This is a genomic window from Shewanella sp. 6_MG-2023 (assembly GCF_030547195.1).
Classification (GTDB): Bacteria; Pseudomonadota; Gammaproteobacteria; order Enterobacterales; family Shewanellaceae; genus Shewanella.
The window spans coordinates 57,672-105,468 of record NZ_JAUOQU010000017.1 but is presented as its reverse complement, the minus strand read 5'-3'; the positions used below and the strand labels follow the sequence as shown (position 1 = coordinate 105,468).

Here is a 47,797-nt window from a genome sequence, read left to right as displayed (position 1 = left end):
TCACCAGATAAGTTCACCCCAGCATCTAACTGCTTAGTGCGAGAATCGGTGGGTAAGCCGAAGTTAATCGGGCTTGGTGATACCAGGCTGGCTGATTTATGGCCGGTTTTATCTTCTTGGCTGTATTTCACAAAGGCGCCATAGAAGTCTTGACCGTACTCCATGCCGAGGGCCACTTTTTCGCGGCGCTGGGCTAAGTCAAAGCTGTTGATGGCATCGGATGGGGTTAACATGCCATCGTTGTGCCACAGATTGCTTTCTACATCACCGGCTTTATAGGTTTTAATCGCATCATAATCGAGGCTAAATTCATACAGGCCTGCTTTACCCGCAGATAAATGAGCAAAGCCATTATCCATGCCTAACTGATGGGCTTGTATACGGGCTTGATAACCTGACTCGCTTTGGTAGCGCACATCACCACTGACAGCAGCAATACCGCCGTCTTTGGCTGTGCCTAAAGCATTACCAGCGTGAATATCACTGATGTCGTTATAACCTGCAGCAACATTCACCTCACCGCTATAACCGATGACGTTGGTGCAGCGTTTACATTCATATTTATGGGTATCAACTGCGGTGGTATTGGCGTGGCCGACACCGAAGTTAGCCGCCATGCCAGAGGTTGATACCGTCAGCAGTGACAGGGTAATCAGATTCAATTTAAATGACATAATCTTGCTCTCCATTAGCGTTGCAGCAGACTGCCAGCTGGGTGATTAGAACCATGAATTTGGCTATGACAGTTAAGGCAACTTTTTCCACCACCAAAGGCATCCATCCCCGGCTCTGGTACCACGCGAGAAGCGTGACCATCTGCGGCATGACATTGCTGACATAACTGCGGTGCGCGGTTATCCAATAAGTTGTCGTTGACGCTGCCGTGGGGGTTATGACATGACACGCAGCTTTCAGTCACCGGGGCGTGTTCCCATAGGAAGGGACCACGTTTTTCAGCGTGACAGCTATAACAGGTATCGTTAACGGTTGGTTTAACTAAGGCGTTTTCACTCATTGAACCGTGGGGAGCATGACAATCAATACAGGTCATTTGGTCCCATTTCATTGGGTGTGATGAGCGCTTGTTCATGTCGGCTTTTTCTTGGGTGTGACATGAAGTACAAGTGTCATTAACCGACAGTTTATCTAATGCAGGATCTGTGGCTGCGTGAATGGTGTGACAATCGCTACAGGCAATTTCTTCAAGATTATGGGTGCTGGTATGCCACGCCATTTGCTCTGGGTCGTTATGGCAACCTTGGCAAACGGTATTTTGGGTTGGGGCAGACAATTTGCTGTCTTTACCAAAAGCAATCATCGGCTCTTTACCGCCGCGATTATGCTGGCCTTGTGGGCCATGACAAGCTTCACATTGCAGGCCAGCCATTGGTAATTGGGTATTATTAGCTTGACCGTGTTTACCATCAAATAGCGCCATAACGGTTTCATTTTTACGGTGACACGCTAGGCAGCTGTCAGCGCCTTTATGAGAGTATTTACCTTCAGCAAACTTTTTTACCAATTGAGATTCAAGCTGTTCAGAATCAAGGTTATCCCAAGGAGTCGCATGCGTATTGACACAAACCCCCACTAAAAATGATGCAAACATAAGTTTTATATATATATTCAACACAATCGCCTACCCTAATGTATTTTTATTAAATTTAATTTTTATGATTTATCCGGGATGTCATCCCCTTCGATTTACCTTTGTGAAGCTTAAATATGTTGGAAATAAATATTAGCCCTTGGTCTTATATATGTAACGGTTGTTTTTTGTCCCGCAAAGGACATTTGTGATCTAGGTCGTGCCGTGAGTTCTCATAAGTGATAATCTATAAAATAAAATAAAATCAAATAATTTGAAGTTCGTGTAATTATTAATAAATTGGTTTTTAATATGTTGAAGTATAAAGTTAGAACTGCCTTTTTAACCAAGTCAGTACTAAGATATTGTGATCATTGCAATTTTTCAGTTCCAGATGAATATGATAAATATCGATGGTTAGAAGACTCTGATCATGTGCGCTTTAATGTTTTAAATGATTTGCTTTTAACTATAGAGAGAGGGAGTGGTGATAAGTTTTTTGTCTTTGATATGTTTAGATTTTTATCGGTGGAGTGGGGGGATTACTTTTTAGGTGACCTAAATGATGCTGAGACAAAGGCACAAAGAATTGTTGAATATTTTGAAGTTTATAAAAGCAATTACTCTAACTTAAATTGGTCACTGACAGAGTGCGCTACAGGAGTGACATTGTCTAACCCTATTTCTCAAATGAATCACATTTCAAAATATGAAGATTTGATGCTTTTTTATTTGGCGAGATCTTCGATGTTAAATTGTATCGATGATAATGCGGACGTTGAAGTAATGATGCCTTTCTCTCGGGATTATCATATTGATATTGTCAATCTATCTCATGGTGTTGGTTTTGATAATCGCTGTGCATCAATATTTGTACATAAAACTAAAGAACAGGTTCAAAATAATGAAAGATTAATTGTGTCTAGCTCAAATTGTAATATTCAGACATACGAAATGATGATGGCAGCAGCCCATTGTATTCCTTTTGAATTACTAGATGTTAACTCTTTGTCTTTTACTATAGGTGTATCACCAAAAACGTTACAAAGACAATTGAAGAAAGATAATTTAAGTTTAAGACTTATTGTAAATAATGAGAAAACGAATCGAGCAAAAAAAATACTGAGAATAAATGATGGCAATGTAAAGAAGACGGCTTATGATTGTGGTTACACTAATCCAAGTGGACTAGCTAAATCTCTTAATCGGATGTAGTCTGACTTCTATTTAAACTTAAAGTTTAAATTCGGGGTGTAAATTATTAAATGTCATAGTTAATGCGTTTTTCGGTGTATATGTGGTGTTGTTATTCCAGATAATTAAAGGGTTTAATGCGTCATTACTATGTCTTCCTATATTTATTAATTTAAATTTGTACGATTGAGCATACACAAATTTCCACCATAAGCTATAGAAGCCATGATACCGAAAATAATACTTATAGAGCCAGATTCCTTTTCTTATCAGGGCACTATTTTGTTTTTAGCCACTAAATACATCCACGTCTTTTATAATCCAGTCCCCACTCTTTAAACTATTTCGTTAATCTTGCTTGATTTTTGGCTAAAACAGTTGCTGATAAAGGCATCTTTTTGGGTTGTGACTTTCTAACTTCAACACCAGACAGTTACGCTGTCTTTATATAAAACTATTGTTCGAAGAGAAAATTGGATAATTGATAAAATGTGTTGTCTCAGATTTGGTCTTACCTCTTTCTTGAGCATGAATAGAGTACGTAGTATACCGACTTGCAGCCATGCTTTTGTTGCTCTGGTAGTTTATATCGGTGATATTCCTGACCAAAATTAAGGTAGTCCTTAAATACTCGCTATAAACTTTAATTAGTAAAACCAGTCATTCAAAATCACCCTAGTTTTGAATTAATTACGTTGGCTAGCAAAGATGTGTCCAGAAGTGTGTCAGGAGCTGGTATCAAGGCTGACACGCTTCTGCCCCATTCTTAGTCGCGTGTATTAATGTATCTGTCATATCAGCTCTAACTTTGCAAGAATCTAATGCTCTACGCGAGAGAATTATGCAGCCAACAATCAGTAAAACGAACGGTATGATAATCTCCATCGCATGACCCCTTATATCTAGTAAAGGATAATGTTCTATTCATATGCCAACCTGTATAAATTTAAACATCACATGTCGCAATACCGTCCCTGCAGACCTTATAATGTAATAAAGTATGAGGAGATTTTGATATGTTAGCAACAAATAGAGTGCAAACTAAAACGGTCAACAAAGTCGAGTCGAGAGTACTTGCGAAAGCAGTCACAAAGCTTTTTAAGTATTGGGGGATTTCACAGGATGCCCAATGCTCATTGCTTGGTATAAGCCCTTCTAGTCGTAAGAAAATAAAATCTATGGAAGAAGGCTTGGTCGGCATTCCAACAGGGCGTGATTCATATGAGCGTGTAGGGTACTTATTGGCAATCCATAAAGCTTTGCGATTACTTTACCCCCAAAACCCTGAACTGCTTTATGGGTGGGTCACAATGCGTAATCAAAAATTTGATGGTCGCACTCCGCTAGAAGTGATGACTGAGGATGGATATTTAGGGATAGCTAAAGTAAGTCGCTATTTAGATATGAATCGAGTGCACTAATGTCATCACTGTTTGACGATCTGCTAGACCATGTGGGTGGTTTATATTCTTACAGTCTTCGACACACCTTTATCGATGAATTTAAGCGATTAGATATCAGTGAACATATAGTGGCGCTGATAGTCGGTCACACGAACCCAAACATAACCTACGGCCGTTATGGTAAGGATGTTCAGGCTAGGGCATTACTCAAATATATTGAGCGACTTGAATATGATATTTGATGATCGGGTGGGTTTAATGTGCAATCTTAACAGGGCAAAGCTAACACGCTTTTGCCCCAAAATGATTTTCACTGGTAGAAGTTGTTAGTAGCGCAATTAAAGCTTCAGCCTTATAAAAGCTAATGCGGGACGCAAGATATAAGACCTGCGTGAACATTGCACTTTATGCAATGATGACAGTTCTTTGTTTCACTCAGGCGGAGAAACTGGGAATCAGTTCTTTCTATGTTCTAACTCATTGTTGATACACTGGTTTACTGTTAGTCTTGAGTGATTAAAGTACTGGAGACCTGTTCTTATTAAGACCGTTCTTATTCGGAATTCAGCCTAATATACTGTTAGTACTATTAGTTCTCAGCATTTCGCAATCTTAAATAGAGTAAAAATGAAACATTTAATTATCGTAATATTATTTGTCAGCTTAAGTAACATTGTTACCGCTAAGGATATGGCCAGTAGAACTAAGCTTAGATGGTTACCAGATGTTCAAACGGCTATTAATGCTGGATATTATAAAGAGCTGACAGAACATTGTGAGTTACATGGTTACGGAGGCTGGGAGAAAATCCCCGATTTAAAAGGTGTTTTATCTGCGGCAAAAAAGATTAAAGATGCAGAACATATTGTAACCGAGATCGTGGATGACATTGAATTTGAAAGTGATCTTAATAATCGTATACGTGCTTACTACACCGGAACTAGTTTAGCCAAGGTATCATTTGACAACATTTATCCATATATTAAAAATGATACAGCAAAAATAATGTGGTATTGCCGCTCAGATATGGCTCTTGAGGCGAAACGAGTTTTACCGTTTAAGCCTTGGATGTCAAAATAGTACTAACAAGCAATTCAAAAGGACTAAAAACAGTGGGCTGCTCGCTTCGCTCCATTTTAACCCACTATTTTTAGCCCGTTAATTGGGCGTTACCATATATCCACTTGCCATACATTCCCTAATGAGACTCATCACTTTAAGAGCTTTAACTCTAACAAGTTTTTGTCCAGAAGTGAGTTTGAAACTGATCAAACGTTATTTTGCCATTATACTTACGGGCAAACTTTATTGTCTCATTTTGCTCTTACGGGCAAACTCTATTGTCGCTGCACAAGCTTGTTTATCGCGCCAAAGCAGGGTAAACAAGCTCACTACTGCAGCTGGGTATTTTCATAGCAAGCCTGATATTCAGCTAGGTTCGTTGTCATCACCTGAGTTAACGCATCTGTGAACTCTTGCTCATGGGAATCATGGTATTGCAATGAATGTAGTGGTACTTTCCATTCATGCATGATCTTAATATTTTTATTATAAAAGTCAGTTATATCAACCAGTTCAATATCATCGCGTTTTTCACCAATAAAGTAGGGAAATATCGTTGATGCCAAGCAAATATCATTAGAATTTACCACTTTTTCAAATGCCATAAATAGGCTTGAAGTCATTAAGCTTACCTCGGGTTTCTGGTTAACTTTTTGCGCGCAAAGTTCAAAAAGGTCATTCAAGTCTGCAATGGGACCATTATTGGTTAATACCAGTTTGTGATTAAAAATGGCCTCCATGGTGATTTCATTTTTCAAAATAGGGTGGTTCTTTTTAACGGCTAAAAACCAATATTTCACCTCAGCTAACGTGCTAATTTGGACATTTTCCTGCTGACGAGTACGAGTGCCAAAAGCGTAATCAATTTTACCTTGGGCAATATATTGTTCAACGTTGTCAGCCCAGGGGTGGATGTCAACGGTTCTAGATATGCCTAAGTCTTGATTAACCTGTTCAATGGCATCAAGAATAAAGCTCGACATATGCTCTGGCGCAGCGATATGTAGCACTTTCTGCTGCAATGGCTGCCTGTTTGCAACCTGGGCCATTTCATCGTAAGCGGCAATGATGGCTTTCGCTAAAGGGTATAGGCGCGAGGCCATGGCGTTGGGCTGTAAGCCATATTGCTTTCTGATAAACAGTTCATCATGGATAACTTCACGCATGTTGCTTAGCGCTCGGCTTATCTTAGGCTGAGTGCTATTGAGTTTCTCTGCCACTATGCTGCCATTTTTAAATTCGAATAAACCGATCAGCACTTTTAACGTAAAATAATCTAGTCTTGACAGTTGTTTTTGCATAGTTTTTTACCAAGTGAGCCAGTCTGGATGAGTAAGTTAGCATAATATGTAGTTGCTAAAGTGTGCTTAAATCACACAAATACCTAAATAGGGGTATGTTTTTGGGTTTGTACGATCTATTTCTCATTATATTCAGTTAGATACTGCATTAATTTGAGGTGCTTGTTGTTGGTTTGTTCTGGTTTGGTGACGTTGAGGTTTAAGATGCTAAACTTTTATCTGCCTTGTTGGTCACAGGGGGCTTTAATTAATGAAAACCATTCCCAATACGCAGATAAAGCGTAAAAGTATTGATAGTTTCCTAGATAATGGCGAGTTAGTAGCGGAATACATCACAGAGGTGACTTTGTACAAAAAAATCCTTATTGCGTTTATTGCACTTGTCATTAGTGGTTGTGCTGCACGTATTGAGCAAACTGCTGGCAATGGCATAGCTGTCGATGGGTATAGCGTAATGACTGATGCTCAACGATGGAATGAAGCTCGTTTACTGCAATTTCACCAGCAGTGGCAGGGTACACCATATCGATTAGGCGGATTAACCAAAAAAGGCTTAGATTGTTCTGGTTTGGTGTATGTGGCTTATCAAGATCTCGTGGGGCCCAGTATTCCAAGAACTGTGCAAGGTCAAACAAGCTTAGGTATTCGCATTGCTAAAAGTGACTTACAAAGTGGTGATTTAGTGTTTTTTAAAACCACGGGCAGTGGACGTCATGTTGGGGTGTATTTGTCTGGTAATCGCTTTTTACATGTATCGACCAAAAAAGGGGTGATTATTTCCAGTATGGATAATGTTTATTGGAAACCGCGATACTGGTTTGCTAGTCGTATTTAACACCGTTTCGCTATCTGTTGATCAATCTCTCCGCTATGGCAGATAAATTATGTTATTTTAGCCTCATCTAAGTCGTTATTGTTTATGTGATCAAGTTTAAGGACCCAGTCATGACTAAAGCTAAAATCGGTATTGTTACTGTAAGTGATCGTGCCAGTGCAGGTGTATACGAAGATTTATCAGGTAAGGCCATCATTGCTGTACTAAATGAGTACTTAACCTCTGAATGGGAACCTGTTTATAAAGTTATCCCTGATGAGCAAGATGTGATTGAAGCCACCTTGATAAAAATGGCCGATGAGCAAAATTGCAGTTTGATTGTGACCACTGGTGGTACCGGCCCTGCTAAGCGTGATGTGACCCCTGAAGCCACAGAAGCGGTGTGTGATCGCATGATGCCAGGCTTTGGTGAGCTAATGCGCGCTGAGTCATTAAAGTTTGTACCAACGGCTATTTTGTCTCGTCAAACAGCAGGTTTACGCGGTGATTCACTGATTGTTAATTTACCAGGCAAGCCTAAGTCAATTCGTGAATGCTTAGATGCAGTGTTCCCAGCGATCCCTTACTGTATTGATTTAATGGATGGCCCATTCTTAGAATGTGATGAAGCGGTAATTAAGCCATTTAGACCGAAAGCTAAATAATGAGCTGAGAAGTTTGTTATAGCGATGAATAAAAACCAGCCGCGGCTGGTTTTTATGTTTGTAATCTAGCATTTAAGCCCCTTTTCGGAGGATTAAATTGGCACTGTAACCAGTAAATAACACCAAACTTGGTATGGCAACAAGGTGGGCAAATATATCGGGTTCAGTACTAAAGTTTAGCCAAAATAGTAATCCCCAGCTTATTAATAAATAGCCAATGCTGAGTGCGATATGTGGTATGTACTTTTTCATTGTAGTTTCCTTACTGGGTATTTCATTCACTAAGTTGTTACTGGCTGAGCTCCTCAATGACCAGCTTTAAACTTACCTCTATCAGTATAAAAACTAGACAATCCGTTCGTAAGTGTCATTATTGACAAAATCAGGGTCGATAGTGACATTGTTTGGGGTTTATCATGAAAAGGATTTACATTCTTGCTGCGGGTAATGTTGTCGCAGGTGGTTTAGTCAGTTTTCTCGATGTGTTCAGTTTCTGTAATAGTTATTGGCGGCGGATGCATGCCGAGGTGACTGAAGACTTATTCCATTGTCAGGTCATTTCCAGTGATGGCGAAAACGTTAAAACCACCCAAGGATTCGAAATTCCTGCCAAAGGCTTTGAGCATCCTGAAGATATTTTGCAAGCTGATGCGGTTATTTTGGCAGCCTCTTTTGTGACCAATCGGCAGGAATTTCAAGCGCTGTTAACCGATTTTGAGCCATTGTTTGCGCCGCTAGCCACCTTTGTGGAAAGTGAAAAACCGTTAGCGGCTTATTGTTCTGGGACACTATTGCTAGCGGCATCGGGGCTACTTAACCAAAGGCGAGCCACGACGGTGTGGTGGCTAAGGGAAATGTTTGAGCGCAACTTTAAAGAAGTTGATTTGAGTATGGATACATTCATTGTGTCTGATGGTCAGTTTCACACCGCTGGGGCGACTACCTCAAATTTAAGTTTGGCGCTGCATTTGGTATCAATGCTGGCTGGCGAGGAGTTGGCGCAACAGATGTCGAAGATATTATTGATTGACCCCAATCGCTCTCAACAGCCTTTTATGACCATGTCTATTAATCCTGAGCAACATAATGATGAGCTGATCCAAAAGGTGCAGTTATGGATGCAAGTAGATTTGAGTCAGCATTGGTCATTGGATGACATTGCCGATAAATTTGCAGTGGGTAAACGCACCTTAATTAGACGCTTTAAAAAAGCGGTTAATGAAACCCCAGCCAGTTATATGCAGCACTTACGTGTGGATGAGGCGAAACGCTTACTGGAAACTACCGATCTTGCCATTGAGCATATTGTTCAGCGGGTCGGCTATGAGGATGTCAGTTCATTTAGAAAGCTGTTTATTCAACTCACCAGCTTAAGCCCTAGGGCATACAGGCAAAAATTTAATATGAATATCCGTTGGTAACCTTAATCTGGTTATTCATGATGACGAAGTCTATGACAATTACAGTCAATTAATCAGCTGCTTAAGTTCATTGCCTGTTTCAGTGTAAACTCCTTGTAGATGATTGAACATGACTGGCTCGATGTTACTTGAGCCAGTCATGTTCAAATGATTAATTAACAGGCATTACAATCCAAAGACCACTTTTTCACTTTTAAGTAGTCGCTCTAACCCTAGTGCAAGGGCGATTGAAATCACTATGGTGGCAGCTGATGAAACTAACAGCTGCAACATAGGCACTTCACGGCCTTTAATAAACGCCATTAACGCTTGCTGCTGGCCTGAAACCGGAAGCCACTCAAGCACATCAGGGGCGATGTTATAACTGGCGGCCATGGATAATGCCAGCGGTACAAATAACACCATAGTCAGATAAGACTGCGCCTCTTTAAAACTCTTTGCCATAAATGACACAAACAGTTGCAGTGTTGCTGCCATAATCGCTAATGGGATGCCAATGAGTAGCATCAGCGCCATAAAGTCAGGCGAAATAGTGACGCTAAAGCCCAGCTGCTGCCAAGGCACAAAGGTATAAGCGAATTTAGAGACGATTAAAATCAAGATTAACCCCAGCAAGGCAAAGCAAGTAACTGCGATAATTTTGCCTAACACTAACTGGCGGGTGCTAATCGGGTGGCTTAACAGTAATGCCAGCGAGTTACGTTCACGTTCCCCCGCGCTAGTATCAATAGCAAGGTTCATTCCTGAGATAAACACCGAATAAATCATGGTAAAAATCGCAATGCCGAGAATAAAGCCGCCTTTTGAGTCGGGTGTTGCTCGATCTTCCACAATCACTTTAATCGGCTGCACTACAGCAGGATTAATGCCGCGGGCAATTAAGCGTAAGCTGCCCATTTCACTGCTGTAAGCTTGCAACTGTAGCTCAACTCTACGAATTGATTTTTGTAGCTTTTCATTAGAGTTATCTGCAATTAAGGTTACTTCAGCAGGTTTAGCTGCCGCCATTTGCACGGCGTAGTCAGCACTGATGAGCAGCTCTATTTCTTTGGTGTCGTTATCATCAGTATGGGTAATACCGCGATTATTTAAAAAGCGCACTAAGTCAGGGGCATTGTCAGCATTGCTGATTTTAATGTTGAGATCTTCTGGGCTTGAAAGCTGACCAATAAGCACCATAAACATGCCGCACATTAAAATAGGTGTACCAATGGCGTAATATAATCCCGCCATCACCGAACGCTTGTCACGCATTGCATCAATCAGTTCTTTTTGAACCATAGCTATCACTGTTTTCATTAGGCTGGCATTCCTTTGTCAGTATTGAAATCAAGATTGATCAATGCGGGGTTATTTGCTGGCTGCATTTTACTTTTGAACGGGATAAGTTCTTTTTCAATTATGGCTAATATGGTTTTCATTAGGCTGCGATCCCTTCGTCAGTTCCAATCAGTTTTATAAAGGCTTCTTCTAATGAGTCTTCGCCTGTTTGCAGGCATAACTCGGCAGGGCTACCAGTGGCAACAACCTTACCGTCGGCCATCACAATCACTTGGTCACACAGCGCGGCGACTTCTTGCATCACATGGCTTGAGAACAGCACACAATGACCGGCTTCTTTAAGCTCGATTAGAATGTCACGCAGTAAGCGGGTACTCATCACATCCAAACCACGGGTTGGCTCATCCAAAATAATATTAGTTGGCTGGTGGACTATGGCCTGGGCTAATGCTGTTTTCATCCGCTGACCTTGGGAAAACCCCTTACAACGTCTATCGGCAATATCTTCTAGCTTAAGCTGTGCAATCACATTAGTGGTTGCTTGCTTAGCATCAGCTTTTGACATGCCGCTAAGTTGGGCAAAATAACTGATATATTCTCTAGGAGATAAACGCTCATAGAGGCCAAATGGATCAGGAAATAAGCCTAACTGGGCTTTGGCTTTAGTGGGCTCTTTGGCGACATCAATACCGTCGATTTCAGCATGACCTTCATCGGCAGCGAGTAAGCCAAATACTGTGCGCAGACAGGTGGTTTTACCTGCGCCATTGGGGCCAAGTAGGCCAGTAATATGGCCGTCATGGGCACTGAAACTTAAGTTGTCTAACGCTTGTACGTCACCAATTTTCTTCGAGAGATTAGATACGGTAATCATGATTATTCTTCCCCTGCTGGAATGGTTTCAACAGTATTGGCATTGAGGTAAAAGCTGCGGCGGGTGTTTTGTTCAAGGCATTCAGCATCGATACCGTCAATTGAACCTGACTTGACTAAATCGGCGATTAACTCATTCCCACAGCTTTGATAGGCCACGCCGTGGGTCGCATACATAGAGGTAAAATGCTTCGCATTAGTCAATTTTTCAGTGGCCATATCGCCCCAGCTTGGCGGTGTTGCTGGATCTAACTCACCTGATAATAAAAGCGTTGGAATATCACTTTCAATGGCGTCACTAAAGCTGTCATCTACCGTGGGGATTGCCCACACGTTACAGGTCGCTTCTAAGCCTTCGAGCATGGTTCTACTCATATATGAGTCTTGGGCTTGTTGGCGCATATCATCGGTAATGCGGTGAATATCTTCACCACACACGACAGAAGCGTGCATGCCCATGGCGATACCTGTGCTATCAGCTGTCAGGGTGTAAATACCAAGTATTGGTTGGTAATTCCCTAATGCCGCTTGATGAATAGCATGAGGGATTAAAGCGCGAATATTGGGCATATATAACGCCATTCTGATAGCGCCATTATATTTACCGCGAGTGAGGGTAAAGCTGGCTATCTCATCGGTTTGTGGGTCGCGAGTTTGGGTAATAATAGGCGCTTTAGCTAGGGCTGAGTCTACTGTTTCAAACTCTTGCTTCAACTCAGGGAACTGCTGCTGACATTGGGCGTTTTGCTGGCAATCTTTAAATAATAAATCATAGCCACGGTCAATAGCGCTGCCAATGGCGATAACACTTTGCTGCATTGGCACAACGCCATCTAAGGTTACTGTGGCTATGGCTTGCGGGTATTCACGCATATAAAGCTGCGCCATGCGGGTACCGTAAGATACACCATAAAGGTGCAGTTTTTCATAACCTAAATGCTGACGCACGGCTTCAAAATCGGTTAGTGCAGTTAAGCTGCCATATTGGCTGACATCGGCATCAAGGTTATCAAGGCATTCTTGGGTGTCTTTGGTGATATCAATATCGTCATCATTAAAAGATAGCATCGACATATTGTCATCATCACAAGCCAGCAGGTTTGATTGGCCCGTGCCGCGCTGATCTATCAGTAATATATCCCTATCTTGGCGTACTTTGGCTAACATGCGATCAAAGCCCGCGGCATTTTCAATGGCCGATTGACCAGGGCCGCCTGCAATGGCGAGCATGGCTTGTTTTTTAAAGCTGGGCTTGATGGCTGGCAATACTGCGTAATGAACCGCAATTTGTTTGCCATCAGGTTTGGCTGGGTTTTCAGCAAGCTCAAGTGAGCCACATTGCATTTGCTCTGATAAACCATCGAGGTAGCAGCTAGATAAGATGTCGCTGTTACTTACTGCAATCTTGTTTTGACTAGCATCAGCCAAAGCGGCGCTACTAAGCCCCAAGCTACAGATGCTCATAGCAACGCTTAGACCAATACTGATGCTTAGCGCCGAAAGTAATAAAGACGAACGCTTTTTGCTGCCCACCTTTATTGGTTGGTTAACCATGTCTGACTCTCCTTGTGACATTAGTTGGTTGATGTTCATGACATCTTTCCTTTTTGCATTTCATGATGATTATGGATAAATCATGACTGCTTGCTTAAGTGCGACCGTCGTTAAGGAGGCTGGCAAAGGACCTCACAGTTAATCCGACGGCAATTTTTAGCTTTAATAAATGCTGAAAATCTCTAACTTGTAGCTTTAACTCGCACTGCGATAGCAGTCATGTTGTAAATTCTTAAATTGATTCTAAATAACATTGCTGTCAATTACTTAGAGTGTACTTATTTATAAGCTCACTATGAAGCTGTCAATTAAGGTTATTTGAGCATTATGACTTAATCACCTGTTAGCTACTGGCGGTGTGTTCACTAATTTATCGAACACGTGTCCAGTATTGTCTATGTACCTCAAGTGTATTTGTATTGCCAAATTTTAGCGCGAAACAGGGTTTAGCGGGTCCATTTTGTAAGCCTCAACAGCGCTTGTTAATGACTATAACGCGAATAATGAGGTTACTTTTTTGCTGGTAGTCGCTTTAAAGCCACAATATCGCAAGTTGTAAGGCTACATTGTCCGATGACAATTGTTAGATAAGTTGATCAATATAGTAAACCACAGCCAGTCGCTAATTATCATACTCATACAGCTTATATGGTTAGCGAGTGTCTTGTTGCAGTTACCAGAGCAGGGCGAGATTGAGGCAATATATTATTGCGGTGACATCGAGTTACTGGTGTTAATGGCTATTTTGCTGGTTATCAACAAAGACAAGTTATGGGAAAAACCTGTTGCCCAAATGTAAAAATCGACCTAAAACTGTGAATTGCGCTTAATTTAGACTAAAAACGCTTATTATTCCTGATGGCTTGCAGTAGAATGCCCGCAAAAGCGGAACACTTGTAAGCTTAAAGGTGGTTAGTAATGTCTCTTGAAAAATTTCACTTAGTAAGACTGCTACAGCAGCAAAGCCAAGCATTAAAAGATAAAATCGCCCTCGAAGGATTTGAGATGGCCGCTCCATGGAATAAAGTTTCTTGGAGCCAGTTTGATACTATTACCAACAAAGTCGCACAACTGTTGATCGACTTTGGACTAAAAGCCCAGGACAAAGTTGTCATTGTGGCGCAAAACAGCCCTCAATGGAGCTGTGCAGATATAGGGGCATTAAAAGCCCGTACAGTGGTCGTGCCTGTATACCCAACAAGCCCAATGGAACAAGCGGTGTTTATCGTAAATGATGCTCGCGCTAAAGTTATTTTCGCAGGTGATGAAAGTCAGTATGCGACAGCGTGTAAAATTCAAGCCCAGTGCGAGAGTGTAGAGCATGTCATCGTGTTTGATAATTCGGTGACATTAGCATCAGATGAGCATTTTCATTTTGATGACTTATTAATTTCTGAGACAACGCCAGCAAGCGAAGCTGAATTAACCCTACGTTTATCACAAACCAGCCTTGATGATTTACTGACCCTTATTTATACCTCAGGCACCACAGGTGACCCAAAAGGTGTGATGCTGGATTACCGTAATATCGCATCAATGGTTGAGCAACATGATGCTGAAATCGCCTTTAAATCAGGTGATGTATCGTTAGCCTTTTTACCATTAAGCCATGTATTTGAGCGTGGTTGGACTTTCTACGTACTTTGCCGCGGTGGTCATAATGTTTACTTAAATGACACTAACCGCGTTAAAGAAGCCATTGCTGCAGTTAGGCCGCATACTTTATGTGTGGTGCCACGCTTTTTAGAAAAAGTGTATAGCGCAGTTCATGACAAGGTGAATAGCGCCCCGGCAATCCGTCAAAAGCTGTTTAACTGGGCAATCGGCGTGGGTGCGCGTCAGTTTGAAGTAAGCCAAGGCCGTAAACGTGCCAGTTTTGCTTTATCTACGCAGTGGAAATTGGCTAACAAATTAGTCTTTAGTAAATTGCAAAACGTATTGGGTGGACGCCTTAAGTTTATGCCTGTTGGCGGCGCTGCGTTAGATGTTAATGTCGGCGGTTTTTTCCATAGCATTGGCGTACCTATTTTATGTGGTTACGGCATGACAGAAACCTGCGCTACAGTAACCTGTAATACGTTAGATAACCGAGTATCGGGGTCAAACGGCAAGCCATTACATGCAATGGAAGTTAAAATTGGCGACAACAACGAAATTCTCATTCGCGGTGAAACGGTAATGCGTGGTTATTATAATCGTCCACAAGATACCGCAGAAGCTTTTGAAGATGGTTGGTTAAAAACCGGTGATGCCGGCATGCTAGATGCTGAAGGTAACTTATATATTACCGATCGCATTAAAGAGTTAATGAAAACCTCAAACGGTAAGTATATTGCGCCGCAACGGGTTGAAGGTAAGGTCAGCTGTTGTCCGTTCATCGAGCAAGTGGCTATTGTCGCTGATGCGCGCAACTATGTATCAGCTTTAATCGTTCCAGCATTTGAGTCGTTAGATGCGTGGGCTAAAGAAAAAGGCATTACTTACGAATCGCCACTTGAGCTACTGCGAAACTCATATGTGATTGAGCACTTTGAGCAAAGCTTAAAAGAGCTACAGCATGAGCTAGCTGGATTTGAAAAAATCAAAAAATTTACTTTATTGCCGGAAGCATTTTCAATGGAGTCAGGGTTAATAACCCCTACCATGAAGCTACGTCGTAAGAATATTTATACTAAATATGACCGTGAAATCAATGCCATGTACGGCAAAGCTTATTAATTTAAGTTTTTAAAAGAATAAAAAAAGGGAGCTGATAGCTCCCTTTTTTATGGACATTATTTAATAGTGACTCAAACACAAAGGTCGCTTAAGCTATCGGCTGCCAAATTTGATAACGGCTGTTTAATCAAAGCGCTTTAATAACTGCATTTTTGCTAATAACAGCTAAAAATAATAATAATAAAAAGGACTTACCAGTGTCTGATACTCAATTTACCATGAACCTTACTCCACGCTTTTGCGAAACCGATGCTTTAGGCCATATCAATAACACAGTGATCCCAGTGTGGTTTGAAGCGGCGCGTGATCCGATTTTTGAGATTGTGAATCCCGGCCAAGATTTGTCGAAGTGGAACATGATTATTGCTGGTTTTACGATAGCCTTTAACGCTCCGACTTTTTATGGCGCTGAAGTAACGGTAAAAACCTACGTGAGCCGAGTGGGTAATAGCAGTTTTGAGATAGCCCAAAGCTGTTGGCAAAATGGTCGCCAAACAGCGGAGGCAAAAACCACTATGGTGCATTACGATTATCAAGCAGAAAAGAGTAAGCCGTTAACTGATGCAGTAAAAAGCCAATTAGCGCAACTAACTGGCCCTGCAGAGTAAGCTAGCTTAAATGTCGCATTAAGCTATTCGCCATGCTGCTCTAATGCTGCTAATAATTCAGCAGTCAGAGTGGCTTTTTGGCCAGTTTTAAAGTTAAACATCACTACTTTTGCGCTGCCTGTAGTGGTAATCGCTTGTTGGGCTTTACTAAAAACACGGTAATGCATCATAAAGCGGTCTTGTTTAATATCGCTGATAGTGATGCCAACCAGTAGCGTGTCAGGAAAGGTCACTGGGCGCTTAAATTTCGCCTGAGTTTCACTAAGAACGGGCCCTACCGAAGTTTCCTTTAACTCTTTCATCATGTTTATTTGACTGAAAAAATCAATTCTGGCCGTCTCAAAATAGCGAAAATACACCGCATTATTGACATGATTTAATGCATCCATTTCTCCCCATGCTACAGGGATTTCAGTAATAATTGAGTTTTGCGCGATAAACTGTTCCATAACACCACTTCATTTAAACGTTTGTTTGAATTTTGTGCAGCATATCAGTCGGCAGTAAATTCAACAACCTCGGGGAATTCTTTGCTATCGATTTGCCAATATGCTTTGATAATCAATATTGATGTTATCGCTAGGGAATGCGTAGAACTTGAAATCCATAAACTATGCTCGGTTACAACAGATAATCAGTGAACCCATAAATAGCTGGCGAGCCTTGCCAAGCGCTATTCTCACCTACTTTAAAACCGTTATCAGCAAGCTCACCGTGGCGCAAAAGCTATACTTTATTGCGTTCTTACTGATGCTGGTTTTTGATGGTTTCACCTTAGTGGCTATCATTGCCATGATTGCGATGATGGTCGAGTTTTGGCCACTGTTTACTAAAACCTGGCATAGTTTGGCCGGCAAAGCCTTTTTATTATTGTTTTATGCGGTGATAGCTAACTTTTCTCTGGTGTGGGCTGGGACCGTAGTAAATGAAGTCACTGGTATTTCGGCTCAGCATTTAGCTTATACCCACAATTTAGTGGTGCTCTTGTATATGCCTGTGTGGTTTGTGGTGATCAGTGGCATAGCGTTAATGCTGCTTCAGTTTGCTATCCCACTATATTTTGTATTTCGACCATTTTTTAAATTGGTTGGCGTTAAAGCGATTAGCTTTACCAACAGTGAGCATTACCGTAAACGGACTATTTTGTTACGGGTGATACTGGCTTATATCGTGCTGACCAATATCTTGCTGCTGGGAGATTTTGAACACAGTTTTGATAGCATTGACCCCAAGGCCAGAATGGCGAGCTTATTAAAAGAAGAAGCCAGTGTGCAGGGAAGAAATGTTGTTAAAGCGCCAGAGCCTACAACGCAAGAGCCAATTCCTGCAAAGCCAATCGCTGAAGAGAAAATCCCCCAAGAGCTTGAACAGCTGGTTAAAGATATGACGGGTAATTCTATCGCTGAAATTAACCAGGGTAATTTAGCGCCAGCGGATATTACTGCAGATTTAGCAGAGCCTACCTCTGAACAATCAACACCTGAACAAGTTGGCTTTGAAGAAGTTGAATCTGAAAAGACTAAGCAGCTGATTGAAGATATTACCGGAGAATCAACCGAAGATATTGAGGCCGCTGATTCATTTAATATTAACTTTAGCGATGAAAATACTGAGCGCCGTTATGACTTAGTGCGTGAAGCTTACCGAGTGTTGGTAAGAAGCATGGTAGCAGGCTTTGTGTATTATTTTGAAGCTGACCAATTTTCTCGTTGTGAGCACATTAAAGACAGTAAAGTGGTTGAGCTTAATGACTATGAAATTTTAGAGATTAGCGCTGATAAAGAGAAAGGTAAATACGGCTACACATTTACAGTTAAGCAGTGTATTTCTCCTGCGTTTCCAGCGTCTTATTATTCGGCCCAATAAGTGGTTTTGCAAATTTGAAGGCTGGTTTTAGATAGCTTATTTTGTAAGACGTAAGCCATAAAAAAACGACCATCAAGGTCGTTTTTTATGGTCGTTAACCATGCTTAATCAATGGTTAACTCAGCAAAGCTTTTGATTTGTGCAAACTTAGCCGTTTTTTGGTTTTCAAAACGCACCATATGGCGGGTATGTAGACCTGCTGCTTCAGCGGCTTTTAGCTCTTCTACCACATCAGAGATAAACAATACCTGCTTAGGGCTCAAGCTGATGGTATTTAAGATATTGCAGTAAGCCTGCTTGTCTAATTTGTTACCGGTACGGGTATCAAAATGGCCACTAAATTTAGGGGTTAAATCACCCGCATCGCTGTGGCTAAATAATAGTTTTTGCGCTTCAGCAGAGCCTGACGAAAAGCTATAAAGACGAATATTGCTCGCTTCTAAGCCTGGCATGGCATCAATAAAATCTGGATAGATATGGCCTGTAAACTCGTTAGCGGCATAACCTTGCTTCCAAATTAACCCTTGTAAGGTTTTTAATGGCGTAGCTTTGCGGTCTTCATCAATCCATTGAGAGAGGATTTCAGTAACGCGTTCAATTGAAGCGTCTGCTTCTAATGCTAAGTCGCGTACATCACTGATACAGTATTCAACTAGCGGGTTATGTTGATTTTGCGCTAGAAAATCACCCATAGCCTTTTTTGAATAAGGAAATAGTACATCTTGAATAAAATCTAGATCAGTGGTGGTGCCCGCTGTATCTACGATAATCGCTCTAATACCCATAATGAATATGTACTCCAATCCTTAAGTTTGCCTGCTGAAGATCCTAAGCTTTATTGGGGCTATTGGCTAGTCCAAATAACAACTTGTGGCGCAGTAACGCACAAATCAGTCGGCAGTATTTATATTTTTGCTAGCTACGCAGATGAAAACAGCCAATATTCAACAATCTTACTGTAGAAAAGGTGAGAATGTTAACAACATTAGGTATGATGAATTCAGTTACTTAGCTAAAAACATCATCACCTTAAAAGGCTATTACTATGATCTCAAAATGGGCAAAACGATTTTTCCAAATGGCAGAACTGGTAGGCTCTTGGAGTAAAGATCCCTCTACCCAAGTGGGCGCGGTGATCACCAAGCATAACCGTATAGTGTCTGTTGGCTTTAATGGTTATCCCCATGGTATTTCTGACAGTGCAGAAACCGATGACCGTGATATGAAGCTACTTAAAACCCTGCATGCGGAAGAAAATGCCATTTTATTTGCTAAGCGAGATTTAGATGGTTGTGATATTTGGGTTACCCATTTTCCTTGCCCTAACTGTGCTGCCAAGATTATCCAAACCGGGATAACCGGGGTGTTCTGCCCTGAGCAAAGCACAGACTTTTTGTCTCGCTGGGGCGACAAGATTAAAATTAGCCAAGATATGTTTTTACAAGCTGGGGTTAAAGTGAACTGGTTACCGATAAACGAACTTAGCGACGATTAACCTTACTGTAACTAATACGCTGAAGAAGTCGCCTTATTGGCGACTTTTTTTGTGGTTGATTTTCGGGTTATAGCTTGCGTCATTTTATTTCACTGCTGTACTCATTCACCCCCTAGCTAAGTTTTTCACAACTTACTAATACTTAAAAAGTATAAAAATCAGTATTGTTATTACTCGCTCAATTAGATTTTATTCAATTATGTTTTTATCAATTAGATTTATCTCATGAATATGATCAAGGTCAAATTAATGCCTACCTATTTTAAGTAACATCTTTAACAAGGCATTAAAGATTTGGTTTGTCTTGATTGATAAAAAGAACTAAAGAAAAATTGATGAGGTAGTAATGATGAACAAAAAAATAGCGATGACAGTAGCCTTAGTGGCAATGTGCATGATTGGCGGCAGTTTTGCAGCTGATGGCGGCAACCCTAAAAAGGGTAAACATCTGTATAAAAAACAATGTAAAGCTTGCCATAGTGTCGGCACCGAAGGCCCTGAGTTAACCCCAATGGCAAAAACCATGAGCCAGTGGGACAGATTTTTCAAGCGCGATCAACATAAGGCTAAGCCCGAAGTATTCAAAGCCCTATCAGAAAAAGATCTGAAAGATATTCAGCAGTTTTTATATGACCACGCAGCGGACTCTGATCAGCCACAAACCTGCGGCTAGCGGAAATCGTGCGTCCTGATGGCGGCTTAGACTTAATGCAAAAGTCAGAATAAGCCAGCAACACCATCAGTTAATCCAGATAAAAAGCAGAAAAATTGAGTTTATCGCTCAGGGATTTCTGCAGCCAAAATTTAGCCTAAACCTATGTATTTGGATGGTTTAGGCAAAATAAAAGGAAGCCAAATTATGCGTACCTTAATATCAATACTCGTTGCCAATGCATTAGCGTTTAGTGGTGCGGCCATGGCCGCAGCACCGTCATCAGCCAATGATGATGCTCAAAAAATGGCAGAGCTAAAACAGCAATTAACCGAAATAACCGAAGAGCTTGACGATCTTAATTCACGGGTGGATAAAACTGAGCGCCATAGCGCCTTAGATAGATTAACTATCACAGGTGACTTTAGAACCAAAGTGCATTCATTGCACTATCAAGATGTGACTTGGAATCCTGCCATTAATGTTAATTTTTCAGATTTTGGCGCCAAAGCCATGTCAGGAGCATTTGGCGACCCAACTAGCGCTGACTCACCACTTGGGCAAATGATGGCGACCAATCCTGCTTTAGCTCAAGCATTTCAAAGTGGCCAATTACAAGGTGTTATGCCCTATGTACTCGCGCCTAAAACAGTTCAAGACATCGACAATGACTTACTTTATACCACTCGTTTACGCTTAAATATGAAAGCTAAAGTGTGGGATAACGTCAGCTTTGCGGGTCGTTTATCTATGTATAAAAACTGGGGCGATTCAACTGGCACACAAGTGTTTGATTCATGGCGCTCATTCACCATGGATGGCACCAGTAGTGGCAATACCAGTGGTGATTGGCTCAGAGTGGAAAGAGCCTATTTTGACTGGCGTAATATAGGTGGCAGTCAAACTTACCTGTCAATTGGTCGTCGTCCATCAACTTACGGCCCACCAAGTCATTACCGTGAAAACGAAATGCGTGGCGGTACCCCATCTGGTCATTTAGTTAACTTTAACTTTGACGGCGCCACTTTAGGTTACAAACTCGGTGAAATTACTGGTATTGATGGCCAAGTGGTGCGCTTTTGCTATGGCCAAGGTTTTGAGTCTCAGTGGGGCAATGGCGAAATGTTTGGCGATATCGTCACCAAAGATACCCATTTAGGCGGCTTTAATATTGATGCCATTAACGATGGTAACCACTTCTTACAGTTAACCTTATTTGGCGCCAAAGATGTTAATGATGGCTTCAAAGGCACCATGGCATTTCCAACTCAGTTGGCAGGTATATTTGCGCCAACCATGTATCAAGATATGCAAAAGTTCGACAACTTTAACTTTGTCACCCGCGTACAACCCAGTGGCGTGATTGGTGATATGTACTTAGGTGGTTTGGGTTATGCCTATGAAAGTGATGAAGACTTTAAAGCCTTTGCTTCATTAGGCTGGACTCGCGCTGAGCCAAATGGCAACAGCGGTATGTTTGGTGGCATGTTATCTGATGCCGTTTTTGAAGCGCAGCTTAACAGCACTGGTACTGAAATCATTATGATGCCAACGGTTGCTGATGATGCCTCAACAAAAGACGGCTATGGTATTTATGTTGGTTTCCAAATGCCTGCACCAATGGGTAAATTTGGCCTTGAATATAACTATGGCTCTGAATTCTGGACGCCGTTCACCCAAGCTCAAGATGACCCAATTGGCAGCAAATTAGCGACTCGTGGCCATGTTGCTGAAGCCTATTACATCTTTGATATCAATCCTAAAATGTTTATCAAGGTCGCAGGGCTGTATTACGACTATGAATATACCGGTAGTGGCACTCCAGTGGGCGCACCGCAAAAAATTGATGATGTGATTGCAGGCTCTGCCTATTCCATGTTGCCTGTTGTTGATACTGCTTATGATGTAAATGCATCATTAACAGTTAATTTCTAAACATGGTGCCCCTGCGTGGCAGGGGCTAGGAGTGCTATATGAAAACCATGAAATTAGTAGTCGCATTAGCCTTTTGCAGTCAGATGGCCTATTCAGAATTTGATCATAAAGAAGTGATTGAGGGGCCGTTTACCCAAGGCTCTGACGTCACTGAGCAATGTATTGAATGCCATGAAGACCATGCGAAAGAGTTTATGAAATCTTCCCATTGGACTTGGGAGTTAGAGCAAGAATTACCAGGCCGCACTGTGAAGCGCGGTAAAAAAAATAGTATCAATAATTTTTGTGTCTCCATTAGTGGTAACGAGCCGCGCTGCACCAGTTGTCATGCGGGTTATGGCTGGAAAGACAACAGCTTTGACTTTACTGATATGACTAAAGTGGATTGTTTAGTGTGCCATGACACCACAGGAACTTATATCAAAGAGCCTGCAGGCGCGGGTGAAGCGATGGCGAAAGTGAATCTTGAGCGGGTAGCACAAAATGTCGGCCAACCGGTTCGAGATAACTGCGGTACTTGCCATTTTTATGGTGGCGGTGGTGACGCGGTGAAGCATGGGGATTTAGACTCTTCCATGTCATATCCTGAAAAAGATACCGATGTGCATATGGACACTGACGGCAATGACTTCCAATGCCAAACCTGTCATACCACTGCAAGTCATCAAATCTCTGGCAATGCCATGGGCGTGTCACCGGGGGGAGAAAACCCCATTGGTTGTGAAAACTGCCATGACAGTGCGCCCCATGACAATAAAAAGCTTAATACTCATACTGCTGCGGTCGCCTGTCAAACCTGTCACATCCCATTTTTTGCTCGTAATGAGCCAACAAAAATGCGCTGGGACTGGTCAACAGCAGGGCAAGAGTTAACTGAAACCAAAGACAAAAACGGCAAAAAAACCTTTATGAATAAGAAAGGGAGTTTTGAATGGCAAAAAATGGTGCCGCCGCAATATGCTTGGTTTAACGGTAAAGCTGATGCCTATATGGCGGGTGATAAAATTGATCCAGCTCAGGTGATAAAACTCACTTATCCTTTGGGTGATATCAATGACAGCAAAGCCAAAATCTACCCGTTTAAAGTCCATACTGGTAAACAGATATTCGACAGCAAATTGAATATTTTAATTACCCCTAAAGTGTTTGGTAAAAATGGCTATTGGGACAAGTTCGATTGGGACTTAGCATCAAAACTTGGCATGGAAGCTAATACCACCATGAAAGACAAAGGCCTCAGTTATAGCGGTGAACATGGCTTTGTGGAAACTGAAATGTGGTGGCGTATCAATCACATGGTTTCACCTAAAGAGCAAGCCCTACAATGTAGCGATTGCCATAACAAAGGTCAGCGCCTTGATTGGCAAGCATTAGGCTATGACGGCGACCCAATGAAGAATAAAAAGGGCAAACGTCACCCAACTGATTAAGGTTATTGGTTTAATCAAAATCGTTTAAATTTGAACCTTGTTTGCAGTGATTAAAAAGTGCTTAGCCCGAAAAGGTTAAGCACTTTTTTGTTGTTACGCTTGAGTCAAAGGAAATACTCGCGGCGGGTCGAGATTGAGCTGACTCAATAGTCGCAAGTTAAAGCAAGGCTTTATTGATGCACTAACACGCCGTTTTTAACCACATCCTTACAAGGATTCACCCCATAAGAGTAGGCCAGTTGCGCTGGAGTGCTGATATCCCATAAGCAGAAATCAGCTGTCATGCCGGCGGCTAAACTGCCGACATTGGCTTCAATACCTAAAGCTTTGGCGGCATTAATGGTCACGCCTTTTAAGGCTTCCTCTGGAGTCAGCTTAAATAAGGTGCAGGCCATGTTGAGCATTAATAAGGTTGAGCAAATCGGCGATGAGCCCGGATTAAAATCACTGGCGACCACCATAGGTACATTATGTTTGCGTAACAGATCTATTGGCGGCATTTGGGTTTCACGTAAAAAGTAATACGCGCCGGGTAACAAGGTTGCGCAGGTACCATGTTCACTGAGCGCGATAACCCCTGCTTCATCAAGGTATTCAATATGATCGACTGATTTAGCCCCCATTCTTGCCGCCATAGCGGAGCCGCCTAAGTTAGATAATTGCTCAGCGTGGAGTTTGATATCTAAACCGGCCTGTTTGGCGGCGGTTAATACTCGCTCGGTTTGCTCAAGGTTAAAGGCAATGTTTTCACAAAAAACATCCACTGCATCGGCAAGGTTTTGCTCGATAACCGCAGGCAGCATGTCGTTAATCACCATATCAATATAGGCATCACTTCGTGCGGTGCTGTTTGCAGTGTCTTTATATTCCTCAGGTATCGCATGAGCGCCTAAGAAAGTGGTTTTAACATCAACATGATGATTACGGCCAAGTTCGCGGGCCACTTTAAGGATTTTGACTTCGGTTTGGGTATCCAAACCATAGCCTGATTTAATCTCGACCGTGGTGACGCCTTCTTTGGCTAAGGCGTTTAATCTTTGTCTGCCAAGTTCAAATAGCTCGGCTTCGTCAGCTTCACGACACGCTTTTACGGTTGAAATAATCCCACCGCCAGCGCGGGCGATATCTTCATAGCTGGCGCCTTTGAGGCGCATTTCAAATTCGTTAGCGCGATTGCCAGCAAAAATTAAATGGGTGTGGGCATCAATCAGCCCTGGGGTGACCCAGCCGCCTTTGCCGCGATAGATGGGCATTTCAAATACATCAAATTCAGGCATTTCTTTACGCGGGCCCATCCAAGCAATTTTACCGTCTTTTACTGCAATGGCGGCATCGGTTATTGCGCCATAAGCGACTGAACTGCTTGGATCCATTGTTGCAATATTGACATCAATCCACACATGATCCCACGACATAACCGCTCCTGAAAATACTCATTTTTTAGACTTTATCACAAAACAGTACTTGTTTTAACTTGTATATACAAGGTAAGGTTGTTGGTAGATTTTTAATCACATCAAGGGCTGGGCGAAATCCGTGTTGGCTAAATTTGCACAAATAAAGCAATCCATTCAGGCTCGTATCGAAGCGGGTGAGTGGCAAGAAAATGATCAAGTGCCATCAGAAAATCAACTTGCTGAGTTGTTCTCTTGTAGTCGCATGACAGCAAGAAGAGCATTGACTGAGCTGGTGGAGGCTGGGGTGTTAGAGCGCACTCAAGGTATTGGTACTTTTGTGGCGGGGATTAAATCGCAGTCATCATTATTGGCCATTCGAAACATTGCCGATGAAATTAAAGACCGTGGTCATGGCTACAGTGTTAAGCAGCTTAAGTTAACCCAAATTGCTGCCACAAGACCCGTTGCGGTGGCCTTAGGATTAGAAATTGGCGACCTTGTGTATTACTCGGTATTGCTGCACTGCGAGCAAGATGCGCCATTACAGGTCGAAGAGCGCTTTGTGAATCCAGAATTAGTGCCTGACTACTTACTGCAAGACTTTACCCAATTAACCCCCCATGAATATTTATCCAAGGTGGCGCCTTTAACCGAAGCCCGTCATCGCATCGAAGCCATTATTGCCAGCGAGCAAATGCAGCAATTATTAAATATTGAGCCAACAGAGCCTTGCTTACAAATTTTGCGTCGCACTTGGTCACGCAAAGGCGTGGTGAGCTTTGCGCGCTTGGTTCACCCCGGCAGTAAATTTAGTTTAGGGGGCCATTTAACCTTTAACAGTTAACTGCTTCTAAACAGAACATCATTAAAAAAACCTAAAAATATTAGACATCAAGCTGACAATGTTAGTTGAAGAGGAAAATATGGATAACACCATTAGTAAAAGACACGACCCTAGCCGCCGCATTATTGCCCCTCATGGCAGTCAATTGAGTTGTAAAAGCTGGATGACAGAAGCGCCAATGCGGATGTTAATGAACAATCTGCATCCTGATGTAGCCGAGCGCCCTGAAGATTTAGTGGTTTATGGCGGTATTGGCCGCGCGGCGCGTGATTGGCAGTGTTACGACAAAATAATTGAAGTACTGCAACGTCTAGAAGATGACGAAACCTTGATGGTGCAGTCAGGTAAACCTGTGGGGGTATTCAAAACCCACACTAATGCGCCGCGGGTGATTATTGCTAACTCTAACCTAGTGCCACATTGGGCTAACTGGGAACACTTTAATGAGCTGGATAAAAAAGGTTTGGCGATGTACGGCCAAATGACCGCCGGTTCGTGGATTTATATTGGCTCCCAAGGCATTGTTCAGGGCACTTATGAAACCTTTGTCGCCATGGCCAAGCAGCACTTTGGGGGCTCATCTGCGGGTAAGTGGATTTTAACTGGTGGCCTTGGCGGCATGGGCGGCGCGCAGCCTTTAGCCGGCACTATGGCGGGTTATTCAGTATTAACCTGTGAAGTAGATGAAACTCGCATTGATTTTCGTCTGCGCACTCAATATGTCGATAAGAAAGCCACCTCATTAGATGAAGCATTAGCGATGATTGATGAGGCTAATGCCTCTGGTAAGCCTGTGTCCGTTGGCCTATTGGGTAACGCTGCCGATATTTTTGCTGAGTTAGTTGAGCGTGGTATTACCCCTGATGTGGTGACCGATCAAACTTCTGCCCATGATCCATTAAACGGTTATTTACCTCAAGGCTGGACATTAGAGCAAGCTGCTGAAATGCGTAAAACTGACGAAGCGGCAGTGGTTAAAGCGGCTAAGCAGTCAATGGCGGTGCAAGTTAGAGCAATGCTGGCGCTGCAAGCGGCAGGGGCGGCCACAACAGATTATGGTAATAACATTCGTCAAATGGCCTTCGAAGAAGGGGTTGAAAACGCCTTTGATTTCCCCGGTTTTGTGCCAGCTTATGTGCGGCCACTATTTTGTGAAGGTATTGGTCCGTTTCGCTGGGTGGCATTATCGGGCGATCCTGAAGATATTTATAAAACTGATGCCAAGGTCAAAGAGCTTATTCCTGATAACCCTCACTTGCACAACTGGTTAGATATGGCCCGCGAGCGTATCGCCTTCCAAGGTTTACCGTCACGAATTTGTTGGGTGGGATTAAAAGACCGTGCCCGTTTAGCATTAGCGTTTAACGAGATGGTTAAAACGGGCGAGCTATCAGCGCCGATTGTCATTGGCCGTGATCATTTAGATTCAGGCTCAGTTGCCAGTCCTAATCGTGAGACCGAATCCATGCTCGATGGCTCAGATGCGGTTTCTGATTGGCCATTAATGAATGCCTTACTTAATACGGCTAGCGGCGCAACTTGGGTGTCATTGCACCATGGCGGTGGTGTGGGAATGGGCTTTAGTCAGCACTCTGGGGTGGTGATTGTAGCCGATGGTAGTGATGATGCAGCAGTGCGTTTAGGCCGAGTATTATGGAATGACCCAGCCACAGGCGTGATGCGCCATGCGGATGCTGGATATGAACTTGCGCAACAATGCGCCCAAGAGCAAGGCCTAGATTTGCCAATGCAAGGAGCTAAATAATGACTGCAACACCTTATAAACTGCTGCTAAAACCAGGCACACTGACGTTAGCGCAATTACGCCGTATTGGCCGTGGTGCAGTTCATCTAACCTTGGCAGAAGAAGCGATTCCTGAAATTAATACCAGTGCCGCGATAGTGCAACAAGTATTAGATGAAGGCCGAACTGTATATGGCATTAATACTGGCTTTGGCTTATTAGCTAACACCAAAATTGCCCCTGAGGATTTGCAGTTATTGCAGCGCTCAATCGTGTTATCACACGCTGCGGGCACAGGGCAATACATGCAAGATGCCACAGTGCGTTTAATGATGGTGCTAAAAATTAACTCATTAAGCCGCGGCTTTTCAGGTATTCGCTTAGAAGTGATTAACTTTCTTATTCAGTTGGTTAATGCCGGTGTTTATCCTTGTATTCCAGAAAAAGGCTCAGTGGGCGCATCGGGTGATTTAGCCCCGCTATCGCACATGTGTTTACCTATGCTGGCAGAAGGTGAAATGAGCTACCAAGGTCAAATCATTACAGCAGCAGAAGGGCTTGAAATTGCAGGGCTTAAACCAATAGAACTGGCTGCAAAAGAAGGTTTAGCACTGCTTAATGGCACCCAAGCGTCAACCGCTCTAGCCCTTGAAGGTTTATTCCATGCTGAAGATTTATTTGCTGCAAGTTCAGTTATTGGTGCCATGAGTGTTGAAGCGGCTATGGGCAGTCGTAGCCCGTTTGATGCCCGTATTCACGCGGCTCGTGGCCAACAAGGTCAAATTGATTCAGCGGCTATCTTCCGTCACTTGCTAGCTGATGAGTCTGAGATCAGCCAAAGCCATGTTGATTGTGAAAAAGTGCAAGATCCATATTCTTTGCGCTGTCAGCCACAGGTGTTGGGGGCATGTTTAACCCAAATTCGCCATGCTGGTGAAGTGTTAGGGGTTGAAGCTAATGGTGTGACCGATAACCCACTGGTATTTCAAGACACCGGCGATATTATCTCAGGTGGTAACTTCCATGCTGAACCTGTTGCTATGGCAGCAGATAATTTGGCTATTGCTATTGCTGAGTTAGGCTCAATTGCCGAGCGCCGCATAGCACTGCTCATTGACTCTAGCTTATCGAAATTACCGCCATTTTTAGTGAAAAATGGTGGGGTGAACTCAGGCTTTATGATTGCACAGGTGACGGCGGCGGCATTGGCATCTGAAAACAAAACCTTTGCGCATCCAGCTTCTGTGGATAGTTTACCGACCTCAGCGAATCAGGAAGATCATGTCTCGATGGCAACTTTTGCAGCTCGTCGGTTGCGTGATATGTCTGAAAATACCCGTGGGGTGTTAGCGATTGAGCTATTAGCTGCAGCGCAAGGGTTAGATTTTCGCACTCCATTACAACCCAGTGATGCGGTAGTGAAAGCCAAAGCTGAGCTGCGTGAAGTGGTTGCGTATTACGATAAAGACCGCTTTTTTGCGCCGGATATCGAAGCGGCGACAGATTTACTCTATAGCGCCAGCTTCAATACTTACTTACCTGCGGGTATGTTAGTGAGCTTTTAGGGGGTAGCGAGTTAGCAGCTTGAAACAAAAGGCTTGAACAAAAAGACTCAAAACAAAAAAAGGACCAGCGGGTCCTTTTTCTATTATGACGATTTTGATAATGCTTACATGGTAAAACCAATGGAGATTATTGCCGCTTCGGCACTGGTGTCGTAACCCGCGCCGATGACAAAGCTATCAAACACTGTGTAGCGCACGCCAACTTCAGCGCCCCAGTCTTTATCACGGTTAGATTCCCAGCGCGGCTTGCCGTTAACTTCGCGGGTGGAAATATTGTTGGTGTAGTTTTGTTCGTTTATAAAAACCGTGGCGCCGCCATAGAGATTAAAATTTTCAGTTAGGCTATAGCTTAACCCAAAGCGCCACATGTATTCTTCGGCATAAGCTTCAGCCGGCTCTGGTACATCAAGGTCGTATTTATCACCCCAAGCATAACCAATATAATAGCCCCAGTCGGCGTAATCAGGGTCAAAATGTTTCATGGCAAGGGTGATACCAAACATATCGCCGCGGCTATCGATAAAATCCACTAACAAGGCAGTCGAAGGCTTAAACTTTTGTTCATCCGTTTCTGCGCGGGCGTTACTGCTAACCGAGAGAATGCTCAGTGTTAGGATGACTGCTAGCCAAGTGTGTTTCATAGGAACCTCAATTCGTTTTAATGTTCCAATGGTAAGTGAAGGGAGCTCTAGGTCAATTAATGTGCTCAACTTTGCAACCAATATCATTAGTTTACTTTGGTATGCTGTCGCCTTGTTTGAATGCGGTGGTGATTTGATGGCGAACTTGTTATCAAATTGAAAGCGGGTTAATTAATCGATAAATATGCTATTTTGGATCGTTCTCAATAAGTCTTTGTTCTCTATAATGGCTTTGGATGTTGTAAACCTAGTCTTTCAATCAGTATAAATGTGTAAGGAATTAATGCGTGGATAACGAGTTACGTGATGATATTGCCAGTTGGTTGCTTGATATTGGGGTGAATAGTCAGCCCTCTGACAGTGTAGCAACATCAATATTACTGATGGTGAGCTTTATTGTGGCAACTATCGCTTATTACATTACCAAAAAGGTATTTGTAAAAGCGGTTAATGCGATGATCCGTAAATCGACCGTGACTTGGGATGATATTTTCATGCGCTATGGCGTATTGGAAAAATTGTCCTTGTTAGTGCCAATCATGACCTTGGACTTACTGATCCCGATTATTTTAACCCATCAACAGTTGCTGGGCTCAGTCATTGACCGTGGCCTAAGCGTGCTGGTGGTCATTTTTGTTATTCGGGCGATTTACGCCTGTTTAGATGCGGTAAATGAAATTGCTGATGTCAGGCTGATTAGTCGCCGCTTACCGGTTAAAAGCTTCGTACAACTATTTAAACTATTTTTATTCTTTGTTGGTTTTATTATTGGCATATCAGTGATTGCAGATGAGTCGCCAATTTACTTTTTAAGTGGTTTAGGTGTTGCCACCGGTTTAGTGATGTTGGTGTTTAGGGACACCATTTTAGGCTTTGTTGCTGGGATTCAATTAGCTGCTAACCGTATGGTGAGTAAAGGCGATTGGATTCAAATGGACAAATATGGCGCTGATGGTGCTGTAGATGAGGTATCACTCAATACCGTAAAAGTACGTAACTGGGACAATACCATCACCATGATCCCAGCTTATGCGCTGGTATCAGACGCCTTTAAAAACTGGCGCGGTATGTCAGAAAAGGGCGGCCGCCGAATTAAGCGTTCAATTAATCTTGATGTTAATAGTATCCACTTTCTGACAGAAGACGATATTACTCGGTTGTCGAAAGTGAATTACCTTAAAGATTACTTCCCTAAAGTATGCTCAGAAATTTCCCATGCCAATGAGCAGGTTAGTGATATTGATATGCCGGTTAATGGCAGACGCTTAACCAATGTGGGGACGTTTAGAGCTTATTTAGATGCCTATTTACGTCAAAATAATAAGCTACACAAAGACATGACTCTGATGGTGCGCCAACTTGCGCCAACGCCAGAAGGTCTGCCTATCGAGTTATATGTGTTTACCAATGACGTCCGCTGGGCCTTTTATGAAGGCATTCAAGCAGATATCTTTGATCACGTCTTTGCCATCTTACCTGAATTTGGTTTACGTGCTTTTCAAAGCCCTACTGGGGATGATATTCGTAGCATCAAGCCACACTAGCTTTTTGGCTGCTCATCCGAGGGAATATAGTGCGGGATAACCTTAGGGTGGCGACCGTTAATATTACGGAAAAAATCTAAAATACGATTCATGTCAGTGGCAACATCGCCACTGGGATGCAGCGGTTGATTAATCACAATAGACTTGGTTTTAAAATCTAATCCCACGGTGATTATCGGCACCTTGGCTTTAGTGGCAATATGATAAAAGCCGGTTTTCCAGCGAGTAACCGCGCTTCTGGTTCCTTCGGGGGCCAGCGCCAACTTATATTGGTTATCGTCATTAAATAGCTGCACCACAGCATCGACCATATTGTTGTTTTTGCGTCGATCCACAGGGCTGCCGCCTAAGGCTTTAAAAAACCAACCCCAAGGGGGAATAAACAGCTGATGTTTGCCTAAAAAGTGAATTTTTACCCCTATAGCAAAGCGGGCGATAATACCGACAATAAAGTCCCAATTACTGGTATGTGGGCCAACCACCATAATGAATTGTCCATCAGCGGCGACCTGGCCGTCTAATTTCCAGCCATTAATGGCCAATAGCCATAAACAAAATTTACTAAACATGCGCTATTTTCCAGTTTATTTCACTCTGATACGCTAGAATCTAACCATAACAGAATGAATTTATATATTAATTTCACAGAATCTCATGTTACAGATATCGCTTATCTCAACATGTTTTATAAGCCAAACCGCAGTTGGGATTAACACGACACAGCATGCTTACTGGGTTATTAATCTAATGCAAAAGTACTAAATCATTGTTATTACTGTGGCACTCGTGTTGGGTAATTTCAACCTTGGTACAAATTAAGGAGAGTGTGTGAAGCACCCGATAATTATTTTATTCGCCGTTATTTTTGGTGGTTTTACTACTATGTTAGCGGCAGAAGATAAACCAACAGCGACTCAAACCGCCTCAGATGTTGCACTCAAACAAGCTGAATTAAAAATCGTGCCATTAAAACCTGCTTCAACTGCCAAGGTCGAAGTTGGCGTGATTGAACCCGTTGCCGATTTAAAGGTAGAGCCAAGCCCTTCAGATAGCTCACCTAAAACCACGAATACAGCAGATATTGCAGCAGAGCCGCTAGTTAGTGCCGTTACCGACACCTTAACTTCAGCGCCGGCTGAGGTTGAGGTTGAGGCTGAGGCTGAGGCTGAGGTTGAGGCTGAGGTTGAGACTGAGCCTGATGCCGTCAGCGCAGTTGTCTCACTTGAACAACAATCCGTGTCACTAGACGAAGTTAATACCAATAGTGCTATACCTACAGATAGAATTAGAGCAGTGATTTCACAGCAAGAACAAGCCTGGAATAGCGGCGATATTGATGCCTACATGCAAGGCTATTGGCAAAGTGACAATTTACGTTTTGTGTCTAATGGTAAGTTTAGCTACGGTTGGGATGTAATTCTTGCTAGCTATAAAAAAAGTTATCCTGATTCAGCGCGCATGGGCAAACTGTCGTTCAATGTGAAAGAGATTAAAATGCTCAGCAACTACGCCGCATTGGTTGTGGGTCGTTGGCAATTAGAACGTACAAAAGACAAACCTAATGGTGTGTTCACCCTACTGATAGAGCGTATTGATGATAAGTGGGTGATAACCCATGATCATTCATCTGATTAATTGCTTGGCTGCGAATATTAATTCGGACTTAGGGTGTTATAACAAAATGCTGTTGCCCTAAGTTTCGAGCTTTGCCGTCATAACGCACTTCATAAAAGTCGATGTTGCCGTTTTTATCTCGTATTACCACACTGGTTGAGCGGGTGCCATATTCTGGATGGCGAATAAAAATCGACGACAACAGCCTTTCCCACTCAATTTCAATGCCAGTACTAGGTAGGCTGCTATCTTCAGCTTGAGATTCATCACGCATAAATGCCAACATTTGTTCAATATTGGGCTGCTTTTCAGCTAATAGATGCTGCTCTAACGCCTGTAATCCCTTGGCCATTTTCGGCCAGACATCATCTATAGCGCCATTACTCACAGCATGAAAACCTTTAGTCAATGGCGTGTTCTCAGCAGTGACGCTATTAAAACAGTAAAGTTGCTGCTGTTGCTGATAAACAAGATTAAACGGACTGTAATTAGCGCTGTGTTGGCGTAGCCAATCAAGGCTGACATCTTGGCGAAGATCGAGAGCGTTAACCACCAGTTCGCCGCGACTTCTTAGGCCATCGGCTTGTTGATTGCGAATATTGGTAAGGCCTGCAAAGTGACCTTGTTGATTCACTCCAAGCCAAGTGCCGCCAGCTTGTAGGTCTTTGCCTGCTAATATCGACTGAGATTGAGGTAAATTGCTGTTAGCAACTGTTTGCCAAAAATGGGCTGGATCGGTGGCGCGATGATGAAACTCATCACGATTAGCGCACACAATCAGTGGCCATTGGGGATGCATGTCTACCGCGATAAATAAAATACACATAGGCTTGGTTAAGTCGGCTCAGTTATTCGGTCGATGATAAAACATCATAGCCTGAATAACATGAACCTGACAGTAACCCTCGCTTAATGCGGCGGCTTAATTAGTGGTGATGTTTATGCTCTGTTGGCGCAGCCGCAGATTTATCTGAGGTATTAGCACCATGGGCGTGTCCATGGGAGTGATCGTGGTTATGATCATGGTTATGACCGCTAAACTTAATCATTAAGCGACTTAAGAACTTACGTGGTCCTAAGCGCAGTAAGCTAGCACTAAAGATTAATCCCACCACAACTAATCCCGCAATATTAACGTTATTTGGCAAGGTGAGTAACTGGTGCCAATCAACCAGATACTGGTGTGCGAATAACAACGCGACGGCTAATACAGCTGACAATGACAAGCGCATGCTCCAGCTCATTAGCTTTAACTGGCTAAGGCTAAGCACAGGCGCTGCAATAAGTGCAAATGCCACTGCGACATTGCTCCAGCCGCTATAGGCTAATGATAATGCCAGTACTGCCGCGCCTAAATTACAAAAACGCATCGGTAGAAAGACGACTAACAAGATTAATACTTGCAGTGCTGGGTGCTCAAGATGTACCGACGGATGACCAATGAGGTTGGCTAAAATTAAGCTAAGGGCAATCCAGGGCGCGCTGCGATCCACTAAATGTGCAAACCCAAAGCGCCAAGCCGATTGCGGTAAATTCTCGTGGGGATCGGTAAGTTCAACTTTACCCAAGCTGAGTAACGTGCCAATCGCCAACAATGAAATAGCTTGATATATGGCAAACCAAGGCCCCAATAATAGCAAGGTGATCAGCAAGGCTTCAGGGCCCGCTAGACGCTGTAACCAGCGACTGGAGAGGCTACTGTTTTGCGGGCTTAACCCAGCTTTGAAGCGCGCAGTGGCAATTAAGTAACTGGCAATTAATATTGGCGAGATGGTCAGTAACCAAGACATAAACTGATCCGAGCCATGGCTGTGATGGGCGTGTGCGTGGGCATGGCCACCACTGTCCATTAACAATAATACAGTTAGTAATGCGACCCCCAATAAACTGCCAATGCCTGCTTGGTATTGATAGCGACCTTGATGATCTTCTTCGTGTTGTCCGTGGGGCTGATGTAGCACCACATGCAAAATTGATCCGGTAACAAAGGCTTGTAAATAAACGGTATTATCTAAGCTGAGGCTATCGAGTAGTTGCTCGCCAGCAAAGTAACCCAAGCCTGTGAGTACCATCATCGCAGCTAATACCGCACTGGCCCAGCGGGTACCAACCTGGGGTTTTAATAGCCACCAAATTGCCACACCAACGGGTAAGCGATGCATAATCACTCCCAGCGCTAATAAGCTAGAGTTACCCTCTTGTTGGGCTAAAACCATGGCGCCACCATCGGTAATGGTGTGCAGCAATAGTCCGCCAATCCCTAAAGTTAGGGTAACGTTATGGGTAATATCTGAGTAGCGGTGGAAAAGCCGTTCACTGGCTGTGGGACCCCATAAGCCAAGCACCACGAACAGCAAAGTGATAAAACCACCATGTTCAAGGAGTTCAGGCAAAATATGGATAAGCACCAACCCGCCTAATGAGACGAAGATAAATCCATCTAAGCCTTTTTGTAGCCCACTCCCTGATGAGAAGTAGCGATAAAAAAGCGGTCCGAATAAAAGTGCAATACAACTAGCAGCTAGATAGAGCATGGGATCCAAAGAATCAATGAAACGGAAAAAACACCGCAGTATATCGCAGTCTTTCAATTAACTTAATACTTGCTTTGCTTGATTATCACTCATGATGACAATTTACACGGTAAAGATAGCCTTCAGCGTTGCAAGATAGAGCGAAAGTCACGGTTATTTCTGCCAAATGACTGTATTAAGTATACAATAGTAGTTCATTGTTAATAATTAATAGAACTAATGTAATGGACATCTTTTCTGCTGCAGTCATGCTTTTCCTGATTATGGACCCTTTGGGCAACTTGCCTATTTTTGCTTCAATTTTGCGGCATATTGAACCCAAAAAACGCCGCCGAGTGCTTATTCGTGAATTATTGTTTGCGCTGGCAATCATGTTGCTGTTCTTGTTTGCCGGCGAGGTGATCCTTAATTTTCTTAGCCTGCGTCAAGAGTCAGTGAGTATTGCAGGCGGGATTATTTTGTTCTTAATTGCCATTAGGATGATTTTCCCACAACCGGGCGGCGTGGTAGGTTTAGCCGCCGGTGAAGAGCCATTTATTGTTCCTATGGCTATACCGTTAATGGCTGGGCCATCAGTGTTAGCTGCATTAATATTATTGGCGCACAGTGACAGTAGCAGAATGATGGATTGGACTATTGCCTTAGTGGCGGCTTGGGGTGTGAGCGCAGTTATCTTACTATTCTATAAAGTCTTTACTCGCATATTAGGCGAAAAAGGCTTAACCGCAGTCGAGCGTCTAATGGGTATGGTGCTGGTAATGATTTCGGTGCAAATGTTCTTAGACGGGGTGTCGAGCTATTTAAAAACTGCCGGCTAATCAGCTCATGTCAGGCATCGCTATAGTCAACAAGGCCGCTTAATGCGGCCTTTTGGTTTTCTACGCAATATTCTCTACCTTTCAGTTTATCTTCGATTATTTTTTACTTCTTTAGTTGTATAAAAATCGCTCTAAAAAGTTGTGTAAAGCCGTTTTAGCAACTTTACTTAATATTACTCTTTGATTCATCTTCGTTGTTTGGGCGTTCATTATGCGCATTGTATTCGCTATCTTTTTTAGCTGGGTTATTTGGGGCTGTAGCCATAGTAATAGCGCCGAAAACGGCTCTAATCAGACCCAATTAACGCATCAAAATAATACCATTCAATGTGGGGCAATACCTCCTCCTTTAGATATGTCCGGCGTTAAACAGAATTTAATCAAAAGTGGTGAAATAACGACAGATATGAGTGAACAACAGCAACAAGAGATTGTTCGTCGTTATATCGCCAAGCGTAACAATGCATTTAAAAAGTGCAATCAAAGGAAGTAAAGGAGGCACAGGATGCCTATTCAATGGAGTAAAATCTTTACTGGTGCTATGACCATATTGGCAATGACTCTTTTTTCGTTAAACGCCATGGCAGCGCCGAGTCAATACGCTTCTCCTGCAGATGCTGGGGTAATGAATCAGCAACAGATCCAATACTGGTTGATTAAGCGCGGTGAGCTGGCAATTGATGCCAGCGAGGCAGCAAAGCAAGCTGCGGTAGAGAAGTTCACTCGCAAAGCAAGTCATAATTATCTGCCTGCTGAGGTCAAAATACTAAAGCAAATAGCTGCCAAGAATCGATCCCAACGAATAAAAGTCTCACCAGTATCAGCTCCGGCATTGGCTGACACGGATGTCACCAAAACCGTGAATGTGCTGGCGGTATTGGTCGACTTTCCTGATTTACCCTATAACGCCAATCGTTTAACCAAGTCTGATACGTCAATGTTTTATGACGATTATTCCGTACAACATTATCAAGATTTGCTTTTTTCTCGATCTGGATTTTCTGGATCTAACCGTGAGGTGCTTCAAACGGCTTATCAATATTTTGCTCAAGCCTCTGGTGAGAGTTTTTTCTTTCGTGGTCAGGTTAAAGGCTGGGTAACCGCCAGTAACAATGCTGCTTACTATGGCGCCAATAATTCGGTTTTCAGTGATAATGATATTGCAGTACCTGAATTGGTTATGGAAGCCGTTACTCAGGCCGTTAAAGGGATGAGCGCGACAGAATTAGCTGAATTCGATATTGAAGATCCATTTGATTTTAATAACAACGGCAATGAAAATGAGCCTGATGGCATCATAGACCACATTGTCATATTTCATTCCAGTATTGGTGAAGAGGCGGGCGGCGGCGTGTTAGGCACCGATGCTATTTGGTCGCATCGCTTTTTTGTTGGTGCCAATAGCCAAGGACAAGCTCTTCCTGGCACGTCAATGAAAGTTTATGGCTATACCATTCAGCCTATCGACTCAGGTACCGGGGTCGTTACCCATGAGTTTGGTCATGATTTAGGCCTGCCTGATGAATACGACACTAATCTGGGGGATGGCGCGCCAGTGGGTTACTGGTCGTTAATGGCAAGTGGTACTTGGGTGGGTCAAGCGCAAGCGGGTAATCCTTATATTGCTGGCAGTAAGCCTGCGGGCTTAAGTCCTTATGCCCGTTCATATCTGCAACAACGTTACCAAGGCAAGTGGGTCAATGAGCAAGCCATCGACTTGGCCGATATTACTGCTGAAGGTTTGACTGCTGAGGTTTTTGCAGCAGTTAATGCTGATGCTGTGAATCAATTGTCCATCGCATTACCCAATCCCCCCTTCGCCTTTAAGTCACCTTTAGTTGGCGACTATCAATACCATTCAGGTAAAGGCCATCAACTTACCAATAGTCTGAGTTTCGAGGTAGATTTACCCGCTGACGCACAGATTGAGCTTGTTATGCAGGCACATTGGAGCATAGAAACAGATTATGACTATATGCAATTGTTGATTGATGGCGTAGCCATTGTCGGCAACCATACCAGTGCCAGTAACCCTCTGTTCAACAATGTAGAGCACTATATTTCTGGGGTATCGAGCGATATAGCTGGCGCTTCAGGAACAGATGCTTGGGTTGAACTGGTTTATGACTTGAGCGATTTTTCAGGGCAAAGTGTGCAAGTTGAAATGAGCTATGTAACGGATCAAGCTGTAGGTGACTACGGTATTGTTATTGACCAAATTGAAATTAATCAGCAAGGCGTCAACATTTACCAAGACGGGGCCGAAGAGCAAGGCAAAGTTGATTTAGTGGGTTTTTCAAGGATCGATGATACCTTACCCGGTTTGCCGCAACGCTATATTGTGCAACTGAGAAACCATCAAGGTATTGATGCGGGCTTGCAAAGTGTCGGCTACGAGCCCGGTATTTTATTATGGCTCGAAAATAACAACTATGAAGATAACAATGTCGCCGAGCATGAAGGTTATGGCTTTATCGGGGTTATTGATGCTGACCAGAGTCTAATAACTGGCGGGTCTTCAAGTGTGCAGGTACGTGATGCCAGCTTTAGCTTATATCCTCAGTCAAGCTACGCTAACGATAGCGCTCTAAGTAACTTTAGTTTATTTGATGATAATGCTGATTACTCAGCGCCCCTGCAACCGCAATCAGGCATGGTGTTACCTGAACCGGGCTTAACGATGGAGGTGCAGGCGCAATCGTCAGACAGCTCAAGGGCAATCGTCGAATTTAAACTAAATGGTGTAGTTACTTCAGAGTTTATGGGCGAAAACCAGACAATTGCTGGCGACGATGAATCTCAAAGCAGTAGTGGCGGTAGTTTAGCTGGGGTGTATTTGTTGCTACTGAGCTTACTTCTTGTAAAGCGCTCGACTAAAACATAAGGCCATAAGCTTTATGGTTACTTTACAAATAGCCATGATGTTGCCAACGTATGGTAAACCGCATGGCTTTGTTGGACTAACTTTAACAAGATTGCTTTAGTGTTAAGGCGTTAATTTGCTTAACCGCATAAGGAAGGAAAATTTCGCTAACAATAATGTCTTGGTTGGCTAAGTTAAAGTAACGGCGACGCCCCCAAAGTGAAGAGGTGACAGGTTGGGACAGGCGGGTTGCCAGTTGGGCTAGCTTAGTGCAGCTTTCAAATTCAGCGACCTCTATTTTGCCCGGGACAATATCAGCACTGGTAAACAGTAGTTCACCCAATGGGCGCTTACCTAAGGCTTTAAAGTTGTGTTGATCATTGGCTAGGTTCTCAGGGATTAAGGTGCGTGCAAACACCCAAGGCTCGCCATCAAGGCACAGCAGTACTTCTCTTACCCAAACCTGCTTTTGCTGCGGGCATTCCCCTGCTAATGGTGTAGTAAGTTGTTCGCCAAGGACTTTAACTTCAAAATCGTGGCAACAGCCTTTAAGCTTTTGGGTTAAACTACCGGTAGCGAGTAACCATTCTTTTAGTGCCGATTGCGGCATAGAATTGATTGCATCAGGTGAAAACCACTGGATTGATTCACCATACGGGAAGCTAAGACTGGTCACGTTCATTCAATACTCGTTACAATATACTCAAACGAGTGCAGTTTATCATGACAGAGCAATGGCTGGATAGCCGCTGCTATTAGGCAGATTTAAATAATGGAGTTTGATTAACTATGGCAAAGTACCTATTCGCAGTGTTAGTTGCACTGTTTTTTTTCCCCAATGCGCATAGCGCAGATGACAAAGCCACTGGGAACTTTGCTTACTATGGTTTCGAACCTGACATTGTCACTAACTATATCTCTAACCGCAAAAAACTCGGTTTTGTAAAAATCAGTGTTGAGTTAATGGTTAAAGATCCTAAACAATTGCAGCAGATAGAGCACCATGATCCGTTACTGCGAGCCGCCATCGTTGAAGTGCTAGGAAATCAGCCTGAAGACAAGGTTAAGTCCTTGACCGGAAGAGAGGATATTCGTCGTGCGTGCTTTGAAACGGTTAATCGACTGCTAGAAGCTGAAACGGGTGAACAGTCCGTGGTTAATTTACTGTTTACTAAATACCTATATGATTAATGAACATTTGCATGAAAAACAGTAAAGCTGGCAACAAAACGAACAAGCAAACATCTGCGGCAAGCAAAGGCGTCGCTCATACTCAAGTGAAAACACTACACCCGCGAAATAAGCATAATCAAGGTTATGATTTCGAAGGATTAATAAAAAAGTGTCCCAAATTGTCCCACTTTGTCAGACCAAACCCCTACGGTAATCTTTCAATCGACTTCTCTGATCCTGAAGCGGTCAAAAGCCTCAACGCAGCAATTTTATTGACTGATTATCACATTGAGCAGTGGGATATTCCGGCAGGGTTCTTGTGCCCGCCAGTACCAGGTCGAGTAGATTATTTGCATTACATTGCTGATTTACTGGCTGTTAATGGTAAAGCGCCTAAAGGAAATAAGATCCGTGCATTGGATATTGGCACCGGTGCTAATGGTATTTATCCATTATTAGGGGTTAAAAGCTATGGTTGGCAGTTTGTCGCCAGCGATATTGACCCAGTTTCAATTGCAAATGTCGCTGAAATTATTAGCCATAACCCTGATTTAGCATCGAAAATTGACCTGCGCCAACAGACTAATCCTCAAGCTATTTTTAGCGGAATTATCGGGGATAATGAGCGCTTTGATATTACTCTGTGCAACCCGCCATTTCATCGCTCATTAGCCGAAGCGAGTCAAGGCAGCGCCAAGAAAAATGCCAATTTAGCCGCCAACAGAGCTAAAAAGCACAGCCAAAAGCCAGCCGTTAGCTCAAGTAGTGCCGCACTTAATTTTGGTGGGCAAAAAGCTGAGTTATGGTGTGAAGGTGGTGAGCAGCAGTTTTTAACGAATATGATTAAAGAAAGTCAGCAGTTTGGGCAACAATGTTTGTGGTTTAGCTCATTAGTGTCCAAATCAGAAAACCTAAAGCCCTGTTATCAATTATTAAAACAGTTACATGCCGATAGTGTGCAGACCATTGAAATGAAGCAAGGCAATAAAATTACCCGGGTTTTAGCTTGGAGTTATTTGCCCGAAGCGGCAAGAAAGCAGTGGGCTAAATTTAGGCATAATGCTATTTAGCATAGGGTTACATGATGAGTGATAACAAGGTGGTCATCACCTTGTTATCAATTGTTTGCGTTAATAGGTAACGCTAAACTTTCATCGCATCAAATTCAATATTTTCTGCGCCGTGGTAAACCAAGAAGTGACGCCCCTTGGCTCTGGCAATAATAGTGATCCCCAACTTTTGAGCTAGTTCTAACCCCATCTGAGTGACACCACTGCGTGATAACAATACTGGTATACCCATCTTGGCAATTTTTATCACCATTTCAGAGGTTAAACGGCCAGTGGTATAGAAAATCTTATCGTGCCCATTTTCACCTTCAAGCCACATGTCGCCCGCGAGGGTATCAACCGCGTTATGGCGGCCAACATCCTCAATGAAAGCTAAAATTTGGTCGTCTTTACAAATGCCGCAACCATGGACGGCACCGGCATTTTTGTAGGTTTCATTATAAGCACTAATGTTTTTTAGCAGGCTATATAAGGTTGATTGTTGTAATTGGGGCGTTGGCAGCTTTATATCATCGAGCCCTTGCATGAAACCACCGTAAACAGTACCTTGACCGCAACCTGAAGTGACGGTTTTTTCAGATAATTGTTTATCTAAATCAGCTGTTTGCTCTTTAGTCAAAATGGCTGCAGAGTTAACATCCCAATCGACGATAATTGATTCAAGTAAGCTGGCATCGTTAATAAAGCCCTGATTTTTCAAGTAACCCAAAGCTAATGACTCAGGTTTTGCGCCCAAGGTCATTAAGGTCACTATGGGTTGCCAGTTCAAATATACCGTTAATGGTCTTTCACAGGCCACGAATTTATCAACACTCTCTCCTTGCTCATTAATTGCTTTAACTGCAATTGTAAGGGGAACTTCAGCATTGGTTTTGACCAGTTTTAGCGATTTATTAGCATTTGATTGGGTCATTGAAAGTGTGGCCTCTGAAATAGTTAACTAGCTCGGTAGTGAGGATGGTAATGAAAACTAATTAACTATCAGCATAGCAACTTTTATTCCCGAGGCGGCAATGTAGTTTGTAAATGCGTGATCTAACTCTGATGTTAATCAGCAACGACTAATTAACGTAGCCTTATGTCCTAGTATAATTAGCAATATAGACAAATTGTCCTACTCTTAGTGGTAATTAGGAGATCTGGATCTAGCTTTTTGTTCTTATTTATCTGGCACTATTTTTGCAGTGTACTGATTAGTTAAGAGAAATAAAGTGGTTTTTAGCTTCTAAAAATAATCAAGAGCAACTTTTAAGTCGTTGTTAATATATATTTTATTTATTTCTTGTGGATTTATGTTTTAAGGGCAAGGCTTGTATGCAACACACTGAAAATGTTTGGCCTATGTATGTTTCGCTTAGAAAAGTCGAAAAAATGATGGGGCGTTGGCCCTCAATCACTTGGGAAGTGGAACAAATGGTTCCTGCGACTCATGAGGCACCTGAAGGGGCCAAATTAATATTGTTTCAACTTTATAAAGATGAACGTGGCAGTTACCGGATAAATTTAGACATGGATAACACCATGTTATATATCGTTTGTGATGAGTTATCGGATGGCACTTGGGTTCCTGCTGCTATCTCTGCAGACCAAAATATTGCCGCAGCCTGTTTGGAGTCTGAAACCCCAGTGCTGAATATCCCAATGCCAGAAGCACTGGCATGTTGGGTTGAAGCTTTCATCACCCGTCATGGCGAAGTTGAAATATCAGCTAAACGCCGTAAGCATGTGAACCGCCGAAAGGATACTGGCCCTAGCACAGATCACCTTCGGAGACATTAATGAGCAATAATTCGAAAGGTTTTTTCTCTCGTTGGACTGAGCGTCGTGAGCAAGTTGAAGCTGAAGCTGCTCGTGAGACTGAACTGCAGCAAAAGAGTGTGGCGGCAGAGGAAGAAAGCCTTGCTGACTCTTCCACTGAGGATGCCATACAAGAAGCGCCTCAGCCTGAGAAGATCCTTGAAGCTGAAGATTTACCGGATCCCGAAAAAATTGAAGTTGGAGGCAGTTTTGCTTCGTTTATGGGGGCGAATGTATCACCTCAAGCGAAATCAGCAGCGTTAAAAGCACTGTGGAAACAACCCCAATACAATGAAATCGACGGCTTACTCGAGTACGCCCTTGATTACAGTAATCAACCTAAATTGTCTGCCGAAGTTTCGGCTGAATTAGCCAAAAAAGTCTTCCGTAACGTCGTAAAAGACAAAGAAGAAACGGAAGAGCAAGAGTTACTTGCTCGTGAGGATGATGACACAGTTGTTGATACAACTGATGCCTCACCAGTATTAAATGATAAGAGCGAAATCGTGTCTGCCACTGACTTAGATACCAACCAAGACCAGAGTGATGTTCTGGGAATGGTTGATGAAGAAGCTATAACGGCTTCAAGTAGCGCTAAGGCTTAGTGTGTAGTTAAAAATTTTAGTCCACTATTTAGCGTATAAGGTGTTTTGTTTATCATTTTAAGCTGATGTATTTAAATAAATGTTTAAATACAAAATGGATTTGCAGCCCTGATAAATCACCTAAGCGTTAAAAAACTGTTCAGGAACGCAATGTGAGCAATAGTCAAACCCCGCTAGAACTAAAACAAGTTCGCCAGCAGGTATTAGCACAGACTCAAGTGATCCAAAACTTGATCCCGCCAACAGTCAGTTATACGACTGAAGGCAATGTGTTAGTCATCGGCCCAGAAGATTTGGCCCGATTAGCTGCGGATAAACTGTCAACCATGGCCAATACGGTTATTTTGGCAAATGAAGCCATTACCAGCCAAGATGAAGCTCATCTTGAAGCGGTAATGAACGCTGCAGTAAATAGCGAAAGCTATTACAACAAACTTATTTCTGTTAAAGGCTTTTTAGGTCAGTTTCAGGTAACCGTTGAGAATGAAGGCGCGGGTGAAAACCAAGCGGCGACTGAGTTAAGTCTTGTTGCTATTCGTAAGCCGCATTTTGATATGGTTTTAGACCTGAGCATGTCGCCATGTCTTAACCTTGAAATGCTACCACCAGGTTATTTCTATGTCGGTCAAGATGCAGATAAATTAGCTGATGCGCTGGAGCAAATTCCAGATTTAGTTGGTGAATTTGATAAGCCACGTTATGTGAAAGTGAACAGTGATATCTGTGCTCATAACCGTAATGGCGTCAATGGCTGTAATCGCTGTTTAAACTTCTGCCCTGCTGATGCAATTAGTAGCATCGAACAAAAAATCGAAATTGATCCTTACCTTTGTCATGGTGCGGGTAGTTGTACTAATGCTTGTCCTACAGGGGCTATCGCATTTGATTTACCAACGCCACAAGCACTTCATAGCTATATTCAAAAACTGGTTAGTCGTTACCTTGAGCAAGCACAAGCTGCCCCTGTCATCTTATTCCATGACGGTGCCGTTGGTGCAGAGCACATTACCGCAGATCTAGTGGGTGACATCATTCCAGTTGAGCTGGAAGAAATCACGGTTGCTAGCATTGATCATTGGATGTCAGCATTAGCATGGGGCGCACGTCAGGTATTGATCCTTAATACTGACGCGACAGCACCCACGTTAACGCAAATGTTAAATGGTGAACTAATATTAGCTAATAGTATTCTAGATGAAATGGGCCAACCTCAACGCATTAGCTTAATTGATACTCAAACACTAACGTCGTTGAGTGACAAACTGGCTATCAGCCTAGATTGGCCATTAATCGTACCTGCTGCGTTCACGCCAAGCACCAAGCGCGAAACATTATACGCTGCAATTGATCATTTAAATGAACAAGCAGCAGCGACTGATAGTGCCATTGCAATGAGTAATGTGCCTTACGGTGTAGTTAACGTCGAAGTTGATAAATGTACCTTGTGTATGTCTTGTGTAGCAACCTGCCCAACACAAGCATTAACCGATGGTGGTGAATCACCGTCACTGCATTTTGTAGAGCAAGACTGTGTGCAATGTGGTTTATGTGAAACCTCTTGTCCTGAAAACGTGATTAGCTTAACGCCGCAAATCAATTTGGACCAAGCAGCACGTCAGCAGCGTCAAACGTTAAAAGAAGAGCCTCCGTTCGAGTGTATTCGTTGCGGAACCGCTTTTGCTACACAATCGATGGTTCATAGAATGATCGATATGATTGGTGGACATTCTGCATTTAACGCCAATATTGAGCGCCTAAAAATGTGTGGTGATTGCCGCGTAAAAGATATGTTTGAAGACATTCTTGAAGACCCAGAGAAGCAACTTCGATAAGAGATCCAATATGACCGAATTAGTTAGAGAAATTTCAGAAAACGATCAGCTACGGGCAGATATTTACCAATTATTAGCTGCATTACTACGTCGCCATCCGAGTGAAGAACTGCTGTCATTTTTAGCTGACATCGAAATAGAAACAGAAGCTGAAGATGATAACGACATGAGCACGGCTTGGCTGGCGCTAAAGGCAGCTGCGACCCAGTACACACAAGAGCAACTTGAAGAAGAATACTTCAATATTTTCTTCGGTGTTGGCCGTGGTGAAGTATTGCCATACGGCAGCTGGTTTATGACAGGCTCGTTAATGGATAAGCCATTAGCACTGTTACGCCAAGATTTAATGCAATTAGGTTTTGCTCGCGAAGAAGACGTTAAAGAGCCAGAAGATCATGTTGCAGCATTATGTGAAGTGATGGGTACCTTGATTTTAGAGGCGCCAGGTTATCGTCAATTAGCATTTTATCAGCGCCATATTGGCAGCTGGATTGCGCGCTTTTGTGACACCTTAGAGAAAACACCGAGTGCAGCGTTTTATGTGCCTGTGGCGCAGCTAGCAAAAGCATTTTTCATCATTGAAGCCAATGAGTTTGAGCAACTAAGCTTAGATATTCCAGTTAATTGCCCAGGTTCTGAAGCCGAAAAAACTGCTGCTGATGAAGCAGACAAGATTGAACCATCAACCAATGAACTTGCCTCTTAGGTAATTTTTAGGCTGTTGGTGCAAAGATTTATGCCACAGAGTTTGACTCTGTGGCATAGACTGAAAAGGAAGGCAACTTCCATAAAAACAGAGAGTAATTTTACTCTTATAACACGCGTTAAATTAAGGAGAGACTATGAAGAAGCAAGCTTCCGACATGGGTCGTCGTCAAATGCTAAAAGCATTGGCTGTCGGCAGTGCCGCTGGCGCAGTTGCCACTGTTAGCGGACAAGCTCTTGCCGCCTCACCAGAAGCTACACCCGTTGTAGGTAAAAGTGATGGTTATAGAGAAACAGACCATGTACGTAGTTATTACGACACATTACGTAGTAGCAAGTAATTTAAGGAGAATATGTGATGCGATTAACCCGCAAAACAGAAGCAGTCAAAGTCGCAGATAAACCTGCACTTGGACTCAATCGTCGCCAATTTTTGAAGTCTGCAACCCTTGCTACAGGTGGTATTGCTGCCGCTTCAATGCTGGGCGCCGGAATGATGCGTAAAGCTGAAGCAAAAGATGTTGCTTACGATGCGCCGACTGAAGTGATACGTACTATTTGTTCTCACTGCTCAGTGGGCTGTGGTATTTATGCTGAAGTGCAAAATGGTGTATGGACAGGTCAAGAACCTGCATTCGATCACCCATTTAACGCTGGTGGCCATTGCGCCAAAGGTGCTGCACTGCGTGAACATGGTCATGGTGAAAAACGTCTTAAATACCCAATGAAGCTAGAAGGAGGCAAATGGAAGAAACTTTCTTGGGAGCAAGCCATTGAAGAAGTGGGTCAAAAAGCCCTCGATATTCGTCAAGAATCTGGTCCTGATTCAGTATTTTTCATGGGTAGTGCGAAGTTTTCAAACGAACAAGCTTATATGTACCGCAAATTGGCAGCAATGTGGGGCACCAACAATGTCGACCACTCTGCACGTATTTGTCACTCTACCACTGTAGCCGGTGTTGCAAACACTTGGGGCTACGGTGCGCAATCAAACTCTTTTAACGACATGCGTAGCTCGAAAGCGATGATGTTTATCGGTTCGAACCCTTGTGAAGCTCATCCGGTTTCAATGCAACACATCCTTGAAGGTAAAGAGCGCGGCGCGAAAATTATCGTAGTCGACCCGCGTTTCACTCGAACTGCAGCTAAGTCTGACGAGTTCGTGCATATTCGTCCTGGTACGGATATTCC

Annotated in this window: 48 protein-coding genes (1 of these 48 running past the window's edge); 31 read left to right on the top strand and 17 right to left on the bottom strand. The window is 43.0% G+C overall.

The genetic code is table 11. The features are described 5' to 3' along the window. On the bottom strand, nucleotides 1-674 hold a 674-nt coding region (locus Q4533_RS11735), incomplete at its 3' end, for an MtrB/PioB family outer membrane beta-barrel protein (RefSeq protein ID WP_303502789.1). Nucleotides 675-688: 14 nt separating this feature from the next. After that, nucleotides 689-1,609, bottom strand: a complete 921-nt coding sequence (locus tag Q4533_RS11730; protein WP_303502788.1) for a DmsE family decaheme c-type cytochrome — start codon at nucleotides 1,607-1,609, stop codon at nucleotides 689-691. A 291-nt stretch (nucleotides 1,610-1,900) separates the two neighbouring features. Between Q4533_RS11730 and Q4533_RS11725 the strand changes: the two genes are divergently transcribed. From Q4533_RS11725 to Q4533_RS11710, 4 genes are all read left to right on the top strand, one after another. Next, complete coding sequence (locus tag Q4533_RS11725; protein WP_303502787.1) at nucleotides 1,901-2,803, top strand: hypothetical protein; 903 nt, start codon at nucleotides 1,901-1,903, stop codon at nucleotides 2,801-2,803. A gap of 995 nt (nucleotides 2,804-3,798) precedes the next feature. Continuing rightward, nucleotides 3,799-4,203 carry an antitoxin Xre-like helix-turn-helix domain-containing protein gene (locus Q4533_RS11720; RefSeq protein ID WP_303502786.1) on the top strand — a complete coding sequence of 135 codons (405 nt, stop codon included), beginning with the start codon at nucleotides 3,799-3,801 and terminating at the stop codon, nucleotides 4,201-4,203. Further along, nucleotides 4,203-4,427 carry a hypothetical protein gene (locus Q4533_RS11715; protein WP_303502785.1) on the top strand — a complete coding sequence of 75 codons (225 nt, stop codon included), beginning with the start codon at nucleotides 4,203-4,205 and terminating at the stop codon, nucleotides 4,425-4,427. Before Q4533_RS11720 ends, Q4533_RS11715 begins: the two co-directional genes overlap by 1 nt. A gap of 385 nt (nucleotides 4,428-4,812) precedes the next feature. Next, on the top strand, nucleotides 4,813-5,265 hold the full coding sequence (locus Q4533_RS11710; protein ID WP_303502784.1) for a hypothetical protein: 453 nt from the start codon (nucleotides 4,813-4,815) through the stop codon (nucleotides 5,263-5,265). A gap of 311 nt (nucleotides 5,266-5,576) precedes the next feature. On the opposite strand, the gene Q4533_RS11705 is transcribed toward Q4533_RS11710, so the two are convergent. After that, nucleotides 5,577-6,548, bottom strand: a complete 972-nt coding sequence (locus tag Q4533_RS11705; RefSeq protein WP_102476501.1) for a LysR family transcriptional regulator — start codon at nucleotides 6,546-6,548, stop codon at nucleotides 5,577-5,579. A gap of 250 nt (nucleotides 6,549-6,798) precedes the next feature. On the opposite strand from Q4533_RS11705, the gene Q4533_RS11700 reads away from it, so the two are divergent. Continuing rightward, complete coding sequence (locus Q4533_RS11700) at nucleotides 6,799-7,383, top strand: C40 family peptidase (protein ID WP_102435897.1); 585 nt, start codon at nucleotides 6,799-6,801, stop codon at nucleotides 7,381-7,383. A 110-nt stretch (nucleotides 7,384-7,493) separates the two neighbouring features. After that, nucleotides 7,494-8,027, top strand: coding sequence for a molybdopterin adenylyltransferase (mog, locus tag Q4533_RS11695; protein ID WP_102531651.1), 534 nt, complete (start codon nucleotides 7,494-7,496; stop codon nucleotides 8,025-8,027). 72 nt (nucleotides 8,028-8,099) lie between these two features. On the opposite strand, the gene Q4533_RS11690 is transcribed toward mog, so the two are convergent. Continuing rightward, nucleotides 8,100-8,279 (bottom strand): hypothetical protein, encoded by a 180-nt coding sequence (locus Q4533_RS11690; RefSeq protein ID WP_102435901.1) that lies wholly within the window; start codon nucleotides 8,277-8,279, stop codon nucleotides 8,100-8,102. Nucleotides 8,280-8,443: 164 nt separating this feature from the next. On the opposite strand from Q4533_RS11690, the gene Q4533_RS11685 reads away from it, so the two are divergent. Continuing rightward, the gene (locus Q4533_RS11685; RefSeq protein ID WP_303502783.1) at nucleotides 8,444-9,448 is read left to right on the top strand and encodes a GlxA family transcriptional regulator; all 1,005 of its coding nucleotides are present in this window, start codon (nucleotides 8,444-8,446) and stop codon (nucleotides 9,446-9,448) included. A gap of 165 nt (nucleotides 9,449-9,613) precedes the next feature. Here the strand turns inward: Q4533_RS11685 and Q4533_RS11680 are convergent, their stop codons facing one another. Genes Q4533_RS11680 through Q4533_RS11665 form a run of 4 tightly spaced genes read right to left on the bottom strand, consistent with a single transcriptional unit; the run spans nucleotide 9,614 to nucleotide 13,156 of the window. After that, entirely contained in the window at nucleotides 9,614-10,747 is a 1,134-nt protein-coding gene (locus Q4533_RS11680; protein WP_303502782.1) for an ABC transporter permease, read from the bottom strand. Then, nucleotides 10,747-10,869: a hypothetical protein gene (locus tag Q4533_RS11675; protein ID WP_277869075.1), complete on the bottom strand. Its 123-nt coding sequence runs from the start codon at nucleotides 10,867-10,869 to the stop codon at nucleotides 10,747-10,749. Before Q4533_RS11675 ends, Q4533_RS11680 begins: the two co-directional genes overlap by 1 nt. Continuing rightward, nucleotides 10,869-11,603, bottom strand: coding sequence for an ATP-binding cassette domain-containing protein (locus Q4533_RS11670; RefSeq protein ID WP_303502781.1), 735 nt, complete (start codon nucleotides 11,601-11,603; stop codon nucleotides 10,869-10,871). Before Q4533_RS11670 ends, Q4533_RS11675 begins: the two co-directional genes overlap by 1 nt. A 2-nt stretch (nucleotides 11,604-11,605) precedes the next feature. Next, the gene (locus tag Q4533_RS11665; protein WP_303502792.1) at nucleotides 11,606-13,156 is read right to left on the bottom strand and encodes an alpha/beta hydrolase; all 1,551 of its coding nucleotides are present in this window, start codon (nucleotides 13,154-13,156) and stop codon (nucleotides 11,606-11,608) included. Between the two features lie 664 nt (nucleotides 13,157-13,820). Here Q4533_RS11665 and Q4533_RS11660 point away from each other — a divergent pair. The 3 genes from Q4533_RS11660 to Q4533_RS11650 all read left to right on the top strand — a co-directional run bounded on the left by Q4533_RS11660 (nucleotide 13,821) and on the right by Q4533_RS11650 (nucleotide 16,482). After that, nucleotides 13,821-13,955: a hypothetical protein gene (locus Q4533_RS11660; protein WP_277870011.1), complete on the top strand. Its 135-nt coding sequence runs from the start codon at nucleotides 13,821-13,823 to the stop codon at nucleotides 13,953-13,955. A gap of 119 nt (nucleotides 13,956-14,074) precedes the next feature. Next, nucleotides 14,075-15,874, top strand: coding sequence for a long-chain fatty acid--CoA ligase (locus tag Q4533_RS11655; protein ID WP_303502780.1), 1,800 nt, complete (start codon nucleotides 14,075-14,077; stop codon nucleotides 15,872-15,874). 197 nt (nucleotides 15,875-16,071) lie between these two features. Further along, nucleotides 16,072-16,482 carry a thioesterase family protein gene (locus Q4533_RS11650; protein WP_303502779.1) on the top strand — a complete coding sequence of 137 codons (411 nt, stop codon included), beginning with the start codon at nucleotides 16,072-16,074 and terminating at the stop codon, nucleotides 16,480-16,482. A 23-nt stretch (nucleotides 16,483-16,505) separates the two neighbouring features. Here Q4533_RS11650 and Q4533_RS11645 read toward each other — a convergent pair whose 3' ends face one another. Continuing rightward, nucleotides 16,506-16,931, bottom strand: a complete 426-nt coding sequence (locus tag Q4533_RS11645; RefSeq protein ID WP_303502778.1) for a thioesterase family protein — start codon at nucleotides 16,929-16,931, stop codon at nucleotides 16,506-16,508. 148 nt (nucleotides 16,932-17,079) lie between these two features. On the opposite strand from Q4533_RS11645, the gene Q4533_RS11640 reads away from it, so the two are divergent. Next, nucleotides 17,080-18,348 carry a hypothetical protein gene (locus tag Q4533_RS11640; RefSeq protein WP_303502777.1) on the top strand — a complete coding sequence of 423 codons (1,269 nt, stop codon included), beginning with the start codon at nucleotides 17,080-17,082 and terminating at the stop codon, nucleotides 18,346-18,348. Between the two features lie 104 nt (nucleotides 18,349-18,452). Here Q4533_RS11640 and mtnC read toward each other — a convergent pair whose 3' ends face one another. Next, nucleotides 18,453-19,133 carry an acireductone synthase gene (gene mtnC / locus Q4533_RS11635; RefSeq protein ID WP_076541452.1) on the bottom strand — a complete coding sequence of 227 codons (681 nt, stop codon included), beginning with the start codon at nucleotides 19,131-19,133 and terminating at the stop codon, nucleotides 18,453-18,455. Between the two features lie 260 nt (nucleotides 19,134-19,393). Here mtnC and Q4533_RS11630 point away from each other — a divergent pair, with 260 nt between their 5' ends. The 4 genes from Q4533_RS11630 (at nucleotide 19,394) to Q4533_RS11615 (ending at nucleotide 23,860) form a co-directional block, all read left to right on the top strand. After that, nucleotides 19,394-19,843, top strand: a complete 450-nt coding sequence (locus Q4533_RS11630) for a dCMP deaminase family protein (RefSeq protein WP_102435917.1) — start codon at nucleotides 19,394-19,396, stop codon at nucleotides 19,841-19,843. A 346-nt stretch (nucleotides 19,844-20,189) separates the two neighbouring features. Further along, nucleotides 20,190-20,516, top strand: a complete 327-nt coding sequence (locus Q4533_RS11625; RefSeq protein WP_102435919.1) for a c-type cytochrome — start codon at nucleotides 20,190-20,192, stop codon at nucleotides 20,514-20,516. 186 nt (nucleotides 20,517-20,702) lie between these two features. After that, on the top strand, nucleotides 20,703-22,430 hold the full coding sequence (locus Q4533_RS11620; protein ID WP_102435921.1) for a DUF3373 domain-containing protein: 1,728 nt from the start codon (nucleotides 20,703-20,705) through the stop codon (nucleotides 22,428-22,430). A 38-nt stretch (nucleotides 22,431-22,468) separates the two neighbouring features. Then, entirely contained in the window at nucleotides 22,469-23,860 is a 1,392-nt protein-coding gene (locus tag Q4533_RS11615; protein WP_303502776.1) for a tetrathionate reductase family octaheme c-type cytochrome, read from the top strand. Nucleotides 23,861-24,030: 170 nt separating this feature from the next. Here Q4533_RS11615 and hutI read toward each other — a convergent pair whose 3' ends face one another. Further along, the gene (hutI, locus tag Q4533_RS11610; protein ID WP_303502775.1) at nucleotides 24,031-25,275 is read right to left on the bottom strand and encodes an imidazolonepropionase; all 1,245 of its coding nucleotides are present in this window, start codon (nucleotides 25,273-25,275) and stop codon (nucleotides 24,031-24,033) included. A gap of 121 nt (nucleotides 25,276-25,396) precedes the next feature. On the opposite strand from hutI, the gene hutC reads away from it, so the two are divergent. The 3 genes from hutC to hutH all read left to right on the top strand — a co-directional run bounded on the left by hutC (nucleotide 25,397) and on the right by hutH (nucleotide 29,410). Further along, nucleotides 25,397-26,101 carry a histidine utilization repressor gene (hutC, locus tag Q4533_RS11605; protein WP_303502774.1) on the top strand — a complete coding sequence of 235 codons (705 nt, stop codon included), beginning with the start codon at nucleotides 25,397-25,399 and terminating at the stop codon, nucleotides 26,099-26,101. Between the two features lie 91 nt (nucleotides 26,102-26,192). Continuing rightward, entirely contained in the window at nucleotides 26,193-27,866 is a 1,674-nt protein-coding gene (hutU, locus tag Q4533_RS11600) for a urocanate hydratase (protein ID WP_102476504.1), read from the top strand. After that, nucleotides 27,866-29,410 carry a histidine ammonia-lyase gene (hutH, locus tag Q4533_RS11595; RefSeq protein WP_102520195.1) on the top strand — a complete coding sequence of 515 codons (1,545 nt, stop codon included), beginning with the start codon at nucleotides 27,866-27,868 and terminating at the stop codon, nucleotides 29,408-29,410. Before hutU ends, hutH begins: the two co-directional genes overlap by 1 nt. Nucleotides 29,411-29,514: 104 nt before the next feature. Here the strand turns inward: hutH and Q4533_RS11590 are convergent, their stop codons facing one another. Then, complete coding sequence (locus Q4533_RS11590; RefSeq protein ID WP_102476489.1) at nucleotides 29,515-30,051, bottom strand: hypothetical protein; 537 nt, start codon at nucleotides 30,049-30,051, stop codon at nucleotides 29,515-29,517. 287 nt (nucleotides 30,052-30,338) lie between these two features. Here Q4533_RS11590 and Q4533_RS11585 point away from each other — a divergent pair, with 287 nt between their 5' ends. Then, complete coding sequence (locus tag Q4533_RS11585; protein WP_102476488.1) at nucleotides 30,339-31,595, top strand: mechanosensitive ion channel family protein; 1,257 nt, start codon at nucleotides 30,339-30,341, stop codon at nucleotides 31,593-31,595. Here the strand turns inward: Q4533_RS11585 and Q4533_RS11580 are convergent. Then, nucleotides 31,592-32,164: a lysophospholipid acyltransferase family protein gene (locus Q4533_RS11580; protein WP_303446154.1), complete on the bottom strand. Its 573-nt coding sequence runs from the start codon at nucleotides 32,162-32,164 to the stop codon at nucleotides 31,592-31,594. The two genes, Q4533_RS11585 and Q4533_RS11580, sit on opposite strands and share 4 nt — an antisense overlap. 667 nt (nucleotides 32,165-32,831) lie before the next feature. Here Q4533_RS11580 and Q4533_RS11575 point away from each other — a divergent pair. Further along, nucleotides 32,832-33,230: an SgcJ/EcaC family oxidoreductase gene (locus Q4533_RS11575; RefSeq protein WP_102435939.1), complete on the top strand. Its 399-nt coding sequence runs from the start codon at nucleotides 32,832-32,834 to the stop codon at nucleotides 33,228-33,230. A 28-nt stretch (nucleotides 33,231-33,258) separates the two neighbouring features. On the opposite strand, the gene Q4533_RS11570 is transcribed toward Q4533_RS11575, so the two are convergent. Further along, nucleotides 33,259-34,035 (bottom strand): NRDE family protein, encoded by a 777-nt coding sequence (locus Q4533_RS11570; RefSeq protein ID WP_303502773.1) that lies wholly within the window; start codon nucleotides 34,033-34,035, stop codon nucleotides 33,259-33,261. Nucleotides 34,036-34,135: 100 nt separating this feature from the next. Further along, nucleotides 34,136-35,743, bottom strand: coding sequence for a metal transporter (locus tag Q4533_RS11565; protein ID WP_303502772.1), 1,608 nt, complete (start codon nucleotides 35,741-35,743; stop codon nucleotides 34,136-34,138). A 224-nt stretch (nucleotides 35,744-35,967) separates the two neighbouring features. Here Q4533_RS11565 and Q4533_RS11560 point away from each other — a divergent pair, with 224 nt between their 5' ends. The 3 genes from Q4533_RS11560 to Q4533_RS11550 all read left to right on the top strand — a co-directional run bounded on the left by Q4533_RS11560 (nucleotide 35,968) and on the right by Q4533_RS11550 (nucleotide 39,445). Then, complete coding sequence (locus Q4533_RS11560) at nucleotides 35,968-36,561, top strand: YhgN family NAAT transporter (protein WP_102435945.1); 594 nt, start codon at nucleotides 35,968-35,970, stop codon at nucleotides 36,559-36,561. 211 nt (nucleotides 36,562-36,772) lie between these two features. Next, nucleotides 36,773-37,054, top strand: a complete 282-nt coding sequence (locus Q4533_RS11555; RefSeq protein WP_102435947.1) for a hypothetical protein — start codon at nucleotides 36,773-36,775, stop codon at nucleotides 37,052-37,054. A gap of 12 nt (nucleotides 37,055-37,066) precedes the next feature. Next, complete coding sequence (locus tag Q4533_RS11550; protein WP_303502771.1) at nucleotides 37,067-39,445, top strand: immune inhibitor A domain-containing protein; 2,379 nt, start codon at nucleotides 37,067-37,069, stop codon at nucleotides 39,443-39,445. An 82-nt stretch (nucleotides 39,446-39,527) separates the two neighbouring features. On the opposite strand, the gene Q4533_RS11545 is transcribed toward Q4533_RS11550, so the two are convergent. Then, nucleotides 39,528-40,106: a chorismate lyase gene (locus Q4533_RS11545; protein WP_102435951.1), complete on the bottom strand. Its 579-nt coding sequence runs from the start codon at nucleotides 40,104-40,106 to the stop codon at nucleotides 39,528-39,530. A 107-nt stretch (nucleotides 40,107-40,213) separates the two neighbouring features. Here Q4533_RS11545 and Q4533_RS11540 point away from each other — a divergent pair, with 107 nt between their 5' ends. Continuing rightward, complete coding sequence (locus Q4533_RS11540; protein ID WP_102435952.1) at nucleotides 40,214-40,615, top strand: flagellar basal body-associated protein FliL; 402 nt, start codon at nucleotides 40,214-40,216, stop codon at nucleotides 40,613-40,615. An 11-nt stretch (nucleotides 40,616-40,626) separates the two neighbouring features. Next, nucleotides 40,627-41,667 carry a 23S rRNA (adenine(1618)-N(6))-methyltransferase RlmF gene (gene rlmF, locus Q4533_RS11535; protein WP_241903444.1) on the top strand — a complete coding sequence of 347 codons (1,041 nt, stop codon included), beginning with the start codon at nucleotides 40,627-40,629 and terminating at the stop codon, nucleotides 41,665-41,667. 73 nt (nucleotides 41,668-41,740) lie between these two features. Here the strand turns inward: rlmF and Q4533_RS11530 are convergent, their stop codons facing one another. Beyond that, the gene (locus Q4533_RS11530; RefSeq protein ID WP_102435956.1) at nucleotides 41,741-42,580 is read right to left on the bottom strand and encodes a formate dehydrogenase accessory sulfurtransferase FdhD; all 840 of its coding nucleotides are present in this window, start codon (nucleotides 42,578-42,580) and stop codon (nucleotides 41,741-41,743) included. 401 nt (nucleotides 42,581-42,981) lie between these two features. On the opposite strand from Q4533_RS11530, the gene Q4533_RS11525 reads away from it, so the two are divergent. From Q4533_RS11525 to Q4533_RS11500, 6 genes are all read left to right on the top strand, one after another. Next, the gene (locus Q4533_RS11525) at nucleotides 42,982-43,446 is read left to right on the top strand and encodes a DUF3305 domain-containing protein (RefSeq protein WP_076541409.1); all 465 of its coding nucleotides are present in this window, start codon (nucleotides 42,982-42,984) and stop codon (nucleotides 43,444-43,446) included. Continuing rightward, nucleotides 43,446-44,069 (top strand): DUF3306 domain-containing protein, encoded by a 624-nt coding sequence (locus tag Q4533_RS11520; RefSeq protein WP_102435958.1) that lies wholly within the window; start codon nucleotides 43,446-43,448, stop codon nucleotides 44,067-44,069. The genes Q4533_RS11525 and Q4533_RS11520 overlap by 1 nt, the downstream gene beginning before the upstream one ends. 152 nt (nucleotides 44,070-44,221) lie before the next feature. After that, nucleotides 44,222-45,901 carry a 4Fe-4S binding protein gene (locus tag Q4533_RS11515; RefSeq protein ID WP_303502770.1) on the top strand — a complete coding sequence of 560 codons (1,680 nt, stop codon included), beginning with the start codon at nucleotides 44,222-44,224 and terminating at the stop codon, nucleotides 45,899-45,901. Nucleotides 45,902-45,911: 10 nt separating this feature from the next. Continuing rightward, the gene (locus tag Q4533_RS11510) at nucleotides 45,912-46,607 is read left to right on the top strand and encodes a molecular chaperone (RefSeq protein ID WP_102435962.1); all 696 of its coding nucleotides are present in this window, start codon (nucleotides 45,912-45,914) and stop codon (nucleotides 46,605-46,607) included. A 136-nt stretch (nucleotides 46,608-46,743) separates the two neighbouring features. Next, nucleotides 46,744-46,947 carry a twin-arginine translocation signal domain-containing protein gene (locus Q4533_RS11505; protein WP_102435964.1) on the top strand — a complete coding sequence of 68 codons (204 nt, stop codon included), beginning with the start codon at nucleotides 46,744-46,746 and terminating at the stop codon, nucleotides 46,945-46,947. A gap of 17 nt (nucleotides 46,948-46,964) precedes the next feature. Next, nucleotides 46,965-47,797 carry the start of a formate dehydrogenase subunit alpha gene (locus Q4533_RS11500; RefSeq protein ID WP_303502769.1) on the top strand. The gene runs 2,017 nt beyond the window's last position, so the window shows 833 of its 2,850 coding nt (coding positions 1-833); its start codon is at nucleotides 46,965-46,967; its stop codon lies off the right edge, out of view.

What these genes read in the sequence shown, in the direction of transcription:
- Q4533_RS11555 (WP_102435947.1), top strand. Translation starts at nt 36,773, where the DNA reads ATGCGCATTGTATTCGCTATCTTTTTTAGCTGGGTTATTTGGGGCTGT.
- Q4533_RS11510 (WP_102435962.1), top strand. Translation starts at nt 45,912, where the DNA reads ATGACCGAATTAGTTAGAGAAATTTCAGAAAACGATCAGCTACGGGCA.
- Q4533_RS11705 (WP_102476501.1), bottom strand. Translation starts at nt 6,548, where the DNA reads ATGCAAAAACAACTGTCAAGACTAGATTATTTTACGTTAAAAGTGCTG.
- hutH (WP_102520195.1), top strand. Translation starts at nt 27,866, where the DNA reads ATGACTGCAACACCTTATAAACTGCTGCTAAAACCAGGCACACTGACG.
- hutI (WP_303502775.1), bottom strand. Translation starts at nt 25,275, where the DNA reads ATGTCGTGGGATCATGTGTGGATTGATGTCAATATTGCAACAATGGAT.
- Q4533_RS11550 (WP_303502771.1), top strand. Translation starts at nt 37,067, where the DNA reads ATGCCTATTCAATGGAGTAAAATCTTTACTGGTGCTATGACCATATTG.
- Q4533_RS11665 (WP_303502792.1), bottom strand. Translation starts at nt 13,156, where the DNA reads ATGGTTAACCAACCAATAAAGGTGGGCAGCAAAAAGCGTTCGTCTTTA.
- Q4533_RS11560 (WP_102435945.1), top strand. Translation starts at nt 35,968, where the DNA reads ATGGACATCTTTTCTGCTGCAGTCATGCTTTTCCTGATTATGGACCCT.
- Q4533_RS11730 (WP_303502788.1), bottom strand. Translation starts at nt 1,609, where the DNA reads ATGTTTGCATCATTTTTAGTGGGGGTTTGTGTCAATACGCATGCGACT.
- Q4533_RS11505 (WP_102435964.1), top strand. Translation starts at nt 46,744, where the DNA reads ATGAAGAAGCAAGCTTCCGACATGGGTCGTCGTCAAATGCTAAAAGCA.
- Q4533_RS11655 (WP_303502780.1), top strand. Translation starts at nt 14,075, where the DNA reads ATGTCTCTTGAAAAATTTCACTTAGTAAGACTGCTACAGCAGCAAAGC.
- Q4533_RS11615 (WP_303502776.1), top strand. Translation starts at nt 22,469, where the DNA reads ATGAAAACCATGAAATTAGTAGTCGCATTAGCCTTTTGCAGTCAGATG.
- Q4533_RS11675 (WP_277869075.1), bottom strand. Translation starts at nt 10,869, where the DNA reads ATGAAAACCATATTAGCCATAATTGAAAAAGAACTTATCCCGTTCAAA.
- Q4533_RS11680 (WP_303502782.1), bottom strand. Translation starts at nt 10,747, where the DNA reads ATGAAAACAGTGATAGCTATGGTTCAAAAAGAACTGATTGATGCAATG.
- Q4533_RS11645 (WP_303502778.1), bottom strand. Translation starts at nt 16,931, where the DNA reads ATGGAACAGTTTATCGCGCAAAACTCAATTATTACTGAAATCCCTGTA.
- Q4533_RS11530 (WP_102435956.1), bottom strand. Translation starts at nt 42,580, where the DNA reads ATGACCCAATCAAATGCTAATAAATCGCTAAAACTGGTCAAAACCAAT.
- Q4533_RS11545 (WP_102435951.1), bottom strand. Translation starts at nt 40,106, where the DNA reads ATGAACGTGACCAGTCTTAGCTTCCCGTATGGTGAATCAATCCAGTGG.
- Q4533_RS11525 (WP_076541409.1), top strand. Translation starts at nt 42,982, where the DNA reads ATGCAACACACTGAAAATGTTTGGCCTATGTATGTTTCGCTTAGAAAA.
- Q4533_RS11690 (WP_102435901.1), bottom strand. Translation starts at nt 8,279, where the DNA reads ATGAAAAAGTACATACCACATATCGCACTCAGCATTGGCTATTTATTA.
- Q4533_RS11630 (WP_102435917.1), top strand. Translation starts at nt 19,394, where the DNA reads ATGATCTCAAAATGGGCAAAACGATTTTTCCAAATGGCAGAACTGGTA.
- Q4533_RS11625 (WP_102435919.1), top strand. Translation starts at nt 20,190, where the DNA reads ATGATGAACAAAAAAATAGCGATGACAGTAGCCTTAGTGGCAATGTGC.
- Q4533_RS11570 (WP_303502773.1), bottom strand. Translation starts at nt 34,035, where the DNA reads ATGTGTATTTTATTTATCGCGGTAGACATGCATCCCCAATGGCCACTG.
- Q4533_RS11725 (WP_303502787.1), top strand. Translation starts at nt 1,901, where the DNA reads ATGTTGAAGTATAAAGTTAGAACTGCCTTTTTAACCAAGTCAGTACTA.
- Q4533_RS11620 (WP_102435921.1), top strand. Translation starts at nt 20,703, where the DNA reads ATGCGTACCTTAATATCAATACTCGTTGCCAATGCATTAGCGTTTAGT.
- Q4533_RS11590 (WP_102476489.1), bottom strand. Translation starts at nt 30,051, where the DNA reads ATGAAACACACTTGGCTAGCAGTCATCCTAACACTGAGCATTCTCTCG.
- Q4533_RS11520 (WP_102435958.1), top strand. Translation starts at nt 43,446, where the DNA reads ATGAGCAATAATTCGAAAGGTTTTTTCTCTCGTTGGACTGAGCGTCGT.
- Q4533_RS11720 (WP_303502786.1), top strand. Translation starts at nt 3,799, where the DNA reads ATGTTAGCAACAAATAGAGTGCAAACTAAAACGGTCAACAAAGTCGAG.
- Q4533_RS11565 (WP_303502772.1), bottom strand. Translation starts at nt 35,743, where the DNA reads ATGCTCTATCTAGCTGCTAGTTGTATTGCACTTTTATTCGGACCGCTT.
- Q4533_RS11580 (WP_303446154.1), bottom strand. Translation starts at nt 32,164, where the DNA reads ATGTTTAGTAAATTTTGTTTATGGCTATTGGCCATTAATGGCTGGAAA.
- mtnC (WP_076541452.1), bottom strand. Translation starts at nt 19,133, where the DNA reads ATGGGTATTAGAGCGATTATCGTAGATACAGCGGGCACCACCACTGAT.
- Q4533_RS11710 (WP_303502784.1), top strand. Translation starts at nt 4,813, where the DNA reads ATGAAACATTTAATTATCGTAATATTATTTGTCAGCTTAAGTAACATT.
- Q4533_RS11670 (WP_303502781.1), bottom strand. Translation starts at nt 11,603, where the DNA reads ATGATTACCGTATCTAATCTCTCGAAGAAAATTGGTGACGTACAAGCG.
- mog (WP_102531651.1), top strand. Translation starts at nt 7,494, where the DNA reads ATGACTAAAGCTAAAATCGGTATTGTTACTGTAAGTGATCGTGCCAGT.
- Q4533_RS11715 (WP_303502785.1), top strand. Translation starts at nt 4,203, where the DNA reads ATGTCATCACTGTTTGACGATCTGCTAGACCATGTGGGTGGTTTATAT.
- Q4533_RS11685 (WP_303502783.1), top strand. Translation starts at nt 8,444, where the DNA reads ATGAAAAGGATTTACATTCTTGCTGCGGGTAATGTTGTCGCAGGTGGT.
- rlmF (WP_241903444.1), top strand. Translation starts at nt 40,627, where the DNA reads ATGAAAAACAGTAAAGCTGGCAACAAAACGAACAAGCAAACATCTGCG.
- Q4533_RS11700 (WP_102435897.1), top strand. Translation starts at nt 6,799, where the DNA reads ATGAAAACCATTCCCAATACGCAGATAAAGCGTAAAAGTATTGATAGT.
- Q4533_RS11540 (WP_102435952.1), top strand. Translation starts at nt 40,214, where the DNA reads ATGGCAAAGTACCTATTCGCAGTGTTAGTTGCACTGTTTTTTTTCCCC.